This window comes from Pandoraea sp. NPDC087047 (assembly GCF_044745225.1).
Classification (GTDB): domain Bacteria; phylum Pseudomonadota; class Gammaproteobacteria; order Burkholderiales; family Burkholderiaceae; genus Pandoraea.
The window spans coordinates 1-41,202 of sequence record NZ_JBIUZU010000018.1; the positions used below are offsets into that span (position 1 = coordinate 1).

Annotated in this window: 32 protein-coding genes, 1 tRNA gene and 1 pseudogene; 25 read left to right on the forward strand and 9 right to left on the reverse strand. The window is 62.7% G+C overall.

Annotated features, from left to right (window positions below):
* The 11 genes and pseudogenes from ACIPHM_RS23710 to ACIPHM_RS23760 form a co-directional block, all read left to right on the forward strand.
* Nucleotides 1-95, forward strand: a pseudogene (locus ACIPHM_RS23710) (elongation factor Tu); the annotation flags it as partial.
* Between the two features lie 64 nt (nt 96-159).
* A tRNA-Trp gene (locus ACIPHM_RS23715) sits at nt 160-235 on the forward strand.
* Nucleotides 236-257: 22 nt separating this feature from the next.
* Nucleotides 258-638 (forward strand): preprotein translocase subunit SecE, encoded by a 381-nt coding sequence (gene secE, locus ACIPHM_RS23720; RefSeq protein ID WP_400333881.1) that lies wholly within the window; start codon nt 258-260, stop codon nt 636-638.
* 1 nt (nt 639) lies between these two features.
* Nucleotides 640-1,197, forward strand: coding sequence for a transcription termination/antitermination protein NusG (gene nusG / locus ACIPHM_RS23725; RefSeq protein ID WP_400333884.1), 558 nt, complete (start codon nt 640-642; stop codon nt 1,195-1,197).
* Between the two features lie 144 nt (nt 1,198-1,341).
* Nucleotides 1,342-1,773: a 50S ribosomal protein L11 gene (rplK, locus tag ACIPHM_RS23730; RefSeq protein WP_010804164.1), complete on the forward strand. Its 432-nt coding sequence runs from the start codon at nt 1,342-1,344 to the stop codon at nt 1,771-1,773.
* Nucleotides 1,773-2,468, forward strand: coding sequence for a 50S ribosomal protein L1 (rplA, locus tag ACIPHM_RS23735; protein WP_400333888.1), 696 nt, complete (start codon nt 1,773-1,775; stop codon nt 2,466-2,468). Before rplK ends, rplA begins: the two co-directional genes overlap by 1 nt.
* 323 nt (nt 2,469-2,791) lie before the next feature.
* Nucleotides 2,792-3,289, forward strand: coding sequence for a 50S ribosomal protein L10 (gene rplJ, locus ACIPHM_RS23740; RefSeq protein WP_010804162.1), 498 nt, complete (start codon nt 2,792-2,794; stop codon nt 3,287-3,289).
* Between the two features lie 60 nt (nt 3,290-3,349).
* A complete protein-coding gene (rplL, locus tag ACIPHM_RS23745; protein WP_400333891.1) occupies nt 3,350-3,724 on the forward strand; it encodes a 50S ribosomal protein L7/L12 in 375 nt (124 codons plus the stop codon).
* A 496-nt stretch (nt 3,725-4,220) separates the two neighbouring features.
* Nucleotides 4,221-8,327 (forward strand): DNA-directed RNA polymerase subunit beta, encoded by a 4,107-nt coding sequence (rpoB, locus tag ACIPHM_RS23750; RefSeq protein WP_400333894.1) that lies wholly within the window; start codon nt 4,221-4,223, stop codon nt 8,325-8,327.
* A gap of 26 nt (nt 8,328-8,353) precedes the next feature.
* Complete coding sequence (gene rpoC, locus ACIPHM_RS23755) at nt 8,354-12,565, forward strand: DNA-directed RNA polymerase subunit beta' (RefSeq protein WP_400333897.1); 4,212 nt, start codon at nt 8,354-8,356, stop codon at nt 12,563-12,565.
* 247 nt (nt 12,566-12,812) lie between these two features.
* Nucleotides 12,813-14,237 carry a mannose-1-phosphate guanylyltransferase/mannose-6-phosphate isomerase gene (locus tag ACIPHM_RS23760; RefSeq protein WP_400333900.1) on the forward strand — a complete coding sequence of 475 codons (1,425 nt, stop codon included), beginning with the start codon at nt 12,813-12,815 and terminating at the stop codon, nt 14,235-14,237.
* 168 nt (nt 14,238-14,405) lie between these two features.
* Here ACIPHM_RS23760 and ACIPHM_RS23765 read toward each other — a convergent pair whose 3' ends face one another.
* Nucleotides 14,406-16,619, reverse strand: coding sequence for a TonB-dependent receptor family protein (locus tag ACIPHM_RS23765; protein ID WP_400333902.1), 2,214 nt, complete (start codon nt 16,617-16,619; stop codon nt 14,406-14,408).
* A gap of 446 nt (nt 16,620-17,065) precedes the next feature.
* Complete coding sequence (locus ACIPHM_RS23770) at nt 17,066-19,120, reverse strand: TonB-dependent receptor family protein (RefSeq protein ID WP_400333905.1); 2,055 nt, start codon at nt 19,118-19,120, stop codon at nt 17,066-17,068.
* Nucleotides 19,121-19,852: 732 nt separating this feature from the next.
* Between ACIPHM_RS23770 and hpaH the strand changes: the two genes are divergently transcribed.
* The 6 genes from hpaH (at nt 19,853) to ACIPHM_RS23800 (ending at nt 25,981) form a co-directional block, all read left to right on the forward strand.
* Nucleotides 19,853-20,662 (forward strand): 2-oxo-hept-4-ene-1,7-dioate hydratase, encoded by an 810-nt coding sequence (gene hpaH / locus ACIPHM_RS23775; RefSeq protein ID WP_400333908.1) that lies wholly within the window; start codon nt 19,853-19,855, stop codon nt 20,660-20,662.
* Between the two features lie 57 nt (nt 20,663-20,719).
* Nucleotides 20,720-21,505, forward strand: coding sequence for a 4-hydroxy-2-oxoheptanedioate aldolase (hpaI, locus tag ACIPHM_RS23780; RefSeq protein WP_400333911.1), 786 nt, complete (start codon nt 20,720-20,722; stop codon nt 21,503-21,505).
* A 119-nt stretch (nt 21,506-21,624) separates the two neighbouring features.
* Nucleotides 21,625-23,100: an aldehyde dehydrogenase family protein gene (locus ACIPHM_RS23785; protein WP_400333914.1), complete on the forward strand. Its 1,476-nt coding sequence runs from the start codon at nt 21,625-21,627 to the stop codon at nt 23,098-23,100.
* 50 nt (nt 23,101-23,150) lie between these two features.
* Entirely contained in the window at nt 23,151-24,014 is an 864-nt protein-coding gene (locus ACIPHM_RS23790; protein WP_400333917.1) for an extradiol ring-cleavage dioxygenase, read from the forward strand.
* Nucleotides 24,015-24,026: 12 nt separating this feature from the next.
* Entirely contained in the window at nt 24,027-24,995 is a 969-nt protein-coding gene (locus ACIPHM_RS23795; protein ID WP_400333920.1) for a fumarylacetoacetate hydrolase family protein, read from the forward strand.
* The gene (locus ACIPHM_RS23800; RefSeq protein WP_400333923.1) at nt 24,992-25,981 is read left to right on the forward strand and encodes a 2-dehydropantoate 2-reductase; all 990 of its coding nucleotides are present in this window, start codon (nt 24,992-24,994) and stop codon (nt 25,979-25,981) included. Before ACIPHM_RS23795 ends, ACIPHM_RS23800 begins: the two co-directional genes overlap by 4 nt.
* 139 nt (nt 25,982-26,120) lie before the next feature.
* On the opposite strand, the gene ACIPHM_RS23805 is transcribed toward ACIPHM_RS23800, so the two are convergent.
* Nucleotides 26,121-27,407, reverse strand: a complete 1,287-nt coding sequence (locus tag ACIPHM_RS23805; protein ID WP_400333926.1) for an MFS transporter — start codon at nt 27,405-27,407, stop codon at nt 26,121-26,123.
* Nucleotides 27,408-27,486: 79 nt separating this feature from the next.
* Complete coding sequence (locus ACIPHM_RS23810; RefSeq protein ID WP_400333932.1) at nt 27,487-28,686, reverse strand: aromatic amino acid transaminase; 1,200 nt, start codon at nt 28,684-28,686, stop codon at nt 27,487-27,489.
* 124 nt (nt 28,687-28,810) lie between these two features.
* Between ACIPHM_RS23810 and ACIPHM_RS23815 the strand changes: the two genes are divergently transcribed.
* Nucleotides 28,811-29,743, forward strand: a complete 933-nt coding sequence (locus ACIPHM_RS23815; RefSeq protein ID WP_400333935.1) for a LysR family transcriptional regulator — start codon at nt 28,811-28,813, stop codon at nt 29,741-29,743.
* Between the two features lie 198 nt (nt 29,744-29,941).
* Here the strand turns inward: ACIPHM_RS23815 and ACIPHM_RS23820 are convergent, their stop codons facing one another.
* Nucleotides 29,942-30,442, reverse strand: a complete 501-nt coding sequence (locus ACIPHM_RS23820; RefSeq protein ID WP_400333938.1) for a hypothetical protein — start codon at nt 30,440-30,442, stop codon at nt 29,942-29,944.
* A 427-nt stretch (nt 30,443-30,869) separates the two neighbouring features.
* On the opposite strand from ACIPHM_RS23820, the gene ACIPHM_RS23825 reads away from it, so the two are divergent.
* Entirely contained in the window at nt 30,870-31,580 is a 711-nt protein-coding gene (locus ACIPHM_RS23825; protein ID WP_400333941.1) for a dienelactone hydrolase family protein, read from the forward strand.
* A 315-nt stretch (nt 31,581-31,895) separates the two neighbouring features.
* Here ACIPHM_RS23825 and ACIPHM_RS23830 read toward each other — a convergent pair whose 3' ends face one another.
* Nucleotides 31,896-32,204, reverse strand: coding sequence for a DUF4148 domain-containing protein (locus ACIPHM_RS23830; protein WP_400333944.1), 309 nt, complete (start codon nt 32,202-32,204; stop codon nt 31,896-31,898).
* A 152-nt stretch (nt 32,205-32,356) separates the two neighbouring features.
* On the opposite strand from ACIPHM_RS23830, the gene ACIPHM_RS23835 reads away from it, so the two are divergent.
* Both ACIPHM_RS23835 and ACIPHM_RS23840 read left to right on the forward strand, forming a co-directional pair.
* Nucleotides 32,357-32,755, forward strand: a complete 399-nt coding sequence (locus tag ACIPHM_RS23835; protein WP_400333946.1) for a CopD family protein — start codon at nt 32,357-32,359, stop codon at nt 32,753-32,755.
* Between the two features lie 120 nt (nt 32,756-32,875).
* Complete coding sequence (locus ACIPHM_RS23840; RefSeq protein WP_400333949.1) at nt 32,876-33,667, forward strand: AraC family transcriptional regulator; 792 nt, start codon at nt 32,876-32,878, stop codon at nt 33,665-33,667.
* Here the strand turns inward: ACIPHM_RS23840 and ACIPHM_RS23845 are convergent.
* From ACIPHM_RS23845 to ACIPHM_RS23855, 3 genes are all read right to left on the reverse strand, one after another.
* Nucleotides 33,615-34,337 carry an HAD family hydrolase gene (locus ACIPHM_RS23845; RefSeq protein ID WP_400333951.1) on the reverse strand — a complete coding sequence of 241 codons (723 nt, stop codon included), beginning with the start codon at nt 34,335-34,337 and terminating at the stop codon, nt 33,615-33,617. The two genes, ACIPHM_RS23840 and ACIPHM_RS23845, sit on opposite strands and share 53 nt — an antisense overlap.
* Nucleotides 34,338-34,649: 312 nt before the next feature.
* Nucleotides 34,650-35,882 carry a hypothetical protein gene (locus tag ACIPHM_RS23850; protein ID WP_400333954.1) on the reverse strand — a complete coding sequence of 411 codons (1,233 nt, stop codon included), beginning with the start codon at nt 35,880-35,882 and terminating at the stop codon, nt 34,650-34,652.
* Between the two features lie 137 nt (nt 35,883-36,019).
* Complete coding sequence (locus ACIPHM_RS23855; protein WP_400333957.1) at nt 36,020-37,414, reverse strand: PLP-dependent aminotransferase family protein; 1,395 nt, start codon at nt 37,412-37,414, stop codon at nt 36,020-36,022.
* 426 nt (nt 37,415-37,840) lie between these two features.
* On the opposite strand from ACIPHM_RS23855, the gene rpsL reads away from it, so the two are divergent.
* The 4 genes from rpsL to ACIPHM_RS23875 form a co-directional block, all read left to right on the forward strand.
* Entirely contained in the window at nt 37,841-38,215 is a 375-nt protein-coding gene (gene rpsL / locus ACIPHM_RS23860; RefSeq protein WP_400333960.1) for a 30S ribosomal protein S12, read from the forward strand.
* A gap of 126 nt (nt 38,216-38,341) precedes the next feature.
* A complete protein-coding gene (gene rpsG, locus ACIPHM_RS23865; protein ID WP_400333963.1) occupies nt 38,342-38,812 on the forward strand; it encodes a 30S ribosomal protein S7 in 471 nt (156 codons plus the stop codon).
* 117 nt (nt 38,813-38,929) lie between these two features.
* Complete coding sequence (gene fusA / locus ACIPHM_RS23870; protein WP_400333966.1) at nt 38,930-41,032, forward strand: elongation factor G; 2,103 nt, start codon at nt 38,930-38,932, stop codon at nt 41,030-41,032.
* 81 nt (nt 41,033-41,113) lie between these two features.
* Nucleotides 41,114-41,202: GTP-binding protein (locus tag ACIPHM_RS23875; protein WP_038059333.1), on the forward strand; the 89-nt coding region annotated here is incomplete at its 3' end.

Genomic DNA, 41,202 nt, shown 5'->3' on the forward strand with positions numbered 1-41,202 from the left:
TTCAGCCGATCGCCATGGAAGAAGGTCTGCGCTTCGCAATCCGCGAAGGTGGCCGTACCGTCGGCGCCGGCGTGGTGTCGAAGATCGAAGACTAAGCCGGTACCTTAACGGTCCGCGCTTACGGAGTCAGCTTTTGGCAGCTGACTCCTCTGCTGTTTTAGGGGTATAGCTCAACTGGCAGAGCGTCGGTCTCCAAAACCGAAGGTTGGGGGTTCGATTCCCTCTGCCCCTGCCAAACAACTGTGTGCAAGCTGGAAATGGCGAATTCTCCCGTAGAAACTGTACGTACGACTGGCGACAAGCTGCTGCTGGCTCTGGCCGGGCTGCTTGTGATTGCTGGCGTCGTGGCGTTCTACGCCTTGGAGCAACAAGCACTGTATGTGCGCGTTGCTGCCATTGTCGTCGTTCTGGCCATCGCCGCAGGTGTTGCATTGGCATCGCAAACGGGTAAAGGCTTTATGGCCTTTGCCAAGGATGCGTATCGGGAAGTGGGTAAGGTCGTTTGGCCGACCCGTAAAGAGGCCGCCCAAACGACCGCGATTGTCTTCGCGTTCGTCATCATCATGGCGCTGTATCTGTGGATCAGCGACAAGACGATCGAGTGGGCGGTATTCTCTTTGATTCTTGGCTGGAAGTGATATGTCTGATACCGGGGCTGCACCGAGTAAGAAGCGCTGGTACGTCGTTCATGCCTATTCCGGCATGGAAAAGAGCGTAGCCAAGGCGCTGCAAGAGCGCATTGTGCGTGATGGCATGCAGGATTACTTCGGTACGATTCTCGTTCCGACTGAAGAAGTTGTTGAAACAAAGGGTGGCCATAAAGCGGTCACCGAACGTCGTTTCTTCCCCGGCTATGTGCTGTGTGAGATGGAAATGACGGATGAATCGTGGCACTTGGTGAAGAACACTCCCAAGGTTACGGGCTTTGTCGGCGGTACGGGCACTCGTCCGATTCCGATCCGTCAGGCTGAAGTCGACAAGATCATGTCGCAAATCAGGGATGGGGTCGAAAAGCCGCGTCCCAAGACGTTGTTCGAGGTGGGCGAGCTGGTTCGGGTCAAGGAAGGTCCTTTCACGGACTTCAATGGCACCGTCGAAGAAGTGAACTATGAAAAATCTCGCCTCCGTGTATCCGTCACCATCTTTGGGCGGGCAACTCCGGTAGAACTGGAGTTCGGACAAGTCGAAAAGGTCTAAGAATAAAATGCGCCGGCGCGACGTCCGGCGCGTTTTTGCGTTGGTGACAGCCGTCGCCGAGGAGCGTCAGTAACTGGTTTTCCGGTGAAAGCGCGCTATGACTCAACCCCGAATATGCGCCACATATTCGTTCCGGAGTAAACCATGGCAAAGAAAATCATCGGCTTTATCAAGCTGCAGATTCCTGCAGGTAAAGCCAATCCGTCGCCCCCCGTGGGCCCGGCCCTGGGTCAGCGTGGCCTGAACATCATGGAGTTCTGCAAAGCGTTCAACGCGCAAACGCAGAGCCTCGAACCGGGTCTGCCGATTCCGGTGGTGATCACCGCTTTCGCGGACAAGAGCTTCACGTTCGTCCTGAAGACCCCGCCGGCAACGGTGCTGATCAAGAAGGCTGCCAACCTGCAAAAGGGTTCGAGCAAGCCGCACACCGACAAGGTGGGCAAGATCACCCGCGCACAAGCGGAAGAAATCGCGAAGACCAAGATGCCTGACCTTACCGCCTCCGATCTGGACGCAGCGGTTCGCACCATCGCTGGCAGCGCACGTTCGATGGGCATCACGGTGGAGGGTCTGTAATGGCTAAGATCTCGAAGCGTCAACAAGCACTGGCCGCCAAGGTCGACCGCAACAAGCTGTACCCGGTCGGCGACGCTCTGGCCCTGGTCAAGGAATGCGCAAGCGCCAAGTTCGACGAGTCGATCGACGTCGCCGTTCAATTGGGCGTGGATGCGAAGAAGTCGGACCAAGTGGTTCGTGGTTCGGTCGTGCTGCCGGCAGGTACCGGTAAGTCGGTTCGCGTTGCCGTTTTCGCCCAAGGCGAAAAGGCTGAGCAAGCCAAGGCAGCTGGCGCAGAAATCGTCGGTATGGAAGACCTGGCCGAGCAGATCAAGGCCGGCAACATGGACTTCGATATCGTGATCGCTTCGCCGGATACGATGCGTATCGTCGGTACGCTGGGTCAGATTCTCGGCCCGCGTGGCCTGATGCCGAACCCGAAGGTTGGCACGGTGACCCCGGACGTTGCTACGGCAGTGAAGAACGCCAAGGCCGGTCAGGTGCAATTCCGCGTCGACAAGGCCGGTATCATCCACGCCACGATCGGTCGCGCTTCGTTCGAACCGGCAGCACTGCAGAAGAACCTTTCGGCTCTGCTGGAAGCCCTGACGAAGTCGAAGCCGGCTTCGAGCAAGGGTGTCTACCTGCGCAAGATCGCCCTGTCGAGCACGATGGGCGTTGGCGTGCGTGTGGACCAGGCTAGCCTGGCTGCCTAAGCGAGACAGTATCGCAATCGCAGGGTGATGGCGTCCCCTGCGGTGGCTGAGATCCTTGAGATCGACAGCCTGTAGCAAAAGACTTTGGGCGGAAGCGAGTTCTTCGGAAGTCGCTTCCGGTTATCAAAGACCGTTGGCGGGAATGGGCTTTCACTGACACTCCCTTAATACGCCAGCCAACGCAGATGGCGAACCCGAACAAGTTATGCAGTCATACCGTCGCACGCGGGCAACCGGGCGCGAGGGTTGAAACTCCAGACATGTCGGTAAGCCGTTAGTGGAACGGCATCACCATGAGGTGATGTCAATTTTGGAGGTTAACCGTGGCACTTAATCTTGATGATAAGAAAGCCGTCGTGGCAGAAGTATCGGCGCAAGTCGCCGGCGCTTCGACCATCGTTGTGGCTGAATATCGCGGAATCACGGTTGGCGATCTGACGAAGCTTCGCGCCAATGCGCGTCAGCAAGGCGTCTACCTGCGCGTTCTCAAGAACACGCTGGCACGCCGCGCGGTGGAAAACACCCCGTTTGCTGACCTGGCTGAGCAGATGACCGGTCCTCTGATCTACGGTATCTCGACGGATCCCGTAGCCGCTGCGAAAGTCTTGAACGACTTTTCGAAGGGCAACGACAAGTTGATCTTGAAGGCCGGCTCGTACGACGGCAAGGTGATGGACAAGGCAGGCGTGCAAGCGCTGGCCTCGATCCCGAGCCGCGACGAACTGCTCGCGAAGTTGCTGGGTGTCATGCAAGCGCCGGTTTCCGGCTTTGCTCGCGTCCTGGCTGCCGTGGCAGAGAAGAAGCAAGCGGAAGCTGCTTAAGTCTCTCCCCGGTTACACGATCGCTGACTTCGGTCCGAACACAATCTAGGAGTTTTACAAATGGCAATCACGAAAGACGAAATCATCGAAGCCGTAGGCGCGATGTCGGTTATGGAACTGAACGACCTGGTCAAGGCGTTCGAAGAAAAGTTCGGCGTGTCGGCTGCTGCTCTGGCAGTGGCAGGTGCTCCGGCTGCTGGCGGTGCTGCTGCCGTTGAAGAGAAGACGGAATTCGACATTGTGCTGACGGACGTCGGCGCCAACAAGGTCTCCGTCATCAAGGTAGTGCGTGAAGTCACCGGCCTGGGCCTGAAGGAAGCGAAGGACGTGGTCGACGGCGCGCCGAAGACCTTGAAGGAAGCGACTCCGAAGGCTGAAGCTGAAGCGATCAAGAAGAAGCTGGAAGACGCCGGCGCCAAGGCCGAAATCAAGTAATTCGGCTCTGCGCGTAGGGAAGGCTGGCGACGAAATGTCGTCAGCCTTTTTGTGCTTTCAGGAGATGCAAATCCCGTAATCGGGATTCCAAATTCGAAAGTGGGCGTGAATCGACGCCAAGTCCTTGAAATCGAGGTGATTTCGCCGTGCCCTGAGTAGCACACGTTGTTTCATACGCGTGTTCCATCAGTGGCAGTCGGGCGAAAGCGGCCGGCGCGCCGCAGAGAAGAAGTATTCGAGAGGCCAAAGAAAAAATCGCGACGGCAGATGCCCGTGACGGTTTTCTCTTTGTCTTCTGAAGCGACTGCAGAAGGCAAGTTTGGTCGGGCGACGGGCAACACAGGCATCCGTCGCCGTCAGCCAGCGGTTGGTAGCGGCCAACCACCAAGCTCGTTGCTCCGCGGCAAGCCCGCCGTGGGGGACGTCTGGTCTCAGTCGATGAACACCCGTTGGCGATGCCTGCCGTCGTCGTCAGCGTAGTGATTCGGAGATCGTAATGCACTATTCCTTCACCGAGAAGAAACGCATTCGCAAGAGTTTTGCGAAGCGTCCGACCGTGCACAAGGTGCCGTTTTTGCTGGCCACCCAGCTCGCCTCGTACACATCGTTCTTGCAAGCCGATGCGCTTGCATCGGAGCGGAAGCCGGAGGGTCTGCAAGCAGCCTTCTCCTCCATTTTCCCGATCGTTTCTCACAACGGGTTCGCACGCCTGGAGTTTGTCAGCTATCTGCTCGGCACGCCCGCGTTCGATGTCAAGGAATGTCAACAGCGCGGCCTGACCTTCTGCTCGGCCCTGCGCGCCAAGGTTCGTCTGGTGATTCTCGACAAGGAATCGCCGAACAAGCCGGTAGTCAAGGAAGTCAAGGAACAGGAAGTGTACATGGGCGAAATTCCGCTCATGACCTCGACGGGTTCCTTCGTCATCAATGGCACGGAACGTGTCATCGTCTCGCAGCTGCACCGCTCGCCGGGCGTGTTCTTCGAACACGACAAGGGCAAGACGCACAGCTCGGGCAAACTGCTGTTCTCCGCGCGTATCATTCCCTACCGCGGTTCGTGGCTGGACTTCGAATTCGACCCGAAGGACATTCTGTACTTCCGCGTCGACCGCCGTCGCAAGATGCCGGTCACGATCCTGCTCAAGGCCATTGGCCTGACGCCGGAACAGATCCTCGCGAACTTCTTCGTGTTCGACAACTTCAAGCTGATGCCGGAAGGCGCGCAGATGGAGTTCGTGCCGGAGCGCCTGCGTGGTGAAGTGGCGCGTTTCGACATCACGGATCGCGAAGGCAAGGTCATTGTCCAGAAGGACAAGCGCGTCAACGCCAAGCACATCCGCGATCTGGAGAACGCCAACACCAAGTTCATCTCGGTGCCGGAAGACTACCTGCTCGGCCGCGTGCTCGCGAAGAACGTGATCGATGGCGATACGGGCGAAGTGATCGCTAACGCCAACGACGAAATCACCGAAAGCGTGCTGCTCAAGCTGCGCGAATCCGGCGTGTCTGACATTCAGACGCTGTACACGAACGATCTGGACCAGGGCTCGTACATTTCGGCCACGTTGCGTATCGACGAAACCGTTGACCAGACGGCTGCGCGTATCGCGATCTACCGCATGATGCGTCCGGGAGAGCCGCCGACCGAAGATGCGGTCGAGGCCCTGTTCAACCGTCTGTTCTACAGCGAAGAAGCGTACGACCTGTCGAAGGTGGGTCGTATGAAGTTCAACCGCCGTGTCGGCCGTGACGAAGTGCTCGGACCGATGACGCTGGAAGACGACGACATTCTCGCGACCATCAAGATCCTCGTGGATCTGCGTAACGGCCGCGGCGAAGTCGATGACATCGACCACTTGGGTAACCGTCGTGTGCGTTGCGTCGGCGAACTGGCCGAGAACCAGTTCCGCGCCGGTCTCGTGCGTGTCGAGCGCGCTGTGAAGGAACGTCTGGGTCAGGCCGAGTCGGAAAACCTGATGCCGCACGACCTGATCAACAGCAAGCCGATTTCGTCGGCCATTCGCGAGTTCTTCGGTTCGTCGCAGCTGTCGCAGTTCATGGACCAGACCAACCCGCTGTCGGAAATCACGCACAAGCGTCGTGTTTCCGCACTGGGCCCGGGCGGTCTGACGCGCGAACGCGCAGGCTTCGAAGTGCGCGACGTGCACCCGACCCACTACGGCCGCGTGTGCCCGATCGAAACGCCGGAAGGTCCGAACATTGGTCTGATCAACTCGCTGGCACTGTACGCCCGCCTGAACGAGTACGGCTTCCTCGAGACGCCGTATCGCAAGGTGGAAGACGGCAAGGTCACCGACCAGATCGACTACCTGTCGGCCATTGAAGAAGGTCGTTACGTGATCGCTCAGGCGAACGCGTCGATCGGCGCCAACGGCGAACTCACCGACGAACTCGTGTCGTCGCGTGAAGCCGGTGAAACGCTGATGGTCACGCCGGACCGCATCCAGTACATGGACGTGGCGCCGTCGCAGATCGTCTCGGTCGCTGCCTCGCTGATTCCGTTCCTTGAACACGATGACGCGAACCGCGCATTGATGGGCTCGAACATGCAGCGCCAGGCCGTGCCTTGCCTGCGTCCGGAAAAGGCGGTTGTCGGTACGGGTATCGAACGTACGGTGGCCGTTGACTCGGGTACGACCGTGCAGGCGTTCCGTGGTGGTGTGGTCGACTATGTCGACGCAGGCCGCGTGGTGATTCGCGTGAACGACGACGAAGCCGTGGCCGGTGAAGTCGGCGTCGACATCTACAACCTGATCAAGTACACGCGTTCGAACCAGAACACCAACATCAACCAGCGCCCGATCGTGGAAGTGGGCGACAAGGTGGCGCGCGGCGATGTGATCGCCGACGGCGCGTCGACCGATCTGGGTGAGCTGGCGCTGGGTCAGAACATGCTGATCGCGTTCATGCCGTGGAACGGCTACAACTTCGAGGATTCGATCCTGATCTCGGAGCGTGTCGTTGCGGAAGACCGTTACACGTCGATCCACATCGAAGAGCTGAACGTTGTCGCTCGCGACACGAAGCTCGGACCGGAAGAAATCACGCGCGACATCTCGAACCTGGCGGAAGTGCAACTGAGCCGTCTGGACGAGTCGGGCATCGTGTACATCGGTGCCGAAGTCGAAGCGGGCGACGTGCTGGTGGGCAAGGTCACGCCGAAGGGCGAAACCCAGCTCACGCCGGAAGAGAAGCTGCTGCGCGCGATTTTCGGCGAGAAGGCTTCGGACGTGAAGGACACCTCGCTGCGCGTGCCGTCGGGCATGAGCGGCACCGTCATCGACGTGCAGGTGTTCACGCGTGAAGGCATTCAGCGCGACAAGCGTGCTCAGCAGATCATCGACGATGAACTGAAGGGCTACCGCCTGGACCTGAACGACCAGCTGCGTATCGTGGAAGGCGACGCATTCCAGCGTCTGGAGCGTTTCCTGGTGGGCAAGACCGCCAATGGCGGCCCGAAGAAGCTCGCCAAGGGCACCAAGATCACCAAGGAATACCTGGCCGATCTGGATCGCTACCACTGGTTCGACATTCGTCTGGCAGAAGACGAAGGTGCGCAACAGCTCGAGCAGATCAAGGAATCGATCGAGCAGAAGCGTCACCAGTTCGATCTCGCCTTCGAAGAGAAGCGCAAGAAGCTCACGCAGGGCGACGAACTGCCGCCGGGCGTGCTGAAGATGGTCAAGGTGTATCTGGCGGTCAAGCGTCGTCTGCAGCCTGGCGACAAGATGGCCGGCCGTCACGGTAACAAGGGTGTGGTCTCGAAGATCGTGCCGATCGAGGATATGCCGTACATGGCCGATGGCCGTCCGGCAGACATCGTGCTCAACCCGCTCGGCGTGCCGTCGCGGATGAACGTGGGTCAGATTCTCGAATCGCACCTCGGCTGGGCAGCGAAGGGTCTGGGCTGGCGTATCGGCGAAATGCTGCAAGCGCACACCAAGGTCCAGGAAGTTCGCAAGTTCCTGACGAAGATCTACAACGAGAGCGGTCAGCAAGAAGATATCGACAGCCTGTCGGACGACGAAATCATGTCGCTGGCACGCAACCTGCAGAACGGTGTGCCGTTCGCGACGCCGGTGTTCGATGGTGCGCATGAAGAGGAAATCCGTCGCATGCTGGATCTGGCGTTCCCGGATCACATCGCGAAGGAACTCGGCATGACCCCGTCGAAGAACCAGGTCACGCTGTTCGACGGCCGCACGGGTGAAGCATTCGAGCGTACGGTCACGTGCGGTTTCATGCACATGCTCAAGCTGCACCACCTGGTCGACGACAAGATGCACGCCCGTTCGACCGGTCCGTACTCGCTGGTGACGCAACAGCCGTTGGGCGGTAAGGCTCAGTTCGGTGGTCAGCGCTTCGGTGAAATGGAAGTGTGGGCACTGGAAGCCTACGGCGCGTCGTACGTGCTGCAGGAAATGCTGACGGTGAAGTCGGATGACGTGACGGGTCGTACGAAGGTGTACGAGAACCTCGTCAAGGGCGATCACGTGATCGATGCCGGTATGCCGGAGTCGTTCAACGTGCTGGTCAAGGAAATCCGTTCGCTCGGTATCGATATCGACCTGGAGCGCGGTTAATCGCGTTCAGGCAACAGGAGAAAGCAATGAAAGCTTTGCTCGATCTATTCAAGCAAGTCCAGCAGGACGAACAGTTCGACGCGATCAAGATCGGTCTGGCTTCGCCGGACAAGATCCGCTCGTGGTCGTTCGGTGAAGTGAAGAAGCCGGAGACGATCAACTACCGGACTTTCAAGCCCGAGCGTGACGGTCTGTTCTGCGCAAAGATCTTCGGTCCGATCAAGGACTACGAATGCCTTTGCGGCAAGTACAAGCGCCTGAAGCACCGTGGCGTGATCTGCGAGAAGTGCGGCGTCGAAGTGACGCTGGCGAAGGTGCGCCGCGAGCGCATGGGCCACATCGAACTGGCCTCGCCGGTTGCGCACATCTGGTTCCTGAAGTCGCTCCCGTCGCGTCTGGGCATGGTGCTCGACATGACGCTGCGCGACATCGAACGCGTGCTGTACTTCGAAGCGTACGTGGTCCTCGAACCTGGCATGACGCCGCTCAAGCGTTGCCAGATCATGACGGAAGAGGATTACTACAACAAGGTCGAGGAATACGGCGACGAATTCCGTGCCGAGATGGGCGCGGAAGGCGTGCGTGAGCTGCTGCGCTCGATCGACATCGATCAGCAGGTCGAGCATTTGCGCGCCGAGCTGCAAGCCACGGGCTCGGAAGCGAAGATCAAGAAGTACGCCAAGCGCCTGAAGGTGCTCGAGGCATTCCAGCGCTCGGGCATCAAGCCCGAGTGGATGGTGCTCGAAGTGCTGCCGGTGCTCCCGCCCGAACTGCGCCCGCTGGTGCCGCTCGACGGTGGCCGCTTCGCGACCTCGGACCTGAACGATCTGTATCGCCGCGTCATCAACCGTAACAACCGTCTGAAGCGTCTGCTCGAGCTCAAGGCCCCGGACATCATCGTGCGCAACGAAAAGCGCATGCTGCAGGAGTCCGTGGACTCGCTGCTCGACAACGGCCGTCGCGGCAAGGCGATGACCGGTGCGAACAAGCGTCCGCTCAAGTCGCTGGCCGACATGATCAAGGGCAAGAGCGGTCGTTTCCGTCAGAACTTGCTGGGTAAGCGCGTTGACTACTCGGGCCGTTCGGTGATTACCGTGGGCCCGACGCTCAAGCTGCATCAGTGCGGTCTGCCGAAGCTGATGGCGCTCGAACTCTTCAAGCCGTTCATCTTCCACAAGCTGGAAGTGATGGGCGTGGCCACGACCATCAAGGCCGCGAAGAAGGAAGTCGAGAACCAGACGGCGGTGGTGTGGGACATCCTCGAAGATGTGATCCGCGAACACCCGATCATGCTGAACCGCGCACCGACGCTGCACCGCCTGGGTATTCAGGCGTTCGAGCCGGTGCTGATCGAAGGCAAGGCAATTCAGCTTCACCCGCTGGTTTGCGCGGCGTTCAACGCCGACTTCGACGGTGACCAGATGGCCGTTCACGTGCCGCTGTCGCTCGAAGCGCAGATGGAAGCGCGTACCCTGATGCTCGCCTCGAACAACGTGTTGTTCCCGGCTAACGGCGATCCGTCGATCGTGCCGTCGCAGGATATCGTGCTGGGTCTGTACTACGCGACCCGCGACAAGATCAACGGCCGCGGCGAAGGCCTGTCGTTCATCGACGTCTCGGAAGTGCTGCGTGCGTACGACAACAAGGAAGTCGAACTGGCTTCGCGTGTGAACGTGCGTATTACGGAGTACACGGTCGATCCGGAAACGGGCGAGAAGACGCCGAAGATCACGCTGTACCCGACGACTGTCGGCCGCGCGATCCTGTCGGAAATTCTGCCGCCGGGCCTGCCGTTCTCGGTGCTGAACAAGTCGCTCAAGAAGAAGGAAATCTCGAAGCTGATCAACACGGCGTTCCGCCGCTGCGGTCTGCGCGAGACGGTGATCTTCGTCGACAAGCTGATGCAGTCGGGCTTCCGCCTGGCAACGCGTGCCGGTATCTCGATCTGCGTCGACGACATGCTCGTGCCGACGAAGAAGGAAGAGCTGATCGGCGAAGCGTCGAAGAAGGTCAAGGAATACGACCGTCAGTACATGTCGGGTCTGGTCACGGCGCAAGAGCGTTACAACAACGTCGTGGACATTTGGGGTGCTACCGGTGACGCCGTGGGTAAGGCGATGATGGAGCAGCTCTCGAAGGAAAAGACGGTTGATCGCGACGGCAACACCGTGGATCAGGAGTCGTTCAACTCGATTTACATGATGGCCGACTCCGGTGCTCGCGGTTCGAGCGCCCAGATTCGCCAGCTCGCCGGTATGCGTGGCCTGATGGCCAAGCCGGACGGCTCGATTATCGAGACGCCGATTACCGCGAACTTCCGCGAAGGCCTGAACGTCTTGCAGTACTTCATCTCGACCCACGGTGCACGTAAGGGTCTGGCCGATACGGCACTGAAGACGGCAAACTCGGGTTACCTGACGCGTCGTCTGGTGGACGTGACGCAGGATCTGGTCGTGGTCGAAGACGATTGCGGCACGAGCAACGGCGTGGCGATGAAGGCGCTGGTCGAGGGCGGTGAAGTGGTCGAAGCCCTGCGTGACCGTATCCTGGGTCGCGTGGCTGTCTCGGACGTCGTGAATCCGGAAACGCAAGAGACGGTGTATGAAGCCGGCACGCTGCTGGACGAAGACGCGGTCGAAATGATCGAGGCGCTGGGTGTCGACGAAGTGCGCGTGCGCACGCCGCTGACCTGCGATACGCGCTTCGGTCTGTGCGCCGCCTGCTATGGCCGCGATCTGGGCCGTGGTTCGCGCGTAAACGTCGGTGAAGCGGTCGGCGTGATCGCGGCACAGTCGATCGGTGAGCCGGGCACGCAGCTGACGATGCGTACGTTCCACATCGGTGGTGCGGCATCGCGTGCGGCAGTGGCCTCGTCGATCGAAGCCAAGTCGAACGGTACGGTTCGCTTCACGGCGACCATGCGTTACGTGACCAACGGTCGCGGCGAGCAGGTTGCGATTTCGCGTTCGGGTGAAATCCTGATCACGGACGATCACGGCCGCGAGCGCGAGCGTCACAAGGTGCCGTATGGCGCCACGCTGCTGCAACTGGACGGCGCACAGGTCAAGGCCGGTGCCCAACTGGGTACGTGGGATCCGCTGACGCGCCCGATCATTACCGAACACGGCGGCTTCGCCAAGTTCGAGAACGTCGAGGAAGGTGTCACGGTTGCCAAGCAGATCGACGATGTGACGGGTTTGTCCACGCTGGTCGTGATCGATCCGAAGCGTCGTGGTCCGGCGTCGAAGAACGTGCGTCCGCAGGTCAAGCTGCTCGACGAGAATGGTGTGGAAGTGAAGATCCCGGGTACCGATCACGCTGTGACGATCGGCTTCCAGGTGGGCGCACTGATCACCATCAAGGACGGTCAGCAAGTCCCGGTGGGCGAAGTGCTCGCACGTATCCCGACTGAAGCGCAGAAGACCCGCGACATTACCGGGGGTCTGCCGCGTGTGGCCGAACTGTTCGAAGCGCGTGCACCGAAGGACGCCGGCATTCTGGCCGAAGTCACGGGTACCACGTCGTTCGGTAAGGACACGAAGGGCAAGCAGCGTCTGGTCATTACCGATCTGGACGGCAACCAGCACGAATTCCTGATTCCGAAGGAAAAGCAGGTGCTGGTGCACGACGGTCAGGTGGTGAACAAGGGCGAAATGATCGTGGACGGCCCGGCCGACCCGCACGACATCCTGCGTCTGCAGGGTATCGAAGCGCTGTCGCGCTACATCGTCGATGAAGTTCAGGACGTGTACCGTTTGCAGGGTGTGAAGATCAACGACAAGCACATCGAGGTGATCGTTCGCCAGATGCTGCGTCGTGTGCAGATCACCGACAACGGCGATACGCGCTTCATCATCGGCGAACAGGTCGAGCGTTCGGATATGCTCTACGAGAACGACGCCATGAACGCCGCGGACAAGCGTCCGGCGCAGTACGAGAACGTGCTGCTGGGGATTACGAAGGCGTCGCTGTCGACGGACTCGTTCATCTCGGCGGCATCGTTCCAGGAAACGACGCGCGTGCTGACCGAAGCCGCCATCATGGGCAAGAAGGACGACTTGCGTGGCCTGAAGGAAAACGTCATCGTCGGCCGTCTGATCCCGGCGGGTACGGGTCTGGCATATCACAAGGCCCGCAAGGCCCGCGAGACGTCGGATCGCGAGCGTCACGACCAGATCGCTCTGGAAGAGGCGTTTGCCCCGATCCCCACCTCGGTGGAAGAGCCGACGGCAGAGTAATCGGCAAGGCGGCGCCGACGAGAGTCTGCGCTGCCGATCCGAAACGACGTCGTCATGAAAACGGCACCCTTTGCGGGGTGCCGTTTTTTTATGCGCGACGGTAACGCAACGCGATAGTAGGCATTTTTCCGACAGAATTTCTGCAACTGCCACGAACGTCATCGTAATGTCGTTTTAAGTGCTCGAAATGACGATATAATTCGGACTCCCTCGAAGCAGTGTGACGCAACCTTCTACGATCCGGAATATGGCGATAACTCCTGTAATTCTGTGCGGCGGTAGTGGTACACGTTTATGGCCCCTGTCGCGAGCCAGCTATCCAAAACAATATCTCGCGCTCGCCGGTGCCGACACACTGCTTCAACAGACAGTGAAACGGATCGGTGCGCTCGATGGTGCGGCTGCGCCGTTGATCATCTCCAACAATGAGCAGCGCTTCCTGGTGGCCGAGCAGTTGCGCGCCATCCATACGAAGCCGAGCGCCATCGTGCTCGAACCGGTCGCACGCAATACCGCGCCGGCGGTGGCTGCCGCTGCGCTGATCGCGCTGCGTGACGACGCTGACGCCACGCTGTTGGTGCTGCCCTCGGATCACGCCATCGCGAACGAGGAGAAATTCCTTGAGGCGGTGCGCGCCGCCCGAACCCTCGCCGACGACGGCTTCCTCGTAACGTTCGGCATTCCCCCGACCTCACCGCATACGGGCTACGGCTACATTCGCCGCGGGGCCGTCACCGAGGTATGCCCGAGCGGTTTCCATGTCGACCAGTACGTGGAAAAGCCGGACGCCGACACGGCGGCGGCGCTGATCGCGGCGGGCAACTGCTATTGGAACAGCGGCATGTTCCTGTTCAAGGCAAAGGCGTATCTGGGCGAACTCGAACGTCTCGCGCCGGAGATGCTGAAACAGGTGAAGGCTGCGGTCGAGCAGGGAGCGGTCGATATCGACTTCTTCCGTCTGGATCAGGCGAGCCTGGAGGCGTGTCCGTCCGACTCGATCGATTACGCCGTCATGGAGAAGGCGCGCCGCGCGGCCGTGGTGGATGCCGACGGTCTCGGATGGAACGACATCGGCTCGTGGTCGGCGGTCGCGGAGATTGCCGCGCGCGATGAGAACGGCAACAGCCTGCTTGGCGATGTCGTCGCGCGTAACGTCAAGAACAGCTATGTGCGCAGCGAGAGCCGCATGGTTGCGGCGATCGGTGTCGAGAATCTTGTGATCGTCGAGACGCCGGACGTGGTGCTCGTCACGGCGAAGGACCATGTGCAGGACGTCAAGCGCGTGGTCGAGACGCTCATCGCCGAGGGCCGCAGCGAGTCGGTGTTCCACCAGCGGGTTTTCCGTCCGTGGGGCGACTACGAAGGCATTTGCGTCGGCGATCGCTTCCAGGTGAAGAAGATCGTGGTGAAGCCGGGGGCGTCGCTCAGTTTGCAGATGCACTTCCACCGCTCGGAGCACTGGGTGGTGGTGACGGGCACCGCGCGCGTGACCAACGGCGAGAACACGATTCTGCTCACCGAGAATCAATCGACGTACATTCCGATTGGTACGACGCACCGGCTGGAGAATCCGGGCAAGGTGCCGCTCGAGCTGATCGAAGTGCAGTCGGGCACGTATCTCGGCGAGGACGATATCGTTCGTTTCCAGGACGACTACGGTCGCACGAAGTAGGCGTCAGGCGATCCACCGCTGGCGTTGCCTCGCGGTCGACAAAAAAAACCGGCTCACGCAATGTGAGCCGGTGCCGATACAGTGCAGACGAGCCGGATGAGTCCGGATGAGGCAAGTGAGTCGGGCGCGATCCATAGAGCATCGCGCCTGCGCCTCGCAAATTCCCTATCAGAACCCGAAGTGCCCCTGAACGTAGACCATGCGCGGCGAGCCGACCATGATGCCGCCGTTCTGGTCGGTGTTGCGCGTGTAGAAGCGCTTGTCGAACACGTTGTTCAGGCCCACGGTGACATCGGCGTTCTTGTAGAACGGGATCTTGTACATCGCTTGCAGGTTCCACACGCGATAGCCCGGCACTTTGCCGTTGGTGCCGTCGGCCGATTGCGCTTCGGTGTTCGCCAGATCCGAGTACTGCGAGCTCTGGTGCGTGGTCGAGACGTTGAACGTCCATTGGCCGATGGCGTAACGCGCGCCGAGCGTGTCGGTGAAGCGCGAGTAGAACGGCACGTCGAGGCCGGCGGTCGTGCCCGACTTCTGGATGGCGCGCACGTACGTGAAGTTTGCGTAGAGGTTCAGGCCACGCAGCACGCTGTCACGATCGAAGGTGTAGTCGAGCGCGGTTTCGATACCGTCGTGGTTCGTCGCCCCGATGTTCTGGAAGGTGATCGGGGTGACGTTCGGCACCTGAAGAATCTGGTTGTCGAACCGCATCCTGAACGCCGTCAACTCGGCCTTCCAGCGGTTGTCCGTCCAGCGCGTACCGATTTCATACGTGCGGGCCACTTCCGGCTGGAGCGGGTTCGACGCCGACATCGAGTTCAACTGCAAGTTCTGCACCGGGCCGAACGACGTGCTGTAGTCCGCGAAGATCGTCCACGCGCTGTTCACCAGATACGACAGGTTCACCGACGGCAACGGCTTGTTGTTGTCCGTGCGGTAGGTGTTGCCCGAGGACTTATCGACCCGTTGCGACGCGATCATTTCGTAGCGCACGCCCGGCGTGAATCGCCAGTTGCCCCACGCCATGCGGTCGTCGATATAGAACGCGTTCGCGCTGGTGTAGTTGTAGAACGTGCTGGTTGCAGACGTGTTGCCGTTGGCAACGTTGACGTTGAAGGTGTTGTCGTCGCCGCGTTCGCGCACGAAGCGATAACCGACCGTTACGTCATGCGCTGTCGGCCCGAAGAACAGTCGCTGCGTGTAGCGCGGCTCGATGCCGAACGTCTGATAGTTGCGCGGCTGGTGCATAGTCACGAGCGGCAGCGCCGACAGGTTGGTCAGCGTGCTCTGACGATAACTCTCGTTGAAGAACGTGCGGATCTCGAATTCCTGCGTGTCCGAGATCGTGTTCAGGTAGCCGAAGTCGACACCGGTGCGGTTGCCGCTCCAGTAATCGTTCGGACGCGTGTTCTGGAACGGATCGGCGTTGTATTGCGCGGCGGTCAGGCCGCCCGGCGTCATCGACTTGGCGTCGTAGTACGAGAGCTTGCCGTAGACCTGCTGGCTCGGCGAGATGTCGTAGCGCCACTTCAACGCGAGGTCGTTCACGTTTTCGTTGCTGCCCTTGCGCCAGTCGCGACCGACCATGCCCGAGTACAGCAGCGCGACGCCCAGACCGTTGTCCATCTGCGTGCCGAGGAACAGGCCGTATTGCGTGTTGGTGCCGCCGCCGGCGGTGTAGATGTTCTGGCGGACGGTCGCGTCGCCAGTGAGGCCCGGCGTGCTCGGGATCGAACGCGTCTTGAAGTTGATCACGCCGCCGACGTTCTGCGGGCCGTAACGCACGGCGCCGCCGCTGCGGACCACGTCAATGCTCTCGATGTTGAAGAGGCTGACCGGGGCGAACGACAACTGCGGCTGGCCGTAAGGGGCCACGGCCAGCGGAATGCCGTCGAGCAGCACGGTCGAGCGCGGGCTGAAACGGCCCGTGAGACCGCGCACGCCGAAGTTCAGCGAGATGGCGCTGCCGGCGGTGCTGGAGTTGTCCGTGGCCTGCACGCCGGGGATACGGCGCAGGACGTCGCCGATGCTCGCGGCGCCGGAGGCTTCGATCTGATCCTTCTTCACGACCGTGCGCGCGCCCGGGAAGGTCTTCGCGCTGTTGTCGAGACCGGTGCCGAGCCAGTCGCCCGAGACATTGACCGCGCCGAGTTCGACGTCGGCTTTGGCCTCGGCCTTGGCGTCCGCCGAGGCTGCGGCTTGCTGCGCATGGGCCGTGCCCAGCGTCGCCATGAGCAGTGCCGCGGCGCAGACAGTGGCGCGCGGCAAGCGGGTGTGGGAGGCGAGGCGGGGGATGCGAGGGAGATTCGCGAGGCGAGTAACGCCAACCGTGCTGGCGGTGGCGTCAGCCGCGCATGCGCGGCGACTTGCAGACATCTTCATCTTGGCTGACCTTCGTAACTGCGTGTGTGTAGCGAGCGTGACCGCTGGCACAAACGGATGGCAGCGGCAGGCGGATCGTTATGGGTAATGCGCTGTAATAAAGCGACGCGGATTATAAATGCAAATCACTCTCATTTTTAATGGGTATCGGCGAATCGCAGTCGGTAATGAGTCGCGCCGCTTCGGGCACGAGGTCAGGCGAGGGGAGGAACTCGGAGAAGGCGCGGATTCGCGAGCGAAAGCCGCGCAATGTGAGGGAAAAGCAGGAAGAAGCGGTGAGATCGCGTGCTATGGCATGCGCTTCAACGGTTGGTTGAAGGTGTGGCGGCGGTGCGACACTCATCGTGAGGCATGCCGTATCGGTCGGGCGGATCGAGGGACTGCCGGGCGCGCTCCGTTACCTGGTCCCCATTGCGCATCGCGCCCGGCCCACGACAATTCCGCGATCAGAACCCGAAGTGCCCCTGAACGTAGACCATGCGCGGTGCACCGACCAAACGGCCGGCATTGCCGTCGACGGTACGCGTGTAGAAGCGTTTGTCGAATACGTTGTTCAGGCCGAGGGTGACGTCGGCCTTCTTGTAGCCCGGGATCTTGTACATCGCCTGCACGTTCCACAGACGGAAGCCCGGCACTTTGCCGTTGCTGCCATCCGCCGATTCGGTCACCGTATTGGCCAGATCCGAGTACTGCGCGCTCTGGTGGGTGGTCGAGACGTTGAGCGTCCACTGGCCGACGGCGTAACGCGCGCCGAGCGTGTCGGTAATGCGTGAGTAGAACGGCACGTCGAGGCCAGCGGTCGCACCGGATTTCTGGACCGCGCGCGTGTAAGTGAAGTTCGCGTACACGTTCAGGCCGCGCAGCGCGCTGTCGCGATCGAACGTGTAGTCGAGCGCCGATTCGATGCCTTCGTGGTGCGTTGCGCCGATGTTCTGGTAGACGGCCGGATTCGTGCCCGGAATCTGCTGAATCTGGTTGTCGAACTGCATCCTGAACGCCGTGAGCTCGGCTTTCCAACGCCTGTCCGACCAGCGCGTGCCGACCTCATACGTACGCGCCAGTTCCGGTTGCAGCGGGTTCGACGTCGACATCGAGTTCAATTGCGTGTTCTGTACCGGGCCGAACGACGTGCTGTAGTCGGCAAACACCGTCCACGCATCGTTGACGAGGTACGACAGATTGACCGACGGCAGCGCCTTGCTGTTGTTCGACCGGAAGGTCGCATGGGTCGCGTTGTCGAGGCGCTGCGATTGAATGATTTCGTAGCGCACGCCCGGGGTAAATCGCCAATTGCCCCACGCCATGCGGTCGTCGATATAGAACGCGTTGGCGCTGGTGTAGTTGTTGAACGTGCGCGTGGCCGAGTTGATGCCCGTCGCGGCCGCCGTCGACCATCGGTTGTCGTCGCCGCGCTCGTGAACGTAGCGATAGCCCACCGTGGCGTCATGCGTGATCGGCCCGGAGAACAGCCGCTGCGTGAAGCGCGGCTCGAAGCCGAACGTCTGATAGTTGCGTGGCTGGTGCGTTGTCGACGTGAAGGTCGGGTTGACCAGCGTGCTCTGACGATAGCTCTCGTTGTAGAACGTGCGGACTTCGAATTCCTGTGTCTCGGAGAGCGTATTCAGATAGCCGAAGTCGACACCGGTGCGGTTGCCGCTCCAGTAGTCGTTCGGACGCGTGTTCTGGAACGGATCGGCCTTGAATTGCGCGACGCTCAGGCCGCCGGGCGTTTTGGACTTCACGTCGTAGTACGAGACCTTGCCGTAGACCTGCTGGCTCGGCGTGATGTCGTAGCGCCACTTCAATGCGACGTCGTTCACGCGCTCGTCGCTGCCGCGACGCCAGTCGCGACCGACCATGCCCGAGTACAGCAATGCGAGACCCAGGCCGTTGTCCATCTGCGTGCCGAGGAAAGCACCGTATTGCGTGTTGGTACCCCCGCCGGCTGTGTAGACGTTCTGGCGCACGGTCGCGTCCCCGGTGAGGCCGGGCGTATTCGGGATCGAGCGGGTCTTGAAGCTGATTACGCCGCCAACGTTCTGCGGGCCGTAGCGCACGGCGCCGCCGCTGCGCACCACGTCGATGCTCTCGATGTTGAAGAGGCTGAGCGGGGCGAACGACAACTGCGGCTGGCCGTAAGGCGCCACAGCGAGCGGAATGCCGTCGAGCAGCACGGTCGAGCGCGGGGTGTAACGACCGGTGAGACCGCGTACGCCGATGTTCAGCGAGATGGCGCTGCCGCCCGTGCCGGCGTTGTCCGTCGACTGCACGCCGGGGATGCGGCGCATGACATCGCCGATGTTCGTGGCGCCCGAGGCTTCGATCTGATCCTGCTTCACGACCGTGCGTGCGCCGGGGAAGGTTTTTGCGCTGTTGTCGAGACCGGTGCCAAGCCAGTCGCCCGAGACATTGACCGCGCCGAGTTCCACTTCGGCTTTGGCTTCGGCGGTTGCCGTCGCTTGCTGCACCTGTTGCGCCTGTGAGGTGCTCAGCGTTGCCATCAACAGTGCCACGGCACAGGCAGTGGCATGGGGCAGACGCGCGTGGGAGGCGAGGCGATGGCGTCGGTGGGTTCCGGCGGCGCTACCCGTGCTGGGGGCGGCGGGTGCCGCGAATGCACGGCGACTTGCAGATATCTTCATCTAGGCTGACCTTGGTAACGGCGAGAGTGTGGCGAGCGTGGCCGCTGACGCAGAACACACGGCAGCGGCGGTCGGATCGCTATTTGTTTTGCGTCGGAACGAAGCGGCGCGGATTGTAAATAAAAACCACTCTCATTTATTTCGGTCATTAGCGAATATCAGTCGGTAATTCGCCGCTGTTGCTCGACGCAGAGACGAGGCAGACAAGGCGTTGCGGAGATGAAGGAAAATGGCGGTGGAAAGGCCGCGTGATGTGCGGCGAAGCGCGGAGAAATTGGGCGGCGCGCGCAGCGGAGTCTGTCGCAACGGCCAGCCGAAAGTCGCCGGCCGTATGACACTTAAAGTGCGTTCCCAAAGCGCGACAGGGTGTTCAGGCGACGAAGGCGCCCATCGGGGGCCGTACGAGGGGGCGTATGAGGAGGCATGTGCAGGCATGCCGCTTCGAGACATCCGATTATCCAGTTTTGCTTATCAATCGCCCAAAATCGATTGATTGTCCGAGGCGCGGGCGGCCGCAAGAATAGCGGTTATCGACCGACAAAACACGCCACCCGCGTTTCCCGTGCGGGGCGGCGCTATGGAGACAACCCCATGCCGAAGCTCGACGCCTCGACGCATCAGGCCCTGGCTCGCGAACTGCACGACGCCGAACGCAGCTGCACGCCGGTGATGCAGTTTTCCCGCCGCTATCCCGAGATGACGATTGCCGACAGCTACGCGATTTCGCAGGCGTGGCTGGCGCTGAAGTTCGCGCAGGGGCGTCGCGTGATCGGTCACAAGATCGGGTTGACCTCGCGCGCCATGCAGGTGGCGGCGCAAATCACCGAACCCGACCACGGCACGCTGCTCGACGACATGCTCGTTGCCGATGGCGCGACGCTCGAAGCCTCGCGCTTCATCGTGCCGCGTCTCGAAGTGGAGCTGGCGTTCATTCTCGCCAAGCCGCTCAAGGGGCCAGGCGTCACGCTCTTCGACGTGCTCGACGCCACCGCCTGGGTGACGCCCGCGCTCGAACTGATCGACGGGCGTATCGAGCTTTTCGATCGCGACACGAAAGCGCCGCGCAAAGTCTTCGACACGATTGCCGACAACGCCGCGAATGCGGCAGTGATTCTCGGCGGACGCCCCGTCAAGCCGGACGCCATCGATCTGCGCTGGGCGGGCGCGCTGCTTTACCGCAACGGGGTGATCGAAGAGTCGGGACTGAGCGCGGCCGTGCTGAACCACCCTGGCAACGGTATTGCGTGGCTTGCGAACAAGCTGGGGGCGTTCGACGAAGGTTTGCAGGCGGGCGAGATCGTACTGGCCGGGTCGTTCACGCGACCGGTGGCCTGCGCGGCCGGCGACGTCTTCCACGCCGACTACGGCCCGCTCGGCGCCATTGGCGTGCGCTTTGTCTGAGTGTGTCCTGAGCATCCGCCCGCATCCGTGCGCGTTTGATTCACCGGAGTCCCTGTCATGAAAACACCCCCGAATTCCTTTAAGCAGGCGCTCGCGCGCGGCGAGCGTCAGATCGGTCTGTGGATGGGGCTCGCCACGCCTTATGCGGCGGAGTTGTGCGCCGGCAGCGGCTTCGACTGGCTGGTGATCGACGGCGAGCACGCGCCCAACGACCTGTGCTCGATGCTCGCGACACTGCAAGCCGTGGCGCCGTATCCGACGCACCCGGTCGTGCGTCTGCCCCATGGCGACGCCGCGCTCATCAAGCAAGTGCTGGAGATCGGTGCGACGACATTGCTCGTGCCGATGGTCGAATCCGCCGCCATGGCGCGCGAGTTGGCGAGCGCGACGCGCTACCCGCCGCAGGGCATACGCGGTGTGGGCAGCGGACTGGCGCGCTCGTCGCGCTGGAACCGCTACGAAGACTATCTGCACGCCGCGAACGAGACGACGTGCCTGCTCGTGCAAGTGGAGACGGCCGACGCGCTGGCGCAGGTCGACGAGATCGCGGCCGTCGATGGCGTGCACGGCGTGTTCATCGGGCCGGCCGATCTCGCGGCCTCGATGGGCCATCTCGGTCAGGCGACCCATCCGGAGGTGCGCAAGGCCATCGAGGCAGGCATCGCGCGCATTCGCCGCGCGGGCAAGGCGGCCGGGATTCTGTGCGTGGACGAGACGCTCGCTCGCCATTACCTCGATCTGGGCGTGACGTTCGTCGCCGTAGGCATCGACACCACGCTGCTCGCGAGCGCGAGCCGTGCCCTCGCCGCGAAATTCGCGCCCCCCGGCGATGAGACGCGCTGATTCACGCCAATTCGGGCCGATCCGCGAGCATCGAACGAATGCCTGCGGATCGGTGCGAGACCTTCGGGCATGTCTGTCCCCAGGCTTCCCCCCAGAAAACACTTCCAAAGAGACATGGCATGAGTGCTACCCGTTTTGACGTCGCCGGCGTATCGGTTTCGCCGGATCACTTTATCGATGGCCGTCGCGTGGCGTCCGAGGAGACGTTCGAGTGCGTTTCGCCCATCGACCAGACGCCTCTGGGCGATATCGCGAGCGGTACGCAGGCCCACGTCGACGCGGCGGTGACATCTGCTGCGCGGGCGTTTCCCGCATGGGCGGCGCTGAGTGCGGCCGCGCGCCAGCCGTATCTCCAGCGGTTCGCCGAAGCCATCGGACGCCGCGCTGACGACTTCGCCGCGCTGGAGAGTGTCGACGCCGGCGTGCTGCGCTCGCGCATGGCGCACGGCGTGGTGCCGCGCGCCATGCAGAACATCACATGGTTTGCCGAGCACGCGCTGACGTTGCAGGACCGGGTAATCGAGACGCCGCAGGCGCGGCACCTCGTGCGTCACGACCCGGCGGGCGTCGTCGCCGTCATCACGCCATGGAATTCGCCGCTGATGCTCGCGACGTGGAAGGTCGGGCCGGCGCTGGCATCGGGCAACACCGTGGTATTGAAAGCGCCTGAGTGGGCGCCGCTGACGTCGTCGCTGCTCTCCGATTGCGCGCTTGAAGCGGGGCTGCCGCCGGGCGTCTTCAACCTGTTGCAGGGCGCAGGTGCCGTGACAGGGGCGGCGCTCGTGAGCGACGCTCGGCTCGCGCGCATCTCCTTTACCGGGTCGGTTGCCACAGCCAAATGGATCGCGAAGACGGCCGCCGCGAATCTCGTGCCTTGCAGTCTCGAACTGGGCGGCAAGTCGGCCTTCATCGTGCTGGCGGACGCCGATCTCGACGCCGCCGCCGCGACCGCTGCGCTGATGTATCGCAACGCCGGGCAAGTGTGTCTGGCAGGCACGCGTGTGCTCGTGCATGCCGACGTGGCGCCTGCGTTCACCGAGAAGCTGCGCGAGGTCGTGGCGCGTCTGGTCGTGGGCGACCCGCGCGATGGCGCGACCGAGGTCGGTCCGATCATTCACATGCGCCAGCTTGAGCGCGTGCAGGGCTTTGTCGAGCGCGCCGTGGCCGGCGGCGCCCGCGTGCTATGGGGCGGCACGCGTCACGCGTTCGGCGCGCAGTACTTCGCGCCGACGCTGATCGCCGGCCTGCATCAACACGACGAAATCGTGCAGCAGGAAGTCTTCGGCCCGGTGCTCACGTTGCAAACGTTCACGAGTGACGACGAAGTCGTCGCCATGGCCAACGGCACGGACTACGGCTTAGGCGGCGTCTGCTACGGCGACGAGCCGCACGCCATTGCCGTGGCGCAGCACGTGCGCACGGGGTTCATCTGGATCAACAGCTTCGGCATTCGCGATCTGGCCGCGCCGTTCGGCGGCATCAAACGCTCGGGCGTCGGACGCGAAGGCGGCGACTGGAGCTTCGAATTTTTCTGCGACGTGAAGGATGTCGTCGTTCCGAAGCAACCGTTCAAGGCCAGCTTCAGTCACCGTTGATGCCGACGATGGGCATCGCCAACCAAACAGCAGGATGAGAGGAGAGCAACATGGGACAGATCGTCGGCGCGGCATTGGTGTCGCATCACCCCGGCCTGATGCAATGTGAGGAGTTCCGCGTGTTGCAGGGCGCAGGCGCGGATTCGGATTTGATCCCCGGCTACGCGCGTCTGCGCGAGCGGATTGAGGCGGTGCGGCCGGATGTCGTCATGATTTTCGACTCGCACTGGTTCACTACCGGCTATCACCTGATCGACGGCGGGGCGCATTACTCGGGCATGTACATCTCGGATGAAATGCCGTGGTATCTGCATGGCGTGCCGTACGACTATCGCGGGCATCCGGCGCTGGCGCTCGCCGTCGACGGCGTGGCGCGTGAGCGCGGCGTGCGGGCCCGGGCGGTGCAGCATCCCGATCTGCCGCGGCATTACCCGACGATCAACGTCATCAAGCAGATGCGGCTCGACGCATGGCCGATCGTGACGGTCAGTTCGTGCCAGAACTGCGAGACGCAGCACTTCCTGCAATCGGGCGAAGTGATCGGCGAGGCGATTCGCCGCAGCGATCTGCGGGTGGTGATGCTTGCGTCGGGCGCGTTGAGTCACAAGTTCAACGGCATCGACTGGAAGCCCAATCATCCGCGCATCTTTCACGAGAGCAACGTGTCGCGACCGGAGAATATCGAGAGCGACAAGCGCGCCATCGAGGCGTTTCGCGAGGGGCGTCACGACCGGATTCTGGCGGACTGGGATACGGACTATCGCAAGCGTCCGTGGGAGGCGCACGGCGCGCACTATCTCCAGATGGTGGGCGCGCTGGGCGGTGCCGAATGCCGTAGCGCGGGCACGGTGCTCTCCGATTACGAGAACGCGCGCGGCACGGGCAACGTGCACATCTGGTTCGACACCCTCTGACGAGGAGAGACCATGGACTTCGAATTTCCGTTGCGTGAATTGCCTGCCGTGATGCGCGGGCCGCGTGTCGAGCGCCGTCGCATTCTGCTGGGCGGGAGCGCGTTCTGGGGCACCGTTGTCGAAGCGGGGAGCGAGCAGGGCATGCTGCGGCTCGACGACGGACGCTGCGTCGATCCGCAGGCGCTCACGCATCTGCCGCCGGTCGATCCGTCGAAGATCATCGCCGTGCACATCTCCTATCGCTCGCGTAGCATGGAGACGCGCAACAAGCCCAAGCCGACCGATACGCCGACGTACTTCACCAAGCCGCCCACGTCGCTCAACGGCCACGGCGGCCAGATTCTCAAGCCGGCGGACTGCCGCTATCTGAATTACGAGAGCGAGTATGCGGTCGTGATCGGGCGCACTTGCCGCAACGTGCTGCCCGACGAGGCGTGGGATTACATCGAGGGTTTCTGTCCCGCGCTGGATATGGGATTGCAGGATTTTCGCGACACCGATCAGGGATCGATGTTGCGTGTGAAGGGGGCGGACACGTTGCTGCCTATCGGGCCGGGTATCGTGCGCGGTGTGAATCTGTTCGAGCAGACGTTGCGGACCTATCGCAACGGACGCGTCGTGCAGGAGGCGCATATCGGCGACGAGACGATCTGGGGACCGCATTACGTGATCGCGGACATCGCGCGCCACATCACGCTGGTGCCGGGCGATGTGATCCTGATGGGCACGCCATGCCATTCGCGCTCGGTCGATGCGGGCGATCTGGTGGAGTGCGAGATCACCGGACTGGGGCGGTTGTCGGGGCGGGTCGTGCAGATCGACGCGCCACGGGCGGCGGCGCTCGGCGTGGGGCATGCGCCGGGCGACAGTCCTGAAGTGCGCCGTGTGGCGCTGGGTTTTGACGAGCGTGTGCCGGAGCGATTCAAGGAAAACTATCGGCTCGCGGCACATCGGCAGGAGACAACAGGAGTGAAAGAATGAAGGTGACGATCATTGGCGCGGGCGCCATCGGTGGCCTGATCGGTCAGCGGCTGGCCGCAACGGGTGAGGCGCAGGTGAGTGCGCTCGCGCGCGGGGCGACGCTCGCAGCGCTGCGCGCGCGTGGCTGGCGTGTGACGCAGGGCGAGACGCTGGCTAGCGCGCCCGTGGCCGCCGCGCATCCGCTGGAAGACGCGGCGAAGCTCGGCGTTCAGGACTTGGTCGTCATCGCGGTGAAGGGGCCGGCGCTTGCGCAGGTCGCGGCGTCGGTGGTGCCGTTGCTCGGTCCGCACACGCTCGTGCTGCCTGCGATGAATGGCGTGCCGTGGTGGTTCTGCAAGGGCGTGGCGCCGTTTGGCGAGGCGGCGTTGACGAGCGTCGATCCGGATGGCGCAATCGGCGCGGCGATTCCTCTGGAGAACGTGATCGGTTGCGTGGTGCATGCGAGCGCATCGACATCGGAGCCGGGGCTGGTCGATCACAAGATGGGACGCGGGCTGATCGTCGGTGAGCCGGGCGGCGGCAGCAGCGAGCGCGTGCAGCGGCTCGCGGGCTTGCTTGCGCGTGCGGGGTTCGAGGTGAAGGCGTCGGAAAATGTGCGCCTGGACATCTGGTACAAGCTCTGGGGCAATCTGACGATGAACCCGGTGTCGGCGCTCACGGGCGCGACCATCGACCGTCTGCTCGACGATCCGCTGGTGCGGGCGTTCTGCTCGGCGGCGATGCGCGAGGCGGCGGACATCGGAGCGAAGATCGGCTGCACCATCGACCAGTCGCCGGAAGACCGTCATCAGGTGACGGCGAAGCTGGGGGCGTTCAAGACGTCGATGCTGCAGGACATGGAAGCCAACCGTCCCATCGAGCTCGACGCGCTGGTAAGCGTGGTGCGCGAGATCGGCCAGCGCGTGTCTGTCCCCACCCCCAACATCGACGCCCTGCTTGGCCTGACCCGCCTGTTCGGGCGGGTGCATGGGTTATACCCACAGTAAGCTCGTCGTCGCGGGAACTGGAAAAGGGGCACTGCATTTCCGAACTGACCCGCAAGCGCTGGACATAGATCCAACCCTTGCGGGCACTTCATTCACGGTGTCCCTTTTTTTGCTGCTATTTTCAGAGCGCGGTGGATGCTCAGCGCACGCCAGTGTGCCGGTACACCTGACGCAGCGCGACGAGACCTACGGCAGCGGCGGCCATCATGTAGAAGCTCGGGGCCAGTTTGCTGCCCGTCGCGTTGATCAGCCACGTCAGGATAAAGGGCGCGAAACCGCCGAAGAACGTCACCGACAGGTTGTACGACAGCGACAAGCCGGTCGTGCGTGTCTTCACCGGGAAGATCTCCGACGCCAGTGCCGGCAGCGGCGCGAAGTAGATCGTCATCAGCACGCCCAATAACGTTTGCAACGCGAGCATCATGCCGAAGCTCGGGTGCGTCGACAGCAGCCAGAACATCGGCCAGATCGATACCAGCAATAAGGCCGCCGCGATCATCATCGGCTTCGCGCGTCCCACCCGATCGGACCACGCGCCCACGAGCGGCGACAGGAACATCTGCACGATCCCCGTGGCGACCGTTGCCGCAAATGCCACCGACGCAGGCAGCCCCAGTTGCTTGATCGCGTACGTCGGCATGTACAGCACGAGGTACGTCGAGACGGTTGCAACCACGACCGCGCCGACGGCCAGCAGCAGACGCATCTTCTGATGCTCAAACGTGTCGCGCAACGGCGTTTGCGTCGGCTCGGCCTCCAGAAATTCCGGCGTCTCGCTCACATGACGGCGGATGTAATACGCCACCGGTCCGATCAGCAGGCCGAACACGAACGGCACGCGCCAGCCCCAGCTTTGCATCTGCTCCGGCGAGAGCGTGCTTGTGAGCACCGCGCCGAAGCCCGCGGCCAGCAGCGTCGTCAGCCCCTGGCTCGCCACCTGAAAGCTCGCGAAGAAGCCGCGCCGCTGCGGCGCATGTTCGGCCAGAAACGCCGTCGCGCTGCCGAACTCGCCACCCGCCGAGAAGCCCTGGATCATGCGCGCCAGCACGATGCCCATCGGCGCCAGAACGCCAATGGTTTCATATGTCGGCATGAAGGCGATGATCGCGGTGCCCACCATCATCAACAGAATGGTCAGGGTCAGGGCTTCCCGACGCCCCCGGCGATCCGCGTACACGCCGATCACGATGGCGCCGAGCGGTCGCATGAAGAACGACACCCCGAAGGTGCCGAGCGTGAGCAGCAGCGAGGTCGTGTCGTCGTGCGCGGGGAAGAACAGCTTCGCAATCGTGACGGCGAAAAAGCCATACACGACGAGATCGAACCATTCGAGCGCGTTTCCGATGGACGCCGATATCACCGCGCGCCAGGTGTGTGAGGAGGCGTCCCGTTCGATGCGGGCGCCGGCGGCCATGGCAGTGTTCATGTTGTCTCCAGTCGTTGTTATGTGTCGAGCATGTGGTTATGTGTTTTGCGGCGGCATGCGGCGCCGTGCTATTGCCCGGTCAACGCTGCGTCAGCACCTGCGCGATGGCGTGCGCGACGGTGTCGACGTTGCGCGTATTCAGACCCGCGACGCACATGCGTCCCGAGCGCAGCAGATAGACGCCGTGTGTCTCGCGCAGCGTGTCGGCCTGCGTGGCCGAGAGGCCCGTGTACGTGAACATCCCGCGCTGTGCGACGTAACGCGACAGCTTCTCGCCGCTCACATGCGGTGTCAGACGCGCGTGAATCTGCGTGCGCATCGACGCAATGCGCGTGCGCATGCCGTCGAGCTCGGTTTCCCACGCGCGGCGCAGCGAGGGCGTTGTGAGCACCTGGGCGACGAGCCGCGCGCCGTGGGTGGGCGGATTGCTGTAGTTCGCGCGCACCGTGCCCGTCAGTTGGCCGAAAACGCGTGACGCTTCGTCCGCCGTGGCACAGACCACGGACAACGCGCCGCAACGCTCGCCGTAGAGGGAGAAGTTCTTCGAGAACGAGTTGGCGACGACCGTCGGCACGCCCGCTTCGGTGAGGGCACGAACGGCGAAGGCGTCGGCGTCGAGACCGTCACCGAAGCCCTGATAGGCCATGTCGACGAAGGCGATCAGGCCACGCTCGCGCATGACGGGCACGAGCGCCTGCCATTGCGCCTGCGAGAGATCGACGCCGGTCGGGTTGTGACAACACGCATGCAGCAGCACGATGCTGTGCGGCGGTAGCGCGGCCAGTGTCTCGATCATGGCGTCGAAGCGCAGACCGCCGGTGGCGTCGTCGTAGTACGGGTAGGACTGCACTGCAAACCCCGCGCTCTCGAACACCACGCGATGGTTGTCCCAGCTCGGGTCGCTGATCCAGACGGTGCTCTGCGGGAAATAGCGCTTCAGAAAGTCCGCACCCACGCGCAATGCGCCACCGCCGCCGAGCGTCTGCAAAGTGGCGATGCGTTGCTCGCGACGCGCGGCGCTGTCCTCACCGAAGACGAGCGCCTGCACGGCGTCGCGGTAGGCCGGCGTGCCCGCCATCGGCAAATAGGGGCGGGGGCCGATGTCCGAGAGTACGGCCGACTCGGCCTCGCGTACGGCCTGCATGACCGGCAGACGGCCGTCGTCGTCGAAGTAGATGCCGATCGACAGATTGACTTTGTGCTGGCGCGGATCGTGCCCGAAGGCTTCGTTCAGGCTGAGGATGGGGTCGCCGGGATAGGCGTCGACGTGGGAAAACATGGGGTCTCGCTCCGTCTCGATAGTCGAATGGGAATTTTGAAAATCGATTGTGGGCGACGCCCCTTTACGGAACAATCAATCGATTCTGGTCCATTCGTAAGCGAAACTTGATAATCGACACGCCATGCCCCTGACCCGCGTCACGCTCCGCCAGTTCGAAGCGCTGGTGGCCATCGCCGAACTGCACAGCTTCGCTGAGGCCGGAAATCGCCTCGGGCTCACGTCGTCCGCTGTGAGTCAGCTCGTCGCCGAGCTCGAATCGGTGCTCGGTTTTCGTATCTTCGACCGTACGACGCGGCGCGTGGCGCTCTCCAGCGCCGGACGCGATTTCCTGGCCTCGGCAGAGTCGGTGCTGCGCCACGTGCAGGCCGCCGAAAAAACCGCCGACGATCTGCGTAACCGGGCCGCCGGCATTGTGCGTGTAGGGGCGCCGCTGGTGCTCGCGAGCATGGCGTTGCCCGCGGCGATTCGCGAGTACGCGACGTTGCGCCCGAAGGTGGTCGTGCGCGTGGTCGACACCCCCGTCGATGCGCTCATCGATCATGTCGCGAACGGCGATCTCGATATCGCTATCGGCCCCAATCGCGCGACGGGAGCGCATGTGGCCGGTGCGCCCGCGTTCGATAGTCCGTGGGTGTTGTGGTGTGCGCCGGAGCATGCGCTCGCGCGTCGCCGTCGGGTGCGCTGGACGGATCTGCGCGACACGCCACTCGTTGCCGCCGGACGCGATCACGAGCGCAGCGTCGCGCAAATGCGCTTGTCCGCACCGCCGGATGCGCGCATCACGACCATCGACGTCGTCGATAACGTGACGACGGCACTCGGCGTCGCGTCACAAGGACTGGCGGCCACGCTCACGCCGGGTTATGTGGCGGCGCTCGCGCATCCGTTCGGCTTGGTCATGCGCCGTGTCGTCGCGCCCGAGACGATTCGTCAGGTCTGTGTGTATCGCCCGCTCTCGCGGGCCGCGTCGCCTGCGGCCGAAGGGTTCGCGCAATTCCTGCTGGAATGGCTGCCGCAGTGGAACGAGAAGATCATGGCGACGGCGCAGGCGTGAGCCGGCTCGATGGGCGGGAAATGCTGCACTCGGCGCAAGGCCGCGGGCGAGACAGCCGTCGGGCGCGCGCAACGACGCGCGTGACTTGACCAACGGTACGGTCGACGTGGTGGCGCGTTCGGCGGTTTGGGCGGGGGCGCCCGGCGATGCACGGGGGTCGAGGGGGGATGTCGCCGGGCACAGGGGATGCATCACCCCTCAGCGACGCTTGGCATCGGGCGACGGCAGCGCCGCGAGATCCTCGCTTAGTTGCGCGCGCAACGTGGCAATGGCCGCCGTGGTGTCGGCGGGCTTCAGTTCTTCGCGGGCAATCGCTTCACGCAGATGGTGGCGCAACATCGGGTCGCGCGTTTGTGTGAGCGTCTCGCGATAGAACGGCAATACGTTCTCGGGATGACCGCCAACGCGATAGAGATGCGCGATTTCTTCGATGGTGCGAACGGCGGCGAAACCGGGGCCGTGGTGGCCGCCCGGCGCGCCTGGGCCCCCCGGACCGCGTGGGCCGGCGCCGTCGAAGTGCGCACCCATGCCCGGCGGGGACGGCATCTCACCGGCTGGCATTGCGCTTTGCGCTCGCGCGGGCGGCAGGGTATCGGCGGGGGTGGCTGCCGTGGCGCTCATGTTGGCCGCGCCGGTGGCCGTCAATGCGAGCATCAGCGCAAGTCCGCTCGCGGCCTGGCGCATGGACATCTTTATCATATGGACTCCGTATCGAATTCGTTCACTGAAATATCGAACGACGGGGCAAGCGTAACGTGCATCGGTCAATGGGGCGGGGGGCCGTAACGACGTGTAAGGCGGGGGGCGCTGCTTGCGGGTGGGGAGGGCGACCGGGTCGATTCGGCCCGTTCTGCCCTCGTTCGGGTTCGACCGTCGAAACGATGGACGGCGTTTGTGACGCGGGACGACACGATGCGGCGCGACTTTGCGGCGACACGTGCGTCATGACGTGCCGTCCGGCCTTGTCCGGCGGGCTTTGGCGCGCGCTGTGCGTCGGCGCAAAAGTGCCTATACTGATCCGGCCTCACTGCGTCCGACCGGGTTCGATGGCCGCGCCCTGTTCCCACGGGCGAGGAATGATGCCGGGACGCAGGCATTTCCCCCTTTTTTTGATGGAGCAACTTCCGTGTCGAACAGTCAATGGATCCGTGTCGAAACCGTGGATGGCGCCTTCGATGCCTATCTGGCATTGCCGCCCACGGGTAAGACGGCGAACGCCCAGGGCGTCGTGCTGGTGCAGGAAATCTTCGGCGTGAACGAACACATTCGTGGCGTGGCCGATCAATACGCGATGGACGGCTACGTGGTGCTCGCGCCGGACATCTTCTGGCGTGCCGCCCCGCGCGTCGAACTCGGCTACGCCGGCGACGACATGGCTCGCGCAATGGCACTGCGCAAGTCGGTCGACGTCGAGAAAGCCGTGAAGGATATCGAAGCGACGGTGAAGGCACTGCGCGGCAAGCTCGATGCCGGGTCGAAGGTGGCCGCCGTCGGCTATTGCTTCGGCGGTCTTCTGTCGTACCTGAGCGCCGCGCGCGGGCTGGTTGACGCCGCCGTGCCGTACTACGGTGGCGGGATTCACAACTATCTGAACGAAGCGGCCAATCTGAACGTGCCGACGCAATTCCACTACGGTGCCCTCGATTCGCACATCACGCCGGATATCGTCACGCAGGTGAGCGAGGCCGTGAAGTCGCGTCCGAACACCGAAGTGTTCGTGTACCCGGACGCCGACCACGGCTTCAATTGCTGGTCGCGCGGTTCGTACCATCAGCCGTCGGCCGCCCTGGCCCATGGCCGCGCGCTCGAGTTCCTCGCGAAGTCGTTCGCCAAGTAAGCCACGCCATCGTCACACCGTTCTCGCAAGACACGCGCGTGAGACGCATAGCAGAGAAGCCCGCTTCGGCGGGCTTCTTCGTTTGCGCGGGAGGTGTCGGCTAGCGAGCGCTTCCCCGCTAAAAAAGCCCGTCGCCGGAGCGACGGGCAAAGTCCTGTGCGTCGAACCCGCTACGCACAGCGACAGGAGTCTTGGGTCGGGGAAGACCGGAGAACACGCTGGGCACCGGATGCCCCCGGTGCGTCGTTATGCGCAGAACGCGCGCCGCGCCGCGGCCCCTCGTCGAACGAGAGGTGCGCGGCGCGGCGAGTTACATTACGAACCGAAGTACGTGGTGCCGGCGCGTTGCAGGCCGCCAACCGAACCCACCGTGATCGCGGCGCTGGCCGTTGCCGGCTGTGCACTGGGCGCGGCCTTCGGGTACACGGAATCGTGTTGCACCACGAGACCGGCTTGCTGGGCTTGCACCAGTTCCTCGCGAACCTGGGCACGGCTCAGGGCGCTGGTTTGGGGCACCCACGAGAATTCCGAGGGACCGTCGAACGCGTCGCTGGCGAAGGCCGAGCCGGCCGACACAGCCAGCATTGCAGAAACCAGAGCCGAGGTAATAAGCGTGCGCTTCATGATGTTTTCTCCTGTCTTTTGAAAGAGGCGATGTGTTATTCATCGTCGACAGTTGAAGTTTATTGATGCGCATATGGATGATAAAGACGAGTAATGACAAGCAACTATTGCTCATAAAGAAATAATCGCTCGACACCCCAAGGAGACCCCCGATGCTCTATCTGTGGATCAAGGCCGTTCATCTGATTGCGGTGATCACGTTCATTGCCGGGATGGTGACGATGGCGCTGGGCGGGCGTCTGGCGCAGCCAGAATGGCGTCGTATTGCGCGCCGGGCGGATTACGGGCTGGCCTCGCCTGCGCTGATCGTGGTCTGGATCACGGGGCCGGCGCTTGCCATCATGGCGAACTGGTGGCATGCCCCGTGGCTCATGGCCAAGCTGGTCTTCGTGATCGTCGTCTCCGCGTTGCATGGACGGTTGTCTGCAACGCTGCGGCGTCTGGAGCGCGACGGGCGCACGAACCCGCCGGCGCTGTTCGGGCGAGCCCTGCCCATCACGATGCTGTCGATGGCTGTCATTGTCGCGCTGGTGATCGTCAAGCCGTTCTGAGCGGCGCGGGACTCGCAACGCGGCGGTAAGGGATTCGGCTTGGTATGGGTGTGTGGCCGGTGTTACGCTGGCGGCATCGCCATACACGTCCCAATTTCGCCTTTGAAAGGCCTGGTCCCAATGCCGATCACCAGTGCGTTACCCCTGGAGTTTCAGGCTCATGACCGCCCCGTCGGCGCGTTGGCGAAAGATTACCCGGATGGTCATGTGGTACGCGCGCACTGCCATCGTCGCGCGCAGTTGATGTATGCGAGTGTCGGCATACTCGAAGTGCGCACTGATACTTCGTTCTGGGTAATACCGCCGCAACGCGCGTTGTGGATTCCGGCAAATGTCACGCATGAAGTACGTATGCGCGGCAAAGTCGAGATGCGCACGATCTATGTCGATGTTGAGCGATGCGCGATGACGGCGCCCGACACGCCCGTGGTCATTCGTGTCTCGGCACTCCTGCGCGAGCTGATTCTGCGTGCGATGACGCTGCCCGCCGATTGGTCGCCGCATGGCAAGGACGCGCTCGTGATCGCGTTGCTGCTCGAGGAAGTCGAGTGGAAGAGCGACTCGCCGCTGCATTTGCAGGTGCCGCGCGACGCGCGTCTGCGCAAGATCTTCGACACTTATCTGAGCACGCCGGCCGATACGCGCAGTCTTCAGGACTGGGCGGTCGAGGTCGGGGCGTCGAGTCGCACGCTGGAGCGGCGTTTCATGACGGAGTTCGGTTTGCCGTTCCGGGAGTGGCGTCAGCACATGCGGCTGCTCGGTGCGCTGCCGCTGCTGGGCGCGGGGCGCCCCATCACGCAGGTGGCGCTCGAAGTCGGTTACGACACCCCGAGCGCGTTTTCCACCATGTTCCGCCGTTTTATGGGCGTGACGCCAAGCGAATACCTGACGCGCGCCCGCGGCCCGGATTGAGCCAGTGCATGGCGTCCCACATGTCGTCGTAGACCGGGACGCCTTCGTCATGCAAGGGCGAGCGCTGACGCTTCGAGCCGATGCCCACGAAATCGATGCCCAACTGACGCGCGACCTTCAGATCCCACATGCCATCCCCTATCGAGACAATGGCGCGCGGCCGCGTGATGCCGTAGCCCGCCTGCGCTCGCTTGATCGCCTCGGCAACCAACTGATCCCGCGAACTGTATTCGGATGCCGTGATGAGCATGGCGTCGGTGTAATCGATCGCGACCGAGCGCAGCTTGCGGTGGCTGACCTGACGAATGCCGCCGGTGGCGAAGACCACGCCCCAGCGCGAGCGGTGCGCCGCCTCGACGAAGGCGCGTGCACCGGGAATCTCGGCCAGACCGTGTGCGTTGAGCAGGGCGGTGAAGCGCTCGTCGATTTCGTGCTCGAAACGCGCCAGATCGTGCGGCTGCGGCAGGGCGCGTCCGTTTTCGGCGTGGGCGTGAATCAGAATGCCGGTGTCGGTGTGATGGGGATAGCTGCCCCAGTCGGTGTTCAGATCGTCGAACTCCAGCGACTCCATGGCGCCGAGCAGCGCGCGCTGATGGATGCGCACCGAATCGGTGAGCGTGCCGTCGACATCGAGCACCAGAATGCTGTCTTTCTCGAAACTTGCCTGCATGGTGGATAGTGGACTCGTGTCAGGGCGAAGCGGGGGGTAACAGGGGCAAAACGTGCAATCGGTGCCGCCGGCGGAAAATCCAGCCGCCGAATTGTGGGAGTGTACGAATTCGCGGCGTCGAAAAAAACGTGTCGAGTGACAGTAGCTACGCCGGACGCGACAGAAAATGCTGCCGGTTTTGATAGCTTGACGCCCGGCCCTCGTGGCATTCGACGAATTGCCGCTGCGCCGGGGCGCGGCGGCGGGATCGCGCCGAGCGGATCAGGGCCGGGTTCGTTCGGGGCCGCTCGGGTCAGTCCGGATTCGTCTGGATTAACCGAACCGGGGGCGTGACTGCGACCGGTAGTGTTGATCCAGGCGTTCGAGCTCGGCAAGCGCCTGTGCCATTTCCGAAGCGGTAGGTGCGTTGATTTGTCCTGACGCGCCACGCGTCGGGGCTGCCGGGGCGGCGGCGGCCTGGGCCGGAAGTCCTCTCGGCACGCTTTCCCTGGTCACGACTGGCGGGCGATCCCGGGGGAACGCCTGGCAGGCCCGTTGCCGGATATGCGAGTGCGGTGTGAGGGTGAGCATCTCCCGGGTCGCGCCATAGGCGAATTCGCGATAGTGCTGATGCCCCTCGTGCAGATGCTCCGCGAGCGTACGCATAAGGTTCTCGCCTCGCGGGATGGCACGCATGCGCAAGTTCGTCGTCTCAAAATACTCGGGAACGTCTCCGAACATCTGGTGCCGATGCGCCTTGGCGTGCGCCCGCGAGTTCTGCCGGATCGGCTCGATCGTGAGCGGCGACGCCAGCGAAACCAGCACGGTATGGGTCCAGCCCTGGAAGGGAATGCGAATGTAGGCGCCGAGCATGGCGTCGCGGACCTCCGGATCTCCCGAGTGGAGCCGGAGATTCGGGTCGGGGGACGGCACGCGAATGCCGTGACGGCGAGCTTCCCGTTCGCTGGTGATCAAACGAAAGAACGTAAGTTGCGGTATTTCGATATAGGCGTCGGTTCTGCTCACCAGACGCCGCATGGCGGGCGACAACTCGCGCAACCGTTCGGTCAGGCGGCGCTCCAGCGCCGACACCGAAAACTGGCCCCGCGATTCCGCGGCGAAGGTCTCGGAAAATGTGCGCTCCAGTGCGCTGGCGTTACGGCCTTCCTGCGTGAGCAACGCGCGCAGCGGGGCGGGCAGCGACGACTCGCAACCCGAGAGCATCAGACGGCTTGCGCTCACGTGCGTGCGGGCGTCTGCCGGAAGATCGAGCAGACAATTCTCGCGGTCGTCGCGGCTGCCGACTACGCATACCGGCCGCACGTCCGTCAGTCGTTCGGCGAAGACGCGCGCGCGCGTGACGGGCGGGCGTGACCAGTCGAAGGCCGTGTGGGTGTGGGAGGATGCCAGGTCTTGCGGGGGGATCGTGATGGCGTTGTCATGGATGGGCACGGAGGTGACACGCGTGAGCGTCGTCGACATTTCGTGAACATACATATCCGGCGGCGTCAATCCGTTCGTGAAGGCCAGGGCGGCCGTTAACCATTCTCCAAGAGATAGGTACATCGTTGTCTTGTCACTCCGGTTGAGGTCACGGGTGTTTTCCCGTGGTGGACCGGAGTATTCCCGCTGCGAGAATTCAGGTTGTCGTATCGGGGCGCCGGCGTTTGGTTTCGCGACGAGCCCCTGTACTCACTTCACGTTCAGACGACGGCGGCGCGCAGGCTCGGCGGCGCTTCGCGCAGCAGCGATCTGAGGCGCTTGAGCGCGCTGGCCAGACGTTCGGGGTCGCGCACGCCACCCAGCGAAATGCGGATGGCGTTGGGGGCATCGTGCGTGAGGCAAAAGGCGTCGGCGGGGGTGACGGCGAGCCCTTCGGCGCGCGCGGCCATCGTTAACTCGCGGGCGGTCCACGGCGCGGGCAGCGCATGCCAGAGGTGAATGCCCTGAGCGGGCGCGGCGTGGCCGTCGCCCAGAATGTCGGCGGCGATGGCCTGACGCTGTGCCGCGGCTTCCTTCACGCCGTCCATGATGCGGTCGGCCGTGCCGTCGTGAATCCATTGGGTCGCGAGCCCCGTCATCAGCGGGGGCGCCATGAGCGCGAACGAGTGCAGGGTGCTGAGGAAGGTGTCGCGCTGACGCCCATCTGCCAGACGGACATAGGCGGTGCGCAGGCCCGGAGTGAGGCATTTCGACAGCGTGGCCACGTAATGCACCCGATGCGGTGCGAGACGTGCGAGCGGCGGCGGGGCGTTCGGTGCGAGACGCCAGTACGGGTCGTCTTCGATCAGCGTCAGATCGAGTTTTTCGGCGACCGCGAGCAACTCGTGGCGGCGGCGCTCGGGCATGGTGCGGGCGGTCGGATTCTGGAGCGTCGGGTTCAGATAGACGAGGCGCGCACGATGCTGTCTCGCGGCGGCGGCCAGAGCGTCGGGCAGCATGCCGTCGCCATCGGCGGCGACACGCTCCAACTGCCGCCCGAGTGAGCGGGCCGCGCTGCGCAGGCCCGGGTAGACGATCGGCTCGCACAGCACGGTCTCGTCGCGGGCGGTGTCCGTCAGAAGCAACGCGGCCAGCGTGGCCTGCGCGCCCGGGCAGACGAGTACGTCCGCCGGATCGAGATGCCCGAGCATCGGCGTGAGCCAGAGCGCACCGGCCTGCCGGTCCGCAACCCCTCCGTCACCCAGTTGGTAGGCCATGAGCATGGAGGCGTCCGTATGGCGGAGCACCTCGTCGATGCCCTTTTGCAAGAGCTCGCCGAGGAACTGGCCGGCCGGTGCGGGCGGAATGTTCATGCCTAGATCGAGCACCTGATCGAGCGCCACCCGCGGCGTGCTCACGAAGGTGCCGAGCGGGCCGCGTCCCTCGATGGTGTGACGGTCGCGCGCCCGGTTGTACGCGCGTGTGACGGTCGTGAAATCGATGCCCAACCACGACGCGAGCTCGCGCTGTGCGGGCAGTCGGTCGCCCGGACGCAGACGGCCGTCGGCCACGGACTGCTCGATGAAGCTCGCAAGACGCAGATAACGTGGACCCTTGCCCACGGTGAGAGCCGGTTTCCAGAAGGTAGCGCGCAGGGTGTCGTGGGAGGTGTCCATAGCGATGTCGGTAGTATGTATGGATATTTATGCGAAAATACGCGATGCATGCAGTGTAGTTTGCATACATGAGCGTCGCAAGGCTTGAATTTGAGAGGGGGGCGGACCTTGAGGCGGTGCATGGGGCCGGGTTGCATTCGGTTTGAGCCCGGCTTGGACCCGGCATGACCCCTATGACCCCTATGACCGTTAACAATCAACGACTTACCGCACGAATTTGCGCGAGAGTGCGTTGACACTTGCACAGCACACAGGTATAGTCGCAGGCTCCGGTTTTTCCGGCGGTATGGCCGTGCCTAATGCAAAGTGCTTATGCATCAAGCGCTTAGATGCGGACAATCCGCAAGAGATATCGGGGAGTGCGCAATAAAGTCGCATGACGGCCCGCCTTGGCTTTCATGCTTTTGACACGTTTAGGAAATCACAATGCCAACGATTAACCAATTGGTCCGCAAGCCGCGCGCCTCTGCTCAAATCAAGAGCAAGAGCCCGGCCCTGCAGGACTGCCCGCAGCGTCGCGGTGTGTGCACCCGTGTGTACACGACGACGCCGAAGAAGCCGAACTCCGCTCTGCGTAAGGTTGCCAAGGTGCGCCTGACGAACGGTTTCGAAGTCATTTCGTACATCGGTGGTGAAGGCCACAACCTGCAGGAACACTCGGTCGTGCTGATTCGCGGCGGTCGTGTGAAGGACTTGCCGGGTGTGCGTTACCACATGGTGCGCGGTAGCCTCGACACGCAAGGCGTCAAGGACCGTAAGCAGGCCCGTTCGAAGTACGGCGCGAAGCGTCCGAAGGCCTAAGCGGCTGAGCGGATATACGTTCGGTGATGGTGGTACATCGTCACTGAGTAAGTGGTCACTCGGCCCAAAAGTGGCTAGTAGGTGGCCTGGAGCCCAGCTCCAACTGAATCAATTAAGGAAGAAATCATGCCGCGTCGTCGCGAAGTCCCCAAGCGCGAAGTGTTGCCCGATCCGAAGTTCGGCAACGTTGAAGTCGCTAAATTCATGAACGTGATTATGCTTGCCGGCAAGAAGTCGGTGGCAGAGCGCATCGTTTATGGTGCTTTCGAGCAGATCCAAACCAAGGCGGGCAAGGATCCGCTGGAAGTCTTCAGCACAGCTCTCGGCAACGTGAAGCCGGTGGTAGAAGTCAAGAGCCGCCGCGTTGGCGGTGCAAACTATCAGGTTCCGGTCGAAGTGCGTCCGTCGCGTCGTATGGCATTGGCGATGCGTTGGTTGCGTGAGGCCGCGAAAAAGCGTAGCGAGAAGTCGATGGCCCTGCGTCTGGCAGGTGAGTTGATCGAGGCCTCGGAAGGCCGTGGCGGCGCCATGAAGAAGCGTGACGAAGTTCACCGCATGGCTGAAGCCAACAAGGCATTCTCGCACTTCCGCTTCTGACGCAGGCAGGCAGTACCTAAAGCAGAAACCGGGGCGGGTGCGCATGAGAAATTGCGCCTCGCCCGTTTGTGTTAGTAGCCCCTTCAAAAACGGCGGCTACACTGAAAGAGGCTTAAAGTGGCTCGTACAACCCCTATCGAGCGCTACCGCAACATCGGTATTAGCGCTCACATCGACGCAGGTAAAACCACGACGACCGAGCGCATTCTGTTCTACACCGGTGTGAACCACAAAATCGGTGAAGTGCACGATGGCGCGGCGACGATGGACTGGATGGAGCAGGAACAAGAGCGTGGCATTACGATTACGTCGGCTGCCACGACCTGCTTCTGGTCCGGCATGGCCAACAACTATCAAAAGCACCGCATCAACATCATCGACACCCCGGGTCACGTCGACTTCACGATTGAAGTCGAGCGCTCGATGCGTGTTCTCGATGGCGCCTGCATGGTGTATTGCGCCGTGGGTGGCGTGCAGCCCCAGTCGGAAACCGTTTGGCGTCAGGCCAACAAGTACGGCGTGCCGCGTCTGGCGTTCGTCAACAAGATGGACCGTACCGGCGCGAACTTCTTCAAGGTCTACGACCAGCTGAAGAACCGCCTGAAGGCAAACCCGGTGCCCGTGGTGGTGCCGATCGGCGCTGAAGAAAACTTCAAGGGCGTGGTCGACCTCATCAAGATGAAGGCGATCATTTGGGACGAAGCGTCGCAAGGCATGAAGTTCGACTACGTCGACATTCCGGTCGAGCTGCAAGCTGAAGCCCAAAAGTGGCGCGAAAGCATGGTCGAGGCCGCTGCCGAGTCGAGCGAAGAGATGATGAACAAGTACCTCGAAGAGGGCGACCTCCCCGAGGCTGACATCATCGAAGGCATTCGTCTGCGTACCATCGCTTGCGAAATCCAGCCGATGCTGTGCGGTACCGCGTTCAAGAACAAGGGCGTGCAGCGTATGCTGGACGCCGTGATCGACTTCCTGCCGTCGCCGGTCGACATTCCGCCGGTCAAGGGTACGGACGAGAAGGAACAGCCGGTCGAGCGTAAGGCTTCGGACGACGAGAAGTTCTCGTCGCTGGCGTTCAAGATCATGACGGACCCGTTCGTTGGCCAGTTGATCTTCTTCCGCGTCTACTCGGGCGTCGTGAACAAGGGCGACACGCTGCTGAACTCGGTCAAGGGCAAGAAGGAACGTCTGGGCCGTATCGTGCAGATGCACGCGAACCAGCGTGAAGAAATCGACGAAGTGCGCGCTGGCGACATCGCCGCAGCTGTGGGCCTGAAGGATGCAACGACGGGTGACACGCTGTGCGATCCGTCCGCACCGATCGTGCTCGAGCGCATGGTGTTCCCGGAGCCGGTGATTTCGCAGGCTGTCGAGCCGAAGACCAAGGCTGACCAGGAAAAGATGGGCCTCGCCCTGAACCGCCTGGCTCAGGAAGATCCGTCGTTCCGCGTGCAAACCGATGAAGAATCGGGTCAAACCATCATTTCGGGTATGGGCGAGCTCCACCTCGAAATTCTGGTTGACCGTATGAAGCGCGAATTCGGCGTGGAAGCCAACATCGGCGCACCGCAAGTTGCCTACCGCGAAACCATTCGCAAGTCGGCTGCGGACGTCGAAGGCAAGTTCGTCAAGCAGTCGGGCGGTCGCGGCCAGTTCGGTCACGCTGTCATTACGCTTGAGCCGAGCGAGCAAGGCGCGGGCTACAAGTTCCTCGACGAGATCAAGGGTGGTGTTATTCCGCGTGAATACATCCCGGCCGTTGACAAGGGTATTCAAGACACCCTCAAGAGCGGTGTTCTCGCCGGCTTCCCGGTGGTCGACGTCACGGTTCACCTGACGTTCGGTTCGTACCACGATGTGGACTCGAACGAAAACGCGTTCCGCATGGCCGGTTCGATGGCTTTCAAGGAAGCCATGCGTCGCGCCAGCCCGGTCATTCTCGAGCCGATGATGGCCGTGGAAGTGGAAACGCCGGAAGACTATATGGGTAACGTGATGGGCGACTTGTCGAGCCGTCGCGGGATTATCCAGGGCATGGACGACATGGTCGGCGGCGGCAAGATCGTGCGCGCTGAAGTTCCGCTGTCGGAAATGTTCGGCTACTCGACTGCGCTGCGTTCGGCCACGCAAGGCCGCGCCACGTACACGATGGAGTTCAAGCACTACGCTGAAGCTCCGAAGAACGTGAGCGAAGCCATCATCAGCGCCAAGAGCAAGTAATTGAATTGAAGGGCGCCTGCATCATGCGGTGCAGCGCCCATCTCACTGTTAATCGTCTATTCAGTATCTGAGGATTCGGAAATGGCAAAGGAAAAATTCGAGCGGACTAAGCCGCACGTGAACGTCGGCACCATCGGTCACGTTGACCATGGCAAGACCACCCTGACGGC

What these genes read in the sequence shown, in the direction of transcription:
- secE (WP_400333881.1), top strand. Translation starts at nt 258, where the DNA reads ATGGCGAATTCTCCCGTAGAAACTGTACGTACGACTGGCGACAAGCTG.
- nusG (WP_400333884.1), top strand. Translation starts at nt 640, where the DNA reads ATGTCTGATACCGGGGCTGCACCGAGTAAGAAGCGCTGGTACGTCGTT.
- rplK (WP_010804164.1), top strand. Translation starts at nt 1,342, where the DNA reads ATGGCAAAGAAAATCATCGGCTTTATCAAGCTGCAGATTCCTGCAGGT.
- rplA (WP_400333888.1), top strand. Translation starts at nt 1,773, where the DNA reads ATGGCTAAGATCTCGAAGCGTCAACAAGCACTGGCCGCCAAGGTCGAC.
- rplL (WP_400333891.1), top strand. Translation starts at nt 3,350, where the DNA reads ATGGCAATCACGAAAGACGAAATCATCGAAGCCGTAGGCGCGATGTCG.
- rpoB (WP_400333894.1), top strand. Translation starts at nt 4,221, where the DNA reads ATGCACTATTCCTTCACCGAGAAGAAACGCATTCGCAAGAGTTTTGCG.
- rpoC (WP_400333897.1), top strand. Translation starts at nt 8,354, where the DNA reads ATGAAAGCTTTGCTCGATCTATTCAAGCAAGTCCAGCAGGACGAACAG.
- ACIPHM_RS23760 (WP_400333900.1), top strand. Translation starts at nt 12,813, where the DNA reads ATGGCGATAACTCCTGTAATTCTGTGCGGCGGTAGTGGTACACGTTTA.
- ACIPHM_RS23765 (WP_400333902.1), bottom strand. Translation starts at nt 16,619, where the DNA reads ATGAAGATGTCTGCAAGTCGCCGCGCATGCGCGGCTGACGCCACCGCC.
- ACIPHM_RS23770 (WP_400333905.1), bottom strand. Translation starts at nt 19,120, where the DNA reads ATGGCAACGCTGAGCACCTCACAGGCGCAACAGGTGCAGCAAGCGACG.
- hpaH (WP_400333908.1), top strand. Translation starts at nt 19,853, where the DNA reads ATGCCGAAGCTCGACGCCTCGACGCATCAGGCCCTGGCTCGCGAACTG.
- hpaI (WP_400333911.1), top strand. Translation starts at nt 20,720, where the DNA reads ATGAAAACACCCCCGAATTCCTTTAAGCAGGCGCTCGCGCGCGGCGAG.
- ACIPHM_RS23785 (WP_400333914.1), top strand. Translation starts at nt 21,625, where the DNA reads ATGAGTGCTACCCGTTTTGACGTCGCCGGCGTATCGGTTTCGCCGGAT.
- ACIPHM_RS23790 (WP_400333917.1), top strand. Translation starts at nt 23,151, where the DNA reads ATGGGACAGATCGTCGGCGCGGCATTGGTGTCGCATCACCCCGGCCTG.
- ACIPHM_RS23795 (WP_400333920.1), top strand. Translation starts at nt 24,027, where the DNA reads ATGGACTTCGAATTTCCGTTGCGTGAATTGCCTGCCGTGATGCGCGGG.
- ACIPHM_RS23800 (WP_400333923.1), top strand. Translation starts at nt 24,992, where the DNA reads ATGAAGGTGACGATCATTGGCGCGGGCGCCATCGGTGGCCTGATCGGT.
- ACIPHM_RS23805 (WP_400333926.1), bottom strand. Translation starts at nt 27,407, where the DNA reads ATGAACACTGCCATGGCCGCCGGCGCCCGCATCGAACGGGACGCCTCC.
- ACIPHM_RS23810 (WP_400333932.1), bottom strand. Translation starts at nt 28,686, where the DNA reads ATGTTTTCCCACGTCGACGCCTATCCCGGCGACCCCATCCTCAGCCTG.
- ACIPHM_RS23815 (WP_400333935.1), top strand. Translation starts at nt 28,811, where the DNA reads ATGCCCCTGACCCGCGTCACGCTCCGCCAGTTCGAAGCGCTGGTGGCC.
- ACIPHM_RS23820 (WP_400333938.1), bottom strand. Translation starts at nt 30,442, where the DNA reads ATGATAAAGATGTCCATGCGCCAGGCCGCGAGCGGACTTGCGCTGATG.
- ACIPHM_RS23830 (WP_400333944.1), bottom strand. Translation starts at nt 32,204, where the DNA reads ATGAAGCGCACGCTTATTACCTCGGCTCTGGTTTCTGCAATGCTGGCT.
- ACIPHM_RS23835 (WP_400333946.1), top strand. Translation starts at nt 32,357, where the DNA reads ATGCTCTATCTGTGGATCAAGGCCGTTCATCTGATTGCGGTGATCACG.
- ACIPHM_RS23840 (WP_400333949.1), top strand. Translation starts at nt 32,876, where the DNA reads ATGCCGATCACCAGTGCGTTACCCCTGGAGTTTCAGGCTCATGACCGC.
- ACIPHM_RS23845 (WP_400333951.1), bottom strand. Translation starts at nt 34,337, where the DNA reads ATGCAGGCAAGTTTCGAGAAAGACAGCATTCTGGTGCTCGATGTCGAC.
- ACIPHM_RS23850 (WP_400333954.1), bottom strand. Translation starts at nt 35,882, where the DNA reads ATGTACCTATCTCTTGGAGAATGGTTAACGGCCGCCCTGGCCTTCACG.
- ACIPHM_RS23855 (WP_400333957.1), bottom strand. Translation starts at nt 37,414, where the DNA reads ATGGACACCTCCCACGACACCCTGCGCGCTACCTTCTGGAAACCGGCT.
- rpsL (WP_400333960.1), top strand. Translation starts at nt 37,841, where the DNA reads ATGCCAACGATTAACCAATTGGTCCGCAAGCCGCGCGCCTCTGCTCAA.
- rpsG (WP_400333963.1), top strand. Translation starts at nt 38,342, where the DNA reads ATGCCGCGTCGTCGCGAAGTCCCCAAGCGCGAAGTGTTGCCCGATCCG.